The following is a 57,427-nucleotide window of genomic DNA, read 5'->3' as shown; positions in this document are numbered from 1 at the left end:
ACACCGCGCACGGTCACGATGTCGACGGTCGCGTCGGCGATCTTGCGGCGCAGGCGCGAAACCAGGAGCTCCAGCGCATTGGGCAGGACGTCGTCCAGGTCGAACAGCTGGCTCATCAATCTTTCCTTGGCGACGGTGCTGCCCATGCGATCGAGCAGGATCTCCAGCAGGCGGAACTCGCGCCGTCCCAGGGTGACCGGCACGCCGGCAATGTGCGCCGTGCGCCCGGCCACGTCCAGGGTCAGGTTGCCGTGCACCGCGACGCTGGTGGTGCGGCCCGCCGGCCGGCGCAGCAGGGCGCGCAGCCGCGCTTCCAGTTCGCGCAGGTCGAAAGGCTTGACCAGGTAATCGTCGGCGCCCAGATCCAGCATATCGATCTTGTCCTCGATCTCCGCGCGCGCGGTCACCACCAGGACCGGCGCGTCCGTGCCCGACGCGCGCAGTTCGCGGATGACGTCGAAGCCGCTCTTGCCCGGCAGCATGATGTCCAGCACCAGGGCATCCCATTCCTCGTGGCGGCTCCATCGCAGGGCGCTTTCGCCGTCACGCACCCATTCCACGCTGTGGCCGGACGCGCGCAGCTTGCTTTCGATGGCGTCGCCCAGGTCGGCATTGTCTTCGACCAGAAGTATCCGCATGGTGTCTTCCTCCCGCATCCGGCCCGGCCACAGAGGCGATCGCCGTGCTGCGTTATTCGGTTTCGGCTTCGCCTTCGTCGGATGCCGCCGCCGTCAGTTCGCCGACAAAGCGGCATTCCACTTCCAGCGTCAGTTCGTCGCGATCCAGCAGGTCGATCTCCACTTGCGTGCCGCGCGCCAGCGCGGGAAGGCCGCCCACGCGCGTCACCAGCGGCGCGTTATTGAGCCGCACCAGGTCGTCGCGCAGCACGCTGGCCGTGGTGCGCGCGATCCCTTGCTGCGCCAGCCAGCGCAGGCACCAGTATCGTTCCATGGTGTTCTGGAAGTCGCCCCACGCGGCGTACTGCGCATCGAAGGCGCCGATGATGGCGAACAGGTCCGCGTCGCGCGGCTTGAAGGGCGCGACCAGGCGCGCCGACACGCCGTTGTCGACGGAGGCGATCAGCTGCCACTGGTTCACCAGGTCGACGTAGCGGCGCAGCGGCGAGGTGCTCCAGGCATATTGCGGCACGCCGATGGCCTCGTGCGGCAGGGGCTGCGTACTCATCCGCACGCGGCCGGCCTGCTGCGAGCGGTAGATGCCCGGCACGCCATGCTGCGCCAGCAGGCCGCCCCACAGATTGTTGGCCAGGATCATGTATTCGGCCACCATGCGGTCCAGGGGCGCGTTGCGCTTGCGCGGTACCAGCCGTACCGGGGTGTCGGGATCGTCGGGGTCGCCGTCCACGTAATAGCTGTATTCGACGCGGCTGTTGTTCTCGGGCTTGCCGCGTACTTCGTCGCGCCTGGCGGACAGCGAGCGTGCCAGCCGCCACAGCGGACGCAGCCATTCGGCATAGGGCAGGGGCGCCTGCGGGTCGTCCAGCGCGGCTTCGGTAACCGTCTCGTCCAACTGGTTGTGCCGCAGGTTTTCCTTCACGACGATACGCTCGATCCGGCTTTCGGACGCGAGGATCTCGCCGGTATCCGGGTCCGCGGTCACATACAGCGACAAGGCCGGCACTTCGCGGCCGGCGTCGAGCGAAAACGCCCGGATGACCGCGTCCGGCTGCATGGGGATCTTGTCGCCGGGCATATAGACGGTGGACAGCCGGGCACGCGCCAGCTTGTCCAGTTCGCTGCCGCGCGTGACGACCAGTCCGGGCGCCGCGACGTGGATGCCGGCGCGTACCTTGCCGTCCGGCAGGACGGACACCGACAGGGCGTCGTCGATCTCGGTCGTCGTGACGTCGTCCACGGAATAGATCTCGGCGTCCGCCAGCGGCAGCTCGCGGTCCGGCATGGGGATCGCGACCTCCGGAAAGCCCGTGCCGCGGGGAAAGTACTGGGCCAGGAAACGATGCTTGTGCAAGGCCAGCGCGTGCGGGAACGCGCCCAGTTCCAGCAGCAGGCGGTCCGGGCTTTTGTGCAGCCGCGAGCAGGCGCTTTCCAGTGCCTTCCACTGCATCGTGTTCTTGTCGGGACGCACGACCAGCGTTTCGGCCATGGCCGCGATTTCCTCCGGCAGCTGGCCGGCGACCATTTCTTCCACCCATTGCTGCTGGCGGGCGGCCTGCTGGGCCTTTTTCTCGATGGCGGCCAGCGCCGCGGCCAGGATGTCGGGCGGCGCCGGGCGATAGCGCCCCTTGCCGCGTCGATGGAAATACGCCGGCGCGCTATGCAGGCGCAGCAGCAGCGCCGCCTGTTCGGTCGGCGAGGGCGCGTGGCCGTAATAGTCGGCCGCCAGCGCGGGCGAATCGAATTCTTCCTGCGGCGCGCATTCCCACAGGAATTGCAGGTCGATATCTTCCGCGGCCGCTTCCGCCTGGCGCAGCAGTTCCGCCGGCTCGGGCGCGGAAAAAGTGAAGATCGCGTTGGCCCGCTTGATCTTGCTGCGCTTGCCCGATTCGGACTCTACCTGCAGGCTGGCGTCCGCTTCGGAAAGGATATGTCCGGCCTTGAACTGGCCGTCGTCTTCGTAAAACACGTGCATGGCGAGGTCCATCTGGGGCGCTGCGCGGCTGCGCCGCCCGCGCCCGATCCTGCTTGATTAGTTATTGGTTAGGGCCTGTCGGTACCGGAAGGGGCGTCCAGGGCGAATCCAAGCACTTCCGGCATCCAGACCGCGAAGTCGGACAGGCCGTGGTCGCTGCCTTCGACGATGCGCTGCCTGCAGCCCGCATACCAGTCCCGCATTTCACGCCAGTCGAGCACTTCGTCGCCCGTGGCGGCAATCAGGAAATAGCGCTCCGGATGTGTCGGCCGTTCCACCTTCAAGGCGGCCAGTTCGTCGACGTAGCTGGCGCGGAATTCGAACGGCGCGCCCGAATGATACATACTCTGGTGGCCCACCTGCGTGGCGAGATCGCGCGGCGCGTGCACCGCCGGGTTCAGTAGTACCGCCTTGCAGTCCAGCTGTTCCGCCAGCCAGGTGGCATAGTAGCCGCCCAGCGAGGACCCGATCACCGTCAGGCCGCGGGGCGATGGCCGGCCGCGGCGGGCCAGTTCGTCCAGTTGCTCGCGGGCCAGCGACATGGCCAGGCGCGCCGCCTCGGTCGGGCTGGCCGGTAGCTGCGGGCAGCGCCAGTCCGCCGACAAGCCGCGCCGTGCCATCTCGTCGGCCAGCAGCCGCGCCTTGAACGATGCCGGCGATGAACGGAATCCGTGCAAATAGAGGATCATGGGTGCTCCACCGCCGTGGAGGCAGCCAGCGCGTCGAGCAGCTTGCCATGGATGCCGCCGAAACCGCCGTTGCTCATGACCAGCACATGGTCGCCCGGCCGCGCGGCGTGCGCGATGGCGGCGACCATCGCCTGCAGGTCGTCGTACGCGGTGGCGCGTCCGCCCAGCGGCGCCAGCACCTGTGCCGGGTTCCAGCCCAGCGCGTGCTTGCCCGTATGGGCACCGAAGCAGAACACCAGGTCGGCATCTCGCAGCGCCTTGGGCAGGCGCTCGGCCATCGTGCCGAGCTTCATGGTATTGGATCGCGGCTCCAGCACGGCCAGGATGCGCGCATTGCCGACACGGCGGCGCAGTCCCGCCAGGGTGGTTTCGACCGCGGTAGGGTGGTGGGCGAAATCGTCGTAGACCGCGACGCCGCGCACCGTTCCGCGCAACTCCATGCGGCGCTTCACCCCGGCGAATGCCGACAGGGCCTGCACGGCCGTGGCCGGCGCGACGCCGGCGTGCTCGGCGGCCGCGATCGCGGCAAGCGCGTTCATGCGGTTATGTTCGCCCAGCAGGCTCCAGCGCACCGTACCGATCTCGCTGCCCTGCCGGCGCACGGGGAACGCGCCTTCCGCGTCGGGGGCGCCGGCCTGCCAGTCGCCATCTTCGCCGAACCGGGTGGTTTCGGACCAGCATCCCTGTGCCAGGACCCGATCCAGCGCCTGGGAACGCGTGGGCAGCACGATGCGGCCGCTGCGGGGGATGGTGCGTACGAGGTGATGGAATTGGGTTTCGATCGCCGCCAGATCGGGGAAGATGTCGGCGTGGTCGTATTCCAGATTGTTCAGGATGGCGGTGCGCGGTCGGTAATGGACGAACTTCGAGCGCTTGTCGAAGAAGGCCGTATCGTATTCGTCGGCTTCGATCACGAAGAACTTGCGGCCGGCGTCGAAGCGGGCGGAGACCTGGAAATCCTGCGCCACGCCTCCCACCAGAAAGTTCGGCCGCAGTCCGGCGTGTTCCAGGATCCACGCCAGCATGGCGCTGGTGGTGGTCTTGCCGTGCGTGCCCGCCACGGCGAGCACATGCTGGCCGGCCAGCACATGGTCTCCCAGCCACTGCGGGCCGGAGACGTACGGCGCGCCCGCGTCCAGGATGGCTTCCATCAGGGGGTTGCCGCGGGTTACCACATTGCCCACGACATACAGATCAGGACGCAGGGCCATTTGCTCGGCGCCATATCCTTCAATCAGCTCGATCCCCTGTTCGGCCAACTGCGTGCTCATCGGGGGGTACACGCCGGCGTCGCAACCGGTGACGCGATGCCCCCCAGCCCGGGCGATCAGCGCCAGGCCCCCCATGAACGTGCCGCAGATGCCTAGAATGTGCAGATGCATACGGTTTTCTCCTGCCGGCATTGTAGATGCTGGAGTGAATGCCAACCCGCGCCCTGCCGACGGTAAGATGACACGATGAAACGACGTACTTTGCTCCGATCCCTGATGGCGCTTGGCGGCGCGGCCGGCACAGGTCCCGCGTGGGTGCGCGCCGCTTCCTCCTCCGACCCGGCCGCGGGCCTGTTGACGCAGACCTTCCCCGACTTGCAGGGCCAGCCCCAGCCCTTGGCTCAATGGAAAGGCAAGCCCATGCTGGTCAATTTCTGGGCAACCTGGTGTCCACCCTGCGTCAAAGAGATGCCCGAGCTCGATGCGCTCCATAAACGGCATAGCGGCGTCCAGTTTCTGGGGCTCGCAGTCGATTCTTCGGCGAACGTCGTTAAATTTGTCGCGAAATTGCCGGTCTCTTATACGCTTCTGGTGGCCGGGGCAGGCAGTATCGACTTGATGCGGCGCCTGGGTAACGCCCCTGGGGGCTTGCCTTTTACCGTCATTTTGGCCGCAGATGGCCGCATTACGAAGCAAATATTGGGGCCCGTGGATCCAGCTGGCCTGGATAAATGGCTGACGGAAGTGGCGGCTTAACCGCAATAGACAAATGCGCGAAATTGTCGTAAAAAGCGGGGTTATTCGCGGTTTTCGCGTCAAAAGCCTTCCGGCGTAACCGGGCGGTCACGATCGCGGGACCAGGATGGGCGGCGATGGCCGCCCGTTCCCGATTCATCCGGCAGGCGGTCCGGCGACGCTACGGCGTGGCCGGCGCCGGTCTCCCACTCTGGCAGCGATGGCGCAACGCATACTGGTCTTGCACGGCCCCAATCTGAACCTGCTGGGTACTCGCGAGCCGGGTATCTACGGCAGCCTCACGCTGGGGCAGATCAATGACGGGCTGGCCGCGCTGGCCGCGGACCTCGGGGTTTCGTTGACGGCCTGGCAAAGCAATCACGAAGGCGCCCTGGTCGAACGCATCCAGGCCGCGCGCGATGACGGCACGGACTTCATCGTGATCAACGCGGCGGCCTACACGCATACCAGCGTGGCGGTGCGCGACGCCCTGGCCGCCGTATCCATCCCTTTTATTGAAGTACATTTGTCCAATTTATATAAGCGCGAGCCTTTCAGGCACCACTCCTACTTGTCCGACCTGGCGGTGGGGCTGATCTCGGGCCTCGGGCCCGACGGCTACGAAGCCGCGGTTCGCTACGCTGCGCGCCATTGACTTCGTTCCAGCGGTTTTTCCTGTCTCCAACAAAGCAAAACTCCAATACGGCGCGGCAGTATTGCCGCCCGTCGTCAACATTCCGGGAAGCACTTCTATGGATCTCCGAAAACTCAAGACCCTGATCGACCTGGTGGCGGAGTCCGGCATTGCCGAGCTCGAAATCACCGAGGGCGAAGGCAAGGTCCGCATCGTCAAGTTCTCGCAGACGGTGCAGCCGGTTGCCTACCATCAGCCGGAGGCCATGCCTGCCGCGCCCGCCGCGCCGGTAGCCGCCGCGGCACCTGCCGCCGCGGCCGCGCCCGCGATCCAGGGCCACGTCGTCAAGGCCCCCATGGTCGGCACGTTCTATCGTTCGCCCAATCCCGGCGCGTCGCCTTTCGTCGAAGTCGGCAGCAGCGTCAAGGAAGGCGATCCGCTGTGCATCATCGAGGCCATGAAGCTGCTCAATGAGATCGAAGCCGACAAGTCCGGCGTCATCAAGGAAATCCTGGTCGAAAACGGCGAGCCCGTCGAATACGGCCAACCCCTGTTCGTCATTGGCTGATTCCTCCCATGTTCGAAAAAATACTGATCGCCAACCGCGGCGAGATTGCCCTGCGCATACAGCGCGCCTGTCGCGAGCTGGGCATCAAGACCGTGGTTGTCCATTCCGAAGCCGATCGCGACGCCAAGTACGTCCGCCTGGCTGACGAGTCGGTGTGTATCGGGCCGCCGCCCTCGCGCGAAAGCTATCTGAACATGCCGGCCATCATCTCCGCGGCCGAGGTGACCGACGCGGAGGCCATCCATCCGGGTTACGGCTTCCTGTCGGAGAACGCCGATTTCGCCGAACGCGTCGAAAAAAGCGGCTTCGTCTTCATCGGGCCGCGGCCCGATTCCATCCGCCTGATGGGCGACAAGGTCAGCGCCAAGCGCGCCATGATCGAAGCCGGCGTGCCCGTCGTGCCGGGCTCGGAAGGCGCCTTGCCGGACAATCCGCAGGAAATCCTGCGGACCGCGCGCGAGGTCGGCTACCCGGTGATCATCAAGGCGGCGGGCGGCGGCGGCGGTCGGGGCATGCGGGTCGTCTATACCGAAGCCGCGCTGATCAATGCCGTGACCATGACGCGCTCCGAAGCCGGGGCTGCCTTCAACAATCCTGAAGTCTATATGGAGAAGTTCCTCGAGAACCCGCGCCATATCGAGATCCAGGTATTGGCCGACGGCGGTCGCAACGCCATCTGGCTGGGCGAGCGGGATTGCTCCATGCAGCGCCGCCACCAGAAGGTAATCGAGGAGGCTCCGGCGCCCGGCATCGCGCGGCGGCTGATCGAGCGCATCGGCGACCGCTGCGCCGATGCCTGCCGCAAGATCGGCTATCGCGGCGCGGGCACCTTCGAATTCCTGTACGAAAACGGCGAGTTCTATTTCATCGAAATGAACACGCGGATCCAGGTGGAACACCCGGTGACCGAGCTGATCACCGGCATCGACCTGGTCCAGCAGCAGATCCGCATCGCCGCCGGCGAGAAATTCACGCTGCGCCAGCGCGACGTGGTGCTGAAAGGCCACGCCATCGAGTGCCGCATCAATGCCGAAGACCCCTTCCGCTTCGTGCCCAGTCCGGGGCGGATCACCAATTGGCATACGCCCGGCGGCCCCGGCGTGCGGATCGATTCGCATGCCTTCAATGGCTACTTCGTGCCGCCCAACTATGACTCCATGATCGCCAAGGTCATCACCTATGGCGATACGCGCGAGCAGTCGCTGGCGCGCATGCGTATCGCGCTGTCCGAAATGGTGGTGGAGGGCATTTCCACCAATATTCCCCTGCATCGCGAATTGTTGCAGGATGCCCGTTTCATCGAGGGCGGCACCAGTATCCATTACCTGGAGCAGCGGTTGGCCCAGCGTCCCTGAGGCGCCCGGGCGCATGCCGCCTTGGGTGGGCGGCCGCGTCCATGCGTCCTAGGGCGCGGCTTTCCGGCCCGCTGCGCGGCGCGAACGTACAATATGCAAACATTGGACGTCCGCCCCGCGCCGGCGGCAGTTGCCGGCTGGCCTATCGCCCCGCGGCGCCGGCGGCATCGCGGTTGCGGGCCGGCCGGCAGTCCCTGGATACTCAGACGGAAGATCGTTTCATGCGTGAGCTCGTGCTCCATTCCTCCGAGGCGCAGGCCGAGGCCTTGTCCGACGCGCTGCTGGAAGCCGGTGTCCTGTCGGTGTCTGTGGAAGATGCCGACCGCGACACCGACGCCGAGCAGCCGCTTTTCGGCGAGCCCGGCACCGAGCCGTCCGTGCAGGCGTGGGAACGCAACCGCGTGGTGGCGCTGCTGCCCGATGGCGCGGATCCCGCGCAGATCATCGAGGGCGTCGGCGCCCAACTGGGCGCCGACTATGCCGCCGTGCTGGCCGAGTGGTCGCTGCGCGACGTGCCGGATGCGGACTGGGTGCGGCTGACGCAGCAGCAGTTCGGCCCCATCCATATCGCCGAACGCATCTGGATCGTTCCCAGCTGGCATCGGGACGACCCCGGCGTTCCGGGACTCGGCCGGCTCGAGGACGCGGCCGGCGACATCCATATCGAGCTGGACCCGGGTCTGGCGTTCGGGACCGGCAGCCATCCGACGACCCACCTCTGCCTGGCGTGGCTGGAGGCGCATCTGGCGCCGGGGGCGACAGTGCTGGACTACGGCTGCGGATCGGGCATCCTGGCCATCGCGGCCCGCAAGCTGGGCGCCGGTCGCACCTGGGCGGTCGATATCGATGAGCAGGCCGTGATCGCCACGCGGGACAATGCGCGGGTGAACAATGTCGAACTCCTGGCCATGCTGCCCGATGAATTGGAAGAGGGCACCAGCGATGTCGTCGTGGCCAACATCCTGTCGAATCCCCTGAAAGTGCTCGCGCCGATGCTGTGCGGGCGCGTCGCGCCGGGCGGTTCGCTGGTCCTGTCCGGCGTGCTGGCACGCCAGGCCGAGGAAGTCTGCGCCGTCTACGCGCAGTGGCTTCCCATGTCGGTCTGGCGCGAACGCGATGGCTGGGTCTGCCTGCATGGACGCAGGGCCTGAGGGCCCGCACGGGATGGTGGCGCACATGGCCATGACCACACGCTGCCCGCATTGCGGTACCGCCTTCAAGGTGGTGGCCGACCAGTTGCGGGTGCGCAACGGCCTGGTACGTTGCGGGGTGTGCTCGCGGGTATTCGATGGCCATGCCTGCGTCGTGGCGGATGCTTCCGCACCGTCCGCCGCGCACAAGGCCGCCGCGCGTCCGGACGTGTCCGCGTGGCAGCAATCCGAGACCTCGCCCGTGCTGTCGGTCCGGGTACCGACGCAGCCTCCGGCATATCCCCCCGCGTCATCCGCGCCACCGGCATATCCGCCTGTGCCGCCGGTCGAGGTGCAGCCGCCGGCATATCCACCTGTGCCGCCGGTCGAGGCGCAGCCGCCGGCATATCCACCTGTGCCGCCGGCCGGGTCGCAATCTCCGGCATATCCGTCCGTGCCGCCCGTACAGTCGCCGCCTGCGGCGCCGCGGTCGCCGGCGCAGGCAGAGTCCGCGCAGCCGCCCATGACCGAGCCGCGGCCATCGCAACATTCCCCCGCGCCGTTCCATGTCTCGCCACGGCCCTATGCGCCGCCGCGGCATCAACCGGCGCAGTCATACGCCGCGCCGGAGGATGCCGCGCTCCCACCGGCCGTGCTGCGCGGCCGCGACGACCGCCGCCGTGCCGTATCCGAGCCTCGCGAACCGGTATTTTCGGCGCCGGCCCCGTCGTTCCCGGCGGATGCGGACGATGAAGACCATGTCATTCGCCATCGCGAACCCTATGCTGCCGATCCCCTCGATGACGATGAGTTCGACGAGGCCGCGCCGCCGGTATCCGATAGGGCTTTGCCGCGGGAAGACCGCGTCCGCCTCTACGCCGATCGCGACATCGCCGAGGACGACAGCCCCGGCTTCATTCCCGTTCCCGGCGAAGCCCGCACCCGCTACGACGACCTGACCGATGCCGGCATGGCGCCTCCCGTCTTCATGGATGAAGAGGTGCAGCGCCGGCGCACGCTGATTTCGCGCCTGTGGATTGCCGGCTGCCTGCTCGGCCTGATCGTGCTTGGCCTGCAGTGCATCTACATCTATCGCACCGCCATTGCGACCGCCGTCCCGGCGTTGCGGCCGGCCCTCGAAGCCGCCTGCGCGCCGCTGGGTTGCCAGGTCGGCTATGCGCGGCGCCTGGAGCGCATTTCGATCACGGCATCTTCGCTGCAGCCGCAAAGCGGTACCGCGGCGGACGACGCCGGCATGCGGCTGACGCTGCGCGTCACCCTGCGCAACCGTTACGACAAGCCGCAACCCTGGCCCGCGCTGGTTCTGCAATTGACCGATCTTTCCGATACGGTCGTGGTGCGCAAGGTGTTGCTGCCCGAAAACTACCTGCCGCCCGGCACGCGCGGCCCGTTCCCCGCCGGCGGCGAGCAAAACCTGGCCGTGCCGCTGCAGGTCGACGGCCTGCATGTGAACGGCTACCAGCTCGACAAGTTTTTTCCCTGATCTCTCTGGATAAAAGGATTTCCTACCATGGCAGCTCCGGTTCTGGTGTGCGGTTCCATGGCATTCGACACCATCGCGGTGTTCGAGGGCCGCTTCAAGGAACACATCCTGCCTGATCGCATCCATTCGCTCAGCGTTTCTTTCCTGACGCCGTCGATGCGCAAGGAGTTCGGCGGATGTTCCGGCAACATCGCCTACAACCTGAAGCTGCTGGGGGGCGACCCGGTACCGGTCGCGACCGTGGGCGAGGACGCCACGGGTTACCTGGAACGCCTGTCCGGGATGGGTATCGACGTCAGCTACGTCAAGGTCATTCCCCAGACTTTCACCGCGCAGTGCTTTATTACCACCGATCTGGACGACAACCAGATCACCGCTTTCCATCCGGGCGCGATGTCGTACTCGGCGGAAAACGACCTGACCGGCGCCCGCGCGCAATGGGCCATCGTCGCGCCTGACGCCAAGGAGGGCATGTTCGCGCATGCCCAGCGCCTGAACGCCGCCGGCATACCGTTCATCTTCGACCTGGGCCAGGCCATGCCCCTGTTCGATGGCGCCGACCTGCAGCGCATGCTGGGCCTGGCACAGGCGATGACCGTGAACGATTACGAAGCCAGCGTTGTCGAGCAGCGCACCGGCAAGACCATTGCCGAGTTGGCGCGCGGGCTGCGGGCCGTTGTCGTCACGCGCGGGGCCGAAGGTGCCAGCCTGTGGACAGAGGGTGCGGAACACACGATTGCTCCGGTCCGGGCCGAGGCGGTGGTCGACCCGACCGGTTGCGGCGACGCGCATCGCGCGGGCCTTCTGCACGGTCTGACCAGCGGCTGGAGCTGGCTGGACAGCTGCAAACTGGCCAATGTCATGGGCGCCATCAAGATTGCGTCGCGCGGGCCGCAAAACCACCAGCCCACGATCGGGGAAATTGGTAAGTTGCTGCAACAAGCCTACGGACTGCAATTGCCGGCGGCGGCCTAGGGTTGGAAGGGCTTCCGGTTGCTTTTATGCCGCGTCGGCCCCATCCCGGGGCCGAGAGGGTGGAATGGAAATTGGGGTGCGGCCTGAAACTTGCGTCAGGCGCGGCAGACTAAGCGAGAACAGTCGTTGCAACGTATTTCCCCGCCCGCAATTTCGGCGAGTCTCACCGAATCGCCGGGGTATTATCCGTAACGCTGGTATATACCGAACAGGAGCCCGCATCATCATGAACAATACCGCCCCCTCCGTTTCCTTCAGCCCCGCGCGGGTTCGCGGCTCGCGCACGGTTCGTTGGGTCGCCATCACCGCCGTGGTCGCATCGGTGGCCTTGGTATCCGGTTGCGCCAACCGCAGCGCGTCCAGTGCAGTCTATAGCTACGATCAGGCGCAACGCGAACAGATCGTACGCACCGGTGTAGTCACCGGCGTGCGTCCCATTACCATCCAGAACGACAAGTCCAGCGGCGCCGGTCTGCTCGCGGGCGGCGCGCTGGGCGGCGTGGCCGGCAACGCGGTCGGCGGCGGCAGCGGCCGCACCATCGCCACCGTCGGCGGCGCCATCCTGGGCGCGCTGGCGGGCAATATGGTGGAAAACCGCGTCGGTACGACCTCCGGCCTGGAAATCACCGTGCGCCTGGATAACGGCGAAACGCGCGTGGTTGCGCAGGAAGCCGACGTGCCTATCAGCGTGGGCCAGCGCGTGCAGGTCATCAGCGGTACCGGCCCGACCCGCGTCACGCCGATGTAATCGGCGCGCACGGCGGCGCGCGCGTGCCGCCTGCCCGGTCCATGTGGCAGCAATAGCACGGGGGCGGGGGCACACGGAACGCGCGCAAAAAGAAAGCCTGTCTTGTACGCAAGGCAGGCTTTTTCTCTTGGTGCCCGGCCCCGACATGCCGCCTTGCGGCTGGGGCCTTTCCGGGCAGCGCGGCAATCGCGGGCGGGCCGGCCGGCCCGCGGCGCGGCCGGGTGCGGCTGGCGGCTACAGGCCGAAAGCCGCGTATGTGACGCGGGTGATGACCATCAATGCCACCTGGGCCAGCACCAGCAGGACCAACGGCGAAAAATCGATCGAGGTACGCGGCAGGATGCGCCGTATGGGGTCGAGCAGCGGGTCGGTCAGGGCCTGCAGCACCGGCATCAGCGGCGCGCCGGGATTTACCCAGGATAGGACCGCCTGCGCCAGCGTCACCCAGACGATCAGGTTGAAGACCCACTTGACCACCGTCAGGAACGAAATGCCCAGTGCGATCGGCAGGGCGGACAAGGGGATGACCATGCCCAGCGACGTCACCCACATCAGCAGCAGGTAGATCAGGGCGGTCAGCCACGCGGCAATCAGCGTAGCCCAATCCACCGCGCCGCGCGAGGGCAGAATGCGTCGCAGCGGGTTCACCAGCCAGTTGGTGGCCTGGTAAATGAAGCGCGCGACGGGATTGAAGGGATGCATGCGAACCGCGTGCATCCATGCCCGTGCGATAAGCGCGGCGCCGAATAGAGTGAAGAGCGTATCGAGCAAGAAACGTGAGATGTCGCCGAACATGGCCGCCTGCTTTGTTGGTAAGTCGTATGAAAGGGGTCTTACGGCAGACCAATTGTCGCACGATGTCACGACCCGCGGCGTCGGCCTTTGTGCGCGCGCCGGCTTGCGCGCGCATGCAAAAAAGCCACCTGGCAGGGCCAGGTGGCTTTCGTACTACAGTGCTGCGGTGTCGACCTTACGGACGGCTACCGGTCGGGAACGGCCACGACGCGGCAGGGTTCAGTGCGGTCTTCGCGCCCGGGGCGGCAGCGGTCGAAGGCGGCGTGGCCGGCTTCTTGGCGGCAGCCTTCTTTGCAGCAGGCTTTTTGGCGGCAGGCTTTTTAGCAGCAGCCTTTTTCGCAGGAGCCTTTTTGGCGGCCGCTTTTTTGGCGGGCGCTTTCTTGGCAGCCTTCTTGGCGACCTTCTTGGCCGCTACCTTCTTGGTCGCGGCTTTCTTGGCCGGGGCCTTTTTGGCGGCGACTTTCTTGACTGCCTTCTTTGCTACTTTCTTGGCAGGCGCCTTCTTGACGGCCTTCTTCGCTACCTTCTTGGCGGCGACTTTCTTGACGGCCTTCTTGGCGACAACCTTCTTGACGGCAGTCTTCTTCACCGCTTTTTTGGCGGGGGCTTTCTTCACAGCTTTTTTGGCTGTGGCTTTCTTAACCGCCTTCTTGGCGGCCTTCTTGGCAGTTGCCATGGCATTGCTCCTTAGGTTCAGGGGTCCCAGAACTTAAACCCGTGCACCGTCCCGCCCTTCGGCCGAACGATGCCCGAGCTATTCATCGGCGCATACCACTGTCCCGTGCAGGCGACAGCTACATCGATGTGCGCTAATGAATGCGGCACTGCCATTTGATATGGCCCCCGCTCCTCATGGCGCGAGCCATTTCAAATGGCGCCGACAGGTGGCACGGCTATCCGCGCCACCTATCGCTACGTTGCTTCCGACACCCTGGCCCGGTTCATTCCCAGCTCAGCGTGCCTCCGGTTTGGTATTCGATGACTCGAGTTTCGAAAAAGTTTCGTTCTTTCTTGAGGTCGATCATTTCCGCCATCCACGGGAAGGGATTTTCTTCCTGTGGGAACAGTGCCTCGATACCGATCTGCTGGCAACGGCGATTGGCGATGAAGCGCAGATACGACTTGAACATCGGCGCATTCAAACCCAGCACACCGCGCGGCATGGTGTCTTCGGCGTAGGCGTACTCCAGTTCGACAGCCTTCAGGAAAAGAGCACGGATTTCTTCACGGAACTCGGGCGTCCAGAGGTGCGGATTCTCGAGCTTGATGGTGTTGATCAGGTCGATGCCGAAATTGCAGTGCATGGATTCATCGCGCAGGATGTACATGTACTGTTCGGCCGCGCCGGTCATCTTGTTCTGGCGGCCCAGCGCCAGGATCTGCGTGAACCCCACATAGAAGAACAGGCCTTCCATCAGGCAGGCAAAGACGATCAGCGACTTCAGCAGTTTCTGGTCGGCTTCCGGCGTGCCGGTATGGAAGTTGGGGTCCGCGATCGCTTCGATGAACGGGATCAGGAATTCGTCCTTGGCGCGGATGGACGGAATCTCGTTATAAGCATTGAAGATTTCCGATTCGTCCAGGTCCAGGCTTTCGACGATGTATTGATAAGCATGGGTATGGATGGCTTCTTCGAATGCCTGGCGCAGCAGGAACTGCCGGCATTCCGGAGCCGTGATGTGCCGGTACGTACCCAGCACGATATTGTTGGCGGCCAGGGAATCGGCCGTCACGAAGAAACCCAGGTTGCGCTTGACGATGCGGCGTTCGTCTTCGGTCAGGCCCGTGGGGTTCTTCCAGAGCGCGATATCGCGCGACATGTTGATTTCCTGCGGCATCCAGTGGTTGGCGCAGGTGGCCAGGTATTTTTCCCAGGCCCATTTGTACTTGAACGGGACCAGCTGATTGACGTCGGTCTGGCCGTTGATGATGCGTTTATCGGCAACCTTCACGCGTTGCGCGGCAGCCCCGGCCTGCGCGGCGGTGGACGCCGGCACGGCCGCGGGCAGCGCGGCATCGTCGAAGGCGCCCGTCGACGCCCGCGCGGGCATGCCGCCCGCCGGCTTGGCGGCGGTCTGGCCCGGTTGCAGTGCGACGTTGTCGTCTTCCCAATTGATCATGTGAAATTCTCCGGATGCGGTCGATTACTGGCAGGCTTCGCACTCTTCGAAACCGGGATCACCCGGCCTCATGGTGCAAACCGCTCCGACGATTTCAGGTTCCGGCAGGGCGGGCGCCGCGGCGGCCGAAGCCGTGCCGGTCTGGCCGCCCGAGGCGACGGCGTTCAATTCGCCGCCGCGGCCGGTGGATTTTTCCGCGCTGGTGGCGCCCAGCGTGCGCAGGTAATACGTGGTCTTCAAACCACGCAGCCACGCCAGCTTGTACGTTTCGTCGAGCTTCTTGCCCGATGCGCCTGCCATATAGATATTGAGCGACTGCGACTGATCGATCCACTTCTGGCGACGCGACGCGCATTCCACCAGCCAGCGCGGTTCGACTTCGAACGCGGTGGCGTAGATTTCGCGGAGTTCAGCGGGCACGCGGTCGATGCGGGATAGGCTGCCGTCGAAGTACTTGAGGTCGGCGACCATGACTTCGTCCCAAAGACCGAGTTTCTTCAAGTCGCGCACGAGGTATTCGTTGACGACCGTGAACTCACCGGAGAGATTCGATTTGACGTACAAGTTCTGGTAAGTGGGTTCGATGCACGCAGATACGCCAATGATATTGGAAATCGTCGCGGTTGGGGCGATTGCCACGCAATTGGAGTTACGCATGCCGTGCGCTTTGATGCGTGCACGCAACGCATCCCAATCCAATGCGGACGACATATCGACGTCGACATTGCCGCCGCGTTCTTCACGCAGCAGATTCAACGTGTCTTGCGGAAGGATGCCGCGATCCCACAGCGAGCCCTTGTACGTCGGATACGTGCCGCGCTCTTCAGCGAGTTCGCTGGAAGCGAGATATGCGTAGTAGCACACGGCTTCCATCGATCGATCGGCGAATTCCACCGCGGCTTGCGAGGCATACGGCACGCGCATCATGTGCAGGCAATCCTGGAAGCCCATGATGCCCAGGCCGACCGGACGATGGCGCTGGTTGGAGTCCTTGGCCTTCTTGACCGCGTAATAGTTGATGTCGATGACGTTGTCGAGCATGCGCATCGCCACGCCGATGGTGCGCTTGAGCTTGTCCAGATCCAGCTCGTAGCCGCCGTTGGCGGTGGGCTTCATGTGCGCGACCAGGTTCACCGAACCCAGGTTGCACACCGCGATTTCCGACTCGTTGGTGTTCAGCGTAATTTCCGTGCACAGGTTGGAGCTGTGGACCACGCCGACATGCTGCTGCGGCGAGCGGATGTTGCACGGATCCTTGAACGTGATCCAGGGATGGCCGGTTTCGAACAGCATGGACAGCATCTTGCGCCACAGCGTGAGCGCCGGCATCTTTTTGTAAAGCTTCAACTCGCCGCTGGCCACGCGGGCTTCGTAGCCCAGGTAAGCCTGTTCGAACTCGCGGCCATATTTGTCGTGCAGGTCGGGGCAGTCCGACGGCGAAAACAGCGTCCACTCGCCACTTTCCATGACGCGCTTCATGAACAGATCGGGGATCCAGTTGGCGGTGTTCATGTCATGAGTGCGGCGGCGTTCGTCGCCGGTGTTCTTGCGCAGCTCCAGGAATTCTTCGATGTCCAGGTGCCACGTCTCCAGATAGGTGCACACGGCGCCCTTGCGCTTGCCGCCCTGGTTCACCGCGACCGCGGTGTCGTTGACGACCTTCAGGAAGGGAACCACGCCCTGGCTTTCGCCGTTGGTACCTTTGATGTGGCTACGCAAGGCGCGTACCGGCGTCCAGTCGTTGCCCAGGCCGCCCGCGTATTTCGCGAGCAGCGCGTTTTCCTTGATGGCGTCGTAGATGCCTTCCAGGTCGTCCGACACGGTGGTGAGGTAGCACGACGACAGCTGCGAATGCAGGGTGCCCGAATTGAACAGGGTGGGCGTCGAGCTCATGAAGTCGAAGGACGACAGGATCTCGTAGAACTGGATGGCGCGCGCTTCGCGATCGACGCCGGGTTTCGTTTCGCCCAGCGCCAGGCCCATGGCCACGCGCATGTAGAAGACCTGCGGCAGTTCGATGCGGCGGCCACGGATGTGCAGGAAGTAGCGGTCGTACAGCGTTTGCAGGCCCAGATAGCTGAACTGCAGATCGCGTTTCGCATCCAGCGCGGCGGCCAGGCGCGGCAGATCGAATTGCGCCAGCTTGGTGTCGATCAGGCCGCCTTCGATGCCGCGCGAAATGAACGTCGGGAAATAATCGGCATAGCGCTGCGCCATCTGCGCCTGCGAGACTTCCTCGCCCAGCACTTCCTTGCGGATCGTGTGCAGCAGCAGGCGCGCGGTGACCTGGCTATAGGCCGGGTCTTTTTCGACCAGCGCGCGCGCGGACAGGATGGCCGACTTGTAGACTTCATCGACCGGGATGCCGTCGTACAGATTCTTGACGGTTTCCTTCAGGATGGCTTCGGCATCGATATAGTTGGACAGCCCCACGCCGGCGGCTTCGATGGTGGCGCGCAGTTCGGCCAGGTCCAGGGGGCGCTTCACGCCCTGGTCGGTCACGTTCAGGACATGCTCGGGCTGCGCGGCGGCGGCCGGCGGGGTGTGCTCGGCGGCGCGCTCCTGCGAGCGCTTCTCGCGATACAGCACGTAGGCGCGGGCGACATCGTGTTCGCCCGAGCGCATCAGCGCCAGTTCGACCTGGTCCTGGATTTCCTCGATATGGAAAGTGCCGCCATTGGGGCGGTTGCGCATCAGGGCGTTGACGGCCTGGCGCGTCAAGGTGTCGACGAGTTCGCGCACGCGGGCGGATGCGGCGCCCTGGCCGCCGTTGACGGCCAGGAAGGCCTTGGTCATCGCGATGGCGATTTTGCTGGGTTCGAAACCGACCACCGCGCCGTTGCGCCGGATAACCTGGTAACCGGCCCATTGGCCGGAAGCAGGTGTCGGTTGATCATTGTCGGAAGGCGGCACGGCGCTCGGCCGAGTCACAGAGGCGATCGAAGTGTGCTGCATGGAAGCTCCTGTGCGTAGTAGAAAGCGCGAGTGACGTCGCGCTCGGGTGTTCGAATATGGTGGAGGAGGGAGGTGGTTACCAAAGGACGCAAGTAGGCCGGAAACGCATCCAGCCCAAGTCCTAACCACAAGATGTTGTGTCTTACCCCGACCCCAGGCCCAATTCTAGTGGTGGATGGGGATGGCTACAAGCGTGAAGCGGAACGCGATACTTCTTTAAGTTGTTACGAAGTATATCGCCGGGGCGTTACCTTGTCCGACGGCGAAGTGCCTGCTTCGCCAGCCCCGTATTGTCGCACGGACGGGGCCGGCCGCTGCTTGACGGGGCCGGCCGCTGCTTCATTGCGGCGTAATCCCCGCCGTCGCGATCCACTGCTTCCAGCGCTCGGCGTCCTGCCGCACGAAGGCGTCGAACTGCGCGACATCCATGCGTTTGGGTTGCAGGCCGAGACGGCTTAGCTTGCCGTGGACTTCCGGATCGTCGACCGCCTGCGCCAGATACCGGTTCATCGCCTGGACGATGGGTTCCGGCGTGCCCGCCGGCGCGGACAGCCCCAGCCAGCCCAGTACCACGAAGCCGGGGTAGTACGAAGCCATGGTGGGCACCTTAGGCCACGCCGGATGGGCCGCTTCGCCCGTGACGGCGATGGCGCGCAGGCCCTTGCCGTCGATCTGGCCCATTGCCGTCAGGTAATCCACGAAGGCGAAGTCGATCTGCCCGCCGCGCAGATCGGTAATGATCTGCGTGACGTTCTTGTAGGCGGCGCCGTCTATCTGCAGCGCGCCGCGCGCCTTCAACAATGCCGACGGTACCTGCGACGACGAGCTGTAATAGCCGTAGAACACCTTGCCCGGGTGCTGTTTCGCGTAATCCACCAACTGGGGCATGGTCTGGAAGGGGCTGCCCGGCGATACCACCGCGACCGATCCGAATGTCCCGAGCATGCCCACCTGGCGGAAGTCCTTCAGCGGGTCGTAGGGCAGGGACTTATACAGATAGGGATTGGCAGCCTGCGTGGAGTTGGTCGACAGCAGGAACGTGTAGCCATCGGCTGGCGCCGACTTCACCGCGTTGGTGCCGACGATGCCACCCGCGCCGGGGCGATCTTCCACCACCACGCTTTGGCCGGTCTTGGCGCCCAGATACTGGGCGAATGTACGGGCCGTCAGGTCGGCCGCGCCGCCGGCGGCAGAGGGCACAACGATGGTCACGGTGCGTGCCGGCCATTCCGAGGCAACTGCCGGCGTTGCCATCCAGGCGCCGCATATCGCGAGCGCCGCCAACAGCTTTTTATGCGTCTTCAAGGTTGTCTCCCCAGTTGTGCGCGGTGGCGATGAGGAAATCCCATCGTCATTCCCGTGCGTCTCCATATGGTGGTCTCTATATATATAGCGATCGCGCCGGCGCCGCGGCGGCCATGCTACGGATCAGCCGGGAAAATGGCGCTCGTACCAATCGCGTATCGCCCCTGCGCTTTCCCGCCAGCCGCGTGCGTACATCATGCAATGGGGCATGTCCGGCAGCAGGCGATATTCGAAGCCATAGAGATCGGCGACGGCCCGGTCCTGGCCCGGCGGATGCCGCGCGGCGTCGTCCTGGCCCGCTTCCAGGCACAGGCCCGGCGCGTCGATCGCCTGCGCAGGGATGGTCAGCCGCAGCAAATAACGGTCGTTCATGGCTTCGGCGCTTTCCGGGCACAGGCGGGCGGCGACCGCGGCGACCGCCTGCCGCTCCATGTCCCCCGTGAATCGCCTGCGTATGTCGTCCAGGCCGGGCGGCGGCCGGCTGGCGCCAACCGGCACAGGGTCCAATGTCCGCGCGCCCGGTACATTGGCCGGCGGCGAAGGGGCCATCAATACGATACCGGCGGTTTTGCGTTGGGTGGCGGCAAAGAGCGCCGGCAGGGCGCCCATGCTGTGTCCCGCCAGCACGATCGGCCCCTCGATCAGGTCCATGGCCTGCGCGACGCATACGCCGAAGGCGCCGACACCATGGCGATGGTAGTCCGGCCCCTGCGGCAGCCCGCCATGGCCAGGCAGGTCCAGGGCCGCGCAGCCGATGCCCAGGGCGGCGAAGTACTCCAGGTAGCCCGCATAGCACCAGGCGCCATGAAATGCGCCGTGCACGAAAAGCAGTGTGGGCCTGCCCGCCCTGCCGCGTGCGCCGACGACCAGCCGGCCCTCGCCGGCCGGCAGCGGCGGCATTCGATCGAGGAGCGTGAAGTCCGGAAGAGAGGCGGAGGAGAGCGTGACGGCGTCCATGCGGCGAATGGTAGGCCGCGGCAGGCGATGAGAAAAATTTATTTTTTCTATCCGATAATAAGTCCGGCAAATACACCAGGGCCACGCCATGAGCCAGCTTCCGGATCTTTCCATCGCGCATTACCGGCATTTCCTATTGGTGGCGGAGCTCCGCAGTTTCCGCGCGGCAGCGGCGCGCGCATTCCGTTCCCAGCCCGCCTTGTCGCTGTCCATCCGCGAGATGGAGCAACGCCTGGGGCAGCCGTTGTTCGAGCGCGGCGCGCGGGTAAGCCTGACGCGCTTCGGCGAGTCCTGCCTGCCGCTGGCGCGCGAACTGGTCGATCATCACGACCGAGTGGCCATGAGCATCGGCGGCATGGCGCGCAGCGAAACGGGCCTGCTGACGATGGCCGCCGTCGCCACGGCCGCCTCGCTTTGGATACCCGACCTGGTCGCCCGCTACCGTGCCGCCCATCCCGACGTCGCGATGCGGCTCTACGACGACAATTCCGAAGGGGTGGAACGCATGGTGCTGGCGGGGCAGGCCGAATTGGGCATATGCAGTCCGGTCCTGAGCGACAAGCGGCTGGTATTCGACCCGTTGTGGCGGGACGAATTCGGCCTGGTCTGCCGCGACGATCATCCCTTGGCGGAGCGGGCGTGGTTAACGTGGAAAGAGGTGGCCGGGCTGCCGCTCATCGGTACCGTGGCGCATCGCCAGTTGGCCGGGCATCGGGCGGCGGCCTTCATGATGAACCTGCCTGTCTTCGTGTCTCACATGATGTCGTTGACCGCGATGCTGGAGCGAGGCGTCGGCGTTACCGTGCTGGCGGAGCTCGGCAAACCGCCCGACGCACGCAATCTGGTCTTCGTGCCGCTGCGCCGCCCGCGCATCGGCCGTGTCTTGGGGATGACCCGGCTGGCGGGTCGCACGCTGTCTCCGGCGGCATCCGTCATGGAGGCCCTGTTGCGCGAGACGGCCGCGACGTCCGCGCATGCCGCCTGATCCCGGCCTGCCCGCCAATCCTCGCGAATCGCCGGACGATGTTGCGCGTTACGCACAACTACCGCATTGCGGGCGTCTATGTTGGGCATGGGCGTTGCGTCTTGCCGCCGCGATATTCAGAATCGAAATATCGCACCGATGCGTTCCTTTTCCGCGCAATGCGGATATCTCGGTGGCCTGTGAGGATTTCATGAGCAGTGCATTTTCGCGTTTCGCCGGCGTAGCCTGCGCCGCGTTCGTTCTGGCCGGTTGCGCAATCAAGAAAAACGAATCGCCCCATCCGGCGCCCCAGCCGCCTTCTCCCCCCAAGCCCGTGGCCTGCGCCGCCAGCGCCGGCGCGGATGCCCTGGCGGGAACGTGGTATTCGGTCTCCACGCCGCGCGGCGTGGGCGGCACGCAGCAAACCCTGCTGGTGCTGGCGCCGGACGGCAAGATGCACTATCGGACCCAGCTCAAGATCCGCAACAAGGCGCGGCCCGGGCTGGACGAAACCGGGTGCTGGACATTCGCCAACGGCGTGTACACCATGCAGACCACCGAATCCAACGGCGATCCCGTCGATCTGTCGGATCCGATCTACACCAACCGCTACCGGGTGGAAGCGCTCGACAAAAGCACGCTGGTCCTGCGCGACGAGAAGCCGGGCGGAGAAGTGCTGAAGGCGCGCAGGATGCCCCCGGGGTACATGCTGCGCTGAGATCCCGGGCAGCCCTACGCCAGCGCGCGTTCCAGGCGGCCCAGGACTTTCTCCCTGCCCAGCAGGGCGAGCACCGCATCGATGGCCGGCGTCTGGGTCTGGCCCGTGACGGCCACGCGCAAGGGAATGGCCAGTTGCGGCATCTTCATGCCGCGCGCCGCCAGTACGCGCTTGATGGCGGCTGACAGGGCCTCTTTGGACCAGTCGCCGCCATCGGCCTCGCTGGCGAATTCGCGCAGGGCCTCGCGGGCCGGCTCGGTCAGATGCTGCGCCGCCAGTTCCTGCGGCACGCCGCCGAACGGCCCGCAGAACAACATGGCGCCGTCGGCCAACTGCTCGAGCGTTTCGGCGCGATCTTTCAGCAGCGCCATGACGGCGGGCAGGTCGGCCGCGGCGGGATCGCCGCCACGCCGCGCGATGCGTGCCGCGACACGTCCGGCCAGGTCGGCATCGGCCATCTGGCGCAGGTAGTGGGCGTTGACCCAGTTCAGCTTCTTCGGGTCCCATTGCGACGCGGATTTCGACAAATGCCGCGTATCGAACCATTCCACCAATTGATCGCGGGTGAAGAGCTCGTCGTCGCCGTGGCTCCACCCCAGGCGGGCCAGGTAGTTGATCATGGCTTCCGGCAGGTAGCCGTCCTTGTCGTATTCCATGACGCTGACGGCGCCGTGGCGCTTGGACAGTTTTTCCCCATCCGGTCCCAGGATCATGGGCACGTGGCCGTATTCGGGCAATTGCGCGCCCAGCGCACGCAGGATGTTGATCTGGCGCGGCGTGTTGTTGACGTGGTCGTCACCGCGCAGCACATGGGTGATGCCCATGTCCCAGTCGTCCACCACGACGCAGAAGTTGTAGGTCGGCGTGCCGTCCGGGCGCGCGATGATCAGGTCGTCCAGTTCGCCGTTGTCGAAGCTGATCGGTCCTTTCACCATATCGTTCCAGCTGGTGGCGCCCGTCAGCGGGTTCTTGAAGCGGACCACCGGCTGGCGGCCTTCGGGGATGGCCGGCAGCGTCTTGCCCGGTTCCGGCCGCCACGTGCCGTCATAGCGCGGCTTCAGGCCCTGGGCGCGGGCGCGTTCGCGCATGGCTTCCACTTCCTCTGGGGTGCAGTAGCAGTGGTAGGCCGTGCCCGCGGCCAGCATCTGGGCCACGACCTCGCGGTAGCGGTCCATGCGGCGCATCTGGTAGAAGGGCCCTTCGTCCGGCTGCATGCCCAGCCAATCCATGCTGTCCAGGATGGCCTGCACGGCTTCCGGCGTCGATCGTTCCACGTCGGTGTCTTCGATGCGCAGGATGAACACGCCGCCATGGTGACGGGCGAACGCCCAGGAAAAAAGCGCCGTGCGCGCGCCGCCCAGATGCAGGTAGCCGGTGGGCGAGGGGGCGAAACGGGTGCGGACGCGGGAAGGGGAAGTTTGGGTCATCGGAAAGCCGGCTCGGTTATCATATTGCGCAATAGCGGCATTTTAGTTCCATGTCGCCGCATGCCATCGCGACGCATGAAACAGATGTAGCCCGACCAGGGACGCCGCGGATCCGGCTCCGCCGGCGTCGCCCCCTTAAGGGGGAAGCGTGCAGCGCTTCGGGGGGGCCCAATCCCTATGCTTCGACACGCACTGGCTTCGCTGTTCGACCCGCGTTCCCTGCTCATCATCGCGGACCGTCCCTTGCCGGGCACGGCGATCCTGCCCGCGGCCCTGCGTGCCCGCACCACCTCGATCGACTGCGCGCCGGGCGTGGCCCCGGACATTCCCGAACGCCTCGCCGGCCTGGACGCCGGCGAACGGCCGGACCTCGCGCTGGTATGCGTGGCGCCCGCGGTCTTCGCCGAAACCCTGCGCCGCCTGGCACCACGCGCCCCGCGTGCCCTGATCGTGCTGCCGCACGAACAACCCGACCCCTATCCGCGCGGCACCATCGCCCTGTGCCAGGCCTGGGCCCAGGAAAACCGCTGCAAGCTGCTGGGGCCGCGCGCCTTCGGCGTCCAGCGTCCGCATGCCAGCCTGAACTTCAGCCAGCATCCCTCGCTGGCGCGCGCCGGGCGCGTCGCGCTGGTGGCACAGTCGCGTTCCATCATCGCCGCCGTCATGGATTGGGCCGAGGACGTGCATTTCGGCTTTTCCACGGCGATCGCCCTGGGCGACGAGGCCATCGTGGGACTGGGCCCGGTGCTGGACTACCTGGCCACGGATCCGCGCACCGACAGCATCGCGCTGTATCTGGAGGACGTCGGCCCCGCCCGGCCCTTCATCAGCGCGCTGCGGGCGGCGGCCAGCGCCAAGCCAGTGGTGGTGCTCAAGGCCGGCCGCGGCGACGATGACGATGCCGTTTTCGATGCGGTGCTGCGGCGCGCCGGCGCGGTGCGCGTGCGTTACTTCGTGCAGTTGTTCTCGGCATTGAAAGTGCTGGGCTATGCAAGGCGGCCGCGCGGCCGGCGCGTCGCGCTGTTCTCCAACGGGAGCGGGCCGCCGCAGTTGGCGCTGGACCTCATCGGCCCGGATGCCGCGGTGGCGCGCGCCGAGCTCTCCCCGGCAACGGAGCGGGCGCTCGAAGCGCTGCTGGAACCCGGGTCGGCCGTCGCCAATCCCGTCATTACCCATGCACCGCTGACGCCGGACGTGGCGCAGGCGGTGCTGGACACCCTGATCGACGATACGGGCGTGGACGGCGTGCTGGTGCTGCTGGCGCCGGACGCGCTGGCCGACCTGCGCGCGGTGGCGCAACGGTTGGCGCTGATCGCGCCGCGCGCGCGCAAGCCCGTCGTGTCCTGCTTCATGGGCGATGCCGGCATGCGGCCGCTGCGGCGCATGCTGGACGACGCCGGCACTTCGGCCTTTCGCACGCCGGAATCGGCCGCCGATGCGTTCGGCGTGCTGTCCACCCACTACTACAACCAGCAACTGCTGCTGCAATCGCAGCCGCCGCTGCCGCAGGGGCCGCAGCCGGACATGGCAGCCGCGCAAGCCATCGTCGACGCGGTCCGGCGCGACGGGCGCCATGCGCTGGGGCCGGCCGAAACGCGGGATATCCTGGCTGCCTACATGGTGCCGATACAGGACACCATGCCCAGCGGCGCGTTCGAGCCTTTGTCGCGTCCCATGGCGATACGGGTCCACCGCGATGCGCGCTTCGGGCCGGTGATCCGCTTTGCCGCCGGCGGACCCGATGCGGTGCTGAGTCCCGCCGACCGCGGCATGGATCTGCCCCCCCTCAACGGCTTCCTCGCGCAGCAGCTTATCGAACGCAGCCGCTTGTGGCGCAAGGTGCTGGCGCATCGCATGGGGCTGGCCGCCTTCGAAACCCTGCAGCAGGCGCTGGTGCGGGTGTCCGAATTGATCACCGACGTGCCGGACATCGAAGCGCTGGACATCGACCCCCTGTACGCCGGCGAGGCCCGGCTGTACGCGCGGTCCGTCCGCGTGGCGTTGACCCGCCAACCGGCCACGCCGTGCCCGCATCTGGGCGGCTATCCGCACATGGCCATCCATCCCTATCCGTCGCGGCTGGTGCAGGTGCGCCACTTCGCCGACGGCACGCCCTGGGTGGTGCGGCCCATCCGCCCGGAGGACGCGGATGCTTTGCAGGCCTTCATCCGCGACCTGTCGGAGCGTTCGCGCTACATGCGTTTCGTATCGATGATGCGCGAGCTGACGCCACGCATGCTGGCCCGGTACACGCAGGTGGATTACGACCGCGAGCTGGCCCTGGTGGCCACCACCGAGCTGCCCAACCCGGCCCATCGCGGCCATCGTCACGACGCCGTGATCGGCCTGGCCCACTATCTGCGCAACCCGGACGGCCGTGGCGCGGAATACGCGCTGGTCGTGGCGGATGCATGGCAGGGCCGCGGCCTGGGCCGTCAATTGATGACGCTGCTGATCGACGCGGCCCGCGAGCAGGGCCTGGAATATATCGAAGGCCTGGTGCTGGCGGACAACCGGCCCATGCTGCGGCTGATGACCAGCCTGGGCCTGAAAAACGACCCGGAGCCGGAGGACCCGTCCCTGCGGCGCGTGTGGCTGGACCTGGGGCGGCCGGCCGCCGGCGCTACTTGAGGACTTCCATCAGGAAATCGCGGATATCGGCGATTTCCTCGGCGCACACGGAGTGCTGCATGGGGTAGGTGTGCCAGCGAACGTCGTGGCCCAGCGATGTGAGCATGTCGCGCGAGGCCGTGGCCCGCGCGATGTTGACCACCGGATCGTATTCGCCATGGGCCAGGAAAATCGGCGTGTCCGCGTTGGCGCCGTGGCGTTCCGCGGACGCGGCGTCCAGCAGCGGCAGGTAGCCGGACAGCCCCATCATGCCGGCCAGCTTTTCCGGTAGCCGCAAGCCGGTGTGCAGCGTGACCGCGCAGCCTTGCGAGAAACCGGCCAGCACGATGCGCGAGGTGGGAATGCCGCGGGCGTTTTCGCGCGCGATCAGGGCGCGCACGGCGGCCTCGGAGCGCCGGATGCCGGCGGCGTCCTCGCGGCGCACCAGGTCCATGACCAGGATGTCGTACCAGGATCGCATGTGCATGCCGCCGTTGATGGTGACCGGCTGCACCGGCGCGTGCGGGAAGACGAAGCGCACGGCGGGGGCGGCGGGCAGCCGCAATTCGGGGACGATGGGCGCGAAATCGTTGCCGTCCGCGCCCAGCCCGTGCAGCCAGATCACCGCGTGCGTGGGTTGCGGGCCGGTCTCGAGTTCGATGCAGTCCAGCAGTTCGGAGGGGGTATCGGAGGTCATGGGGCAGGGCTATGAGGTCGGGCTTGCTCGGGCCGTGGGCGTTCAGGACTGCAAAGTCTTCAGGGCCTGGAACAGCGCCCGGTAGTGCTTGCGCTTGGGCTCCTGCCCTTGCGCCAGGCTGGCGTTGGCGCGGGCTTCCTTGCGGGCCTCGCGGATCAGCGTGCGCAGATGCTGGGCATCGCTGCCCGGGTTGCGGGCCAGCAGGTCGGTCAGCGCGTCATCGTCCTCCAGCAGGCGGTCGCGCAGGCTTTCCAGGCGATGCATCGCCGCGGTTTCCTCGCGCGAGCCGTTCTCCCAGGTGTCCAGCTGGCGCCGGATGTCGTCGGCCGGCGCGTCGCGCATGAGCTTGCCGACGAAGTGCGTCTGGCGGCGCAGCCCTTCGCGGCTGGTGGTGCGCTGGGCTTCGCGGATGGCGTCGTACAGGCGTTCGGCCAGGGGCAACTGGCGCAGTCGTTCCGGGGACAGCCCGATCAATTGCTTGCCAAGATCCGTCAGGGCAAGCATTTCGCGCTTGACCTGGGATTTGCTCGGGCGGTCGTAGCCGTCGTCCTCGTCGCCGGCGGACTCGGTTATTTCTGACATTGTAGGAACAGCAGGTTTGCGGACTTGGCTATGATACCCGTCTCTCTCAAGCGAGTTTCAATGGTCACCTATTCTTCTTCCCTGCCGGTCGCCGAAAACCAGGCGCGATTCAGCGAACTGGTCCAGAGCGTCCTCGCCCACGCGCGCAAGGTCGGCGCCAGCGACGCCGTCGCCGAAGTCTCCGAAAGCCTGGGGCTCTCGGTATCGGTGCGCAAGAACGATATCGAAACGGTAGAGCAGACGCGCGACCGTTCCCTGGACGTAACGGTCTACGCCGGCAAGCGGCGCGGTTCGGCATCCACCTCCGATTTCTCCGAGGCGGCGCTGCGCGAAACCGTGGAAGCCGCCTGGCACATCGCCAGCCATACGGCGGAGGACCCCGCGGCGGGGCTGCCGGACGCCGATATGCTGGCCCGCGACTATCCGGACCTGGCCCTGCACTATCCCTGGGTCATCGGCACGGAAGAGGCCGCGGAACTCGCCCTGCGCGCCGAACGCGCGGCCCGCGCCGTCGACGCCCGCATCACGAACACGGAAGGCGCCTCCATCGGCACCTTCGAAGGCCAGTTCGTGATGGGCAACACCCGTGGCTTCCTGGGGGGCTATCCCTATTCGCGCCACAGCCTTTCGGTGGCGCCGATCGCCGGGCGCGGCAATGGCATGCAGCGCGATTACTGGTACAGCAGCGAACGCAATGCCGCCAATCTGGCCGAGCCGGAAGCGGTCGGGCGCTACGCGGCCGAACGGGCCCTGTCGCGCCTGTCGGCCCGCCGCATCCGCACCGGGAAATTCCCCGTGCTGTTCGAAGCGCCGCTGGCGCTGGGGCTGCTGGGGGCGCTGACGCAGGCGGTCAACGGCGGCGCGCTGTACCGCAAGGCCAGCTTCCTGCTCGATAGCCTGGGCAAATCCATCTTCGCCGATCACATCGATATCGCCGAGGACCCCCATGTCCCGGGGGCCATGGGCAGTTCGCCCTTCGACGACGAAGGCGTCATTACGCAGGCCCGCAACGTGGTGACGGCAGGGGTGCTGCAGGGCTATTTCCTGTCGACCTACACCGCCCGCAAGCTGGGCATGCGAAGCACCGGCAACGCCGGCGGATCGCACAACCTCACGCTGCGCTCGCGCCTGACCCAGCCGTCGGACGACCTGCCCGCCATGCTGCGCAAGATGGGCACCGGTTTTATGGTGACGGAGCTGATCGGCCAGGGCGTGAACTATGTGACCGGCGATTATTCGCGCGGCGCCTTCGGCTACTGGGTCGAAAACGGCGAGATCCAGCATGCGGTGCAGGAAGTCACGATCGCCGGCAATCTGCAGGACATGTTCCGGCAAATCGTCGCGGTGGGCGCGGACACCATTGCCCGCGGTACGAAATCCACCGGGTCTATCCTGATCGAGCAAATGGCCATCGCCGGGGAATAATACGCAGGCCCCGCGCCTTTCCCCGGCCGGCGATGCGGCGAAAACGTCGCGCTTGCGCGGGTTTGGGGCCGTCTCGGGGTTGCAACCCGCAACAAATAACGCAATTCGAGTAATAATGGCGGACTTGCCCACGCCGGCCCTGCCGGCGTGGGCCTGCTCATCAGCGAGGCGCAGACCCTCGCGCACATATATAACGCCCGTGAGAGAGGCCTTCCCATGAAGACGACATACCAACTGCTGGCTGCCGTGGTGGCCAGCGCCTTCCTGCCCGCCGCGCATGCGGCCGACATCAAGCTGGGCATGGCCGAAGCCTTGTCCGGCGGTGCCGCCCAGTACGGCATCTCCATCCGCAACGGCTTCCAACTGGCCGCGGACGAAATCAACGCCGCGGGCGGCATCAACGGCAACAAGATCGCCCTGGTGATCGAAGACGAGCAAGGCAAGAAAGAAGAAGCCATCAACGTCTTCAAGAAACTGATCTTCCAGGACAAGGTCCTGATGACCTTCGGCCCCACGCTGTCGAATTCCGCGCAGGCCGCCGACCCCATCGCCCAGGCCGCCAAGACCGTGGCCTTCGGTACGTCGAACACCGCGGACGGCATTACGTCCATCGGCAACTACATCTTCCGCAATTCCGTGACCGAAGCGGACGTGCTGCCGGCCACACTGACCACCGTGAAGAACAAGGTGGGCCTGAAGAACGTCGCCGTCCTCTATGGCAACGACGATGTCTTTACCAAGAGCGGCTACGACAACTTCAAGAAGGCGCTGGAAGACCTGAAGATCCCGGTCACCACCACGGAAACCTTCGCCAAGGGCGACGTCGATTTCAAGGCGCAGCTGACCAAGATCAAGGGCACGAATCCGGATGCCATCGTCCTGTCGGCCCTGCTGGCCGAAGGCGGTCCCATCATGGTGCAGGCTCGCCAGCTGGGGCTGAATGTGCCCGTCATCGGCGGCAACGGCATGAATTCCGTGAAGATCTTCGAACTGGCGCCCGGCGCTGCGTCCAACAACCTGTGGATCGGCAGCCCGTGGTCCATCGAGAACAAGACGCCGGAAAACACCAAGTTCATCGACGCCTACAAGGCCAAGTACAAGATCGCGCCGGACCAATTCTCCGCGCAGGCCTATGACGCCATGTACATCGTCGCGCAGGCGCTGAAGAAGGTGCAGCTCAAGGGCGACCTGGCAGCCGACCGCGCCGCCCTGCGCGACGCGCTGCCCGCCGTCCAATGGACCGGCGCCACCGGCGCGTTCAAATTCCGTCAGGCCAAGGATCGTGCCGGCAAGCCTGCCGGCTACGACGCCGAACAGGCGCCGATCATCAGCAAGACGGAAAACGGCAAGTACGTCATAGAGAAGTAACCCCTGCGAGCGAGCGCGGCTCCCGCCGCCTCCGACGCCTTGCGGGCTGCGCCTGCCGCGGTTCGCAAGGCGTTTTCGATTCGGATGTCCCGGTATGTTGGAACAACAATTCGTCAATGCCCTATCCCTGGGCTGCGTGTACGCCCTGTTCGCCCTGGGCTTCACGCTGGTCTTCGGTGTGCTGGGCATTATCAATCTGGCGCACGGCGCGGTCTTCATGGTCGGTGCCTACGCGGCCCTGTCCATCATCACCAGGCTGGGCATTCCGCTATGGATCTCGCTGATCCTGACTTTCGTCGTCGCCGGCGCGCTGGGCGCCCTGATCGACTGGCTGGTCCTGAAGCCGCTGCGGCGCCGCAACGCGCCCCATCTGATACCCATGATTGCCACCATCGGCGTGGGCATCGTCCTGAACAACGGCATCCAGGGCATCTACGGCGCCAATAACCTGCGCTTTCCGCCGGGCGTGGTGCCCGACGGCTCGATGGTGATCGCGGGGATACACGTCACGGCGATCGAGCTGGCGATTATCTTCCTGTCCTTCGCCCTGATGGCGGTGCTGATGCTGGTCATGCGCCGCACGCAGTTCGGGCGCGCGCTGCGGGCGATCGCCGAATCGCCCAAGGCCGCCTGGCTGCTGGGCATCAATGTCGAGCAATTGTTCCTGCTCACTTCCTTCCTGGCCGGCGGCCTGGGCGGTGTCGCCGGCCTGCTGATCGGCCTGTATTCCAATGCGCTCTACCCCCTGATGGGGCAGCCCATGCTGCACAAGGGCATTGCCGTCATCATCCTGGGCGGCATGGGCGATATCCGCGGCGCCATGCTGGGCGGCCTGTTCCTGGGCTTCGCCGAAGTGCTGTCCGTCGCGTACATCGGCTCGACCATGCGCGATGCCGTGGCCTTCGGCCTGCTCTTCCTGATCCTGCTGGTGCGCCCCCAGGGCCTATTCGGCAAAGTGGTGCAACGCAAGGCCTGATTGATCATGACTGCATTCGATAGTTTCTGGGCCATCTACGGCAATGTGGTGCTGACGCTGGGCACCAACGCCCTGTTGGCATTGTCGATCTGGCTGACGCTGGCCTGCGGCATGCTGGCCATGGCCAATGCCGCCTTCATGGGCATCGGCGCCTACACGGCCGCCATCCTGACGATGAATTACGGCATGCCATTCGGCGTGGCCCTGGCCGGCGGAATGGCGGCGCCCGCCCTGGTCGCGGCCCTGATCGGGTTGCCGACGATACGGCTGTCGGGCGTGTACCTGGCCATGGCCACGCTCGGCTTCGGCGAGGTGGTGCGCGTGGCGGTGCTCAATACGGAATCGCTTACCGGCGGCGCGCTGGGGCTGAACGGCATTCCGCAATCCACGCAATGGTGGCACGTGCTGGTGGCCGTCGTGGTCGTATTGCTTCTGCTGTGGCGGGTACGGGCCTCGAAGGTGGGTCGTGCCTTCGATGCCATCCGGGGCGACGAGACCGCGGCCGGGCTGATGGGCATCAACGTGCGCGCCAACAAGATGCTTGCTTTCATCATGGGCGGCGCGATCGCCGGCCTGGCCGGCGCGTTGAACGCCCATCTGACCTTTTTCATCGGGCCGGGCGAATACGGCTTCGATCGCGGTGTGGAAATCCTGACGATGGCCATACTGGGCGGCATCGGCGGCCTTGCCGGCCCGGTGCTGGGCAGCTCCATCATCACCCTGTTGCCGGAAGTGTTGCGCGGTTTTAGCGATTTCCGGCTGGTCGCCAACGGATTGATTCTTGTGCTGATCGTGTTATTCCTGCCGCAAGGCATCTGGGATCCCGTACGTTTCGCGCGCTGGACGCGCAGGGGGGCCAGGCGCCATGCTTGAACTCGCTTCCATCTCCATGCGATTCGGCGGCCTGCATGTGTTGCAGGACGTCAACCTGCAAGTGCCCGAGGGCGCCATCTTCGGACTGATCGGCCCCAACGGCGCCGGCAAGACGACGGTGTTCAACATCATCACCGGCCTGCTGCGCCCCAGCGGCGGCCAGGCCCGCTTCGCCGGCCAGAGCCTGGTCGGCATGGCGCCGCACCAGATCACGCGCGCCGGCATCGCGCGGACGTTCCAGAACATACGCCTGTTCAAGGAAATGACGCTGCTGGAAAACGTGGTCGTCGGCGCCTATCGCCATATGCACTACGGGGTGGCGGGCATGCTTTTCAGCCTGCCCGGCTTCCGTCGCCACGAGGCCAGGGCGCGCGAGCGCGCCCTGGAATTGCTGTCCTGGATGCGCCTGGACCACAAGGCGCACGACCTGGCCGACAATCTTTCCTATGGCGAGCAGCGCCGCCTCGAACTGGCGCGGGCGCTGGCCACGGAACCCCGCCTGCTCCTGCTGGACGAGCCCGTGGCCGGCATGAATACCGGCGAGCGCGCCGAGCTGATGCACGAAATCGAGGCCATCCGCCGCCGCGGCTACACCATCCTGATGATCGAACACGATATGCGCTTCGTCATGGGCCTGTGCGAAACCATTGCCGTGCTCAACTTCGGCAAAATCATCGCCAGCGGTCCGCCGGAGGTTATCCGCGCCAATGAGCAGGTCATCGAAGCCTATCTGGGCCGCGACGACGAGGAAGACGCCGCGCGGGAGGTAAGCGCATGACCGCCATGCTTGAAATCCGCGGCCTGGAAGTGAACTATGGCCACATCGAAGCCGTGCGCGGCGTCGACATGTCCCTGCAGGCGGGGGAAATCACCGCTTTGGTCGGCGCCAACGGCGCCGGCAAGTCCACGACGCTGCTGGCGCTGTCCGGCCTGCTGCCCAAAGCCGCGGGTTCCGTGCACTTCGAAGGCGAGGACATCACCCGCCTGGCGCCGCACCAGATCGTCGCGCGCGGCATCGTGCAGGTACCGGAGGGGCGGGCGATCCTCACGACCATGACGGTGCGCGAAAACCTGGAACTGGGCGCCTATCGGCGCGGCCGCGCCGACACCAGCGCCGACCTGGACTACGTGTTCAATCTGTTCCCACGGCTGAAAGAGCGGCTGGACGGCATCGCCGGCAACCTGTCGGGCGGCGAGCAGCAGATGCTGGCCATCGGCCGCGCGCTCATGGCCAAGCCGCGGTTGCTGCTGCTGGACGAACCGTCCATGGGGCTGGCCCCCATTGTCGTGCAGGAGATTTTCCGCGCCCTGCGCGCCATCAATGCCGACGGCCTCACCCTGTTCCTGGTGGAGCAGAACGTGCGCCAGGCACTGAAGGTGGCCGGTCACGGCTACGTCCTGGAAAACGGCGCGCTGGCACTGACCGGCACCGGACGCGAACTGCTCGGCCATCCCCGGGTGCTTGAGGCCTATCTGGGCGCATAGCCTGGGGCCGCACAGCAGGGCGGCAGCGAAGGGCAGCCCGTCCATGGCGGGCCGCCCGCCGCCACAGCATGGCCCCTGTGGCTCCCGTGTTCCCCGCTGCCGGGTGATGTGGGGGGGGCGGCGGTCCGGGCGGCCCCGGGGTGGCCCTCAGGTGCCGGCCGCTCAAACTTTGCGCGTTTTCATGCTAGAATCGACGACTTTCCCTTATTTCGACCGGCACGGGCGGCTGATAACGCTTAGGCAGGACGGGTAACAGGAAAGCCATCCCGGCCGATTCCGGCCGGATGAACATACTCAATTCAGGAACCATCATGAAGACCTTTGTGGCCAAGCCGCATGAAGTCAAGCGTGAGTGGTTTGTGATCGACGCGAAGGGCAAAGTCCTCGGTCGTGTGGCCAGCGAAGTCGCACACCGTCTGCGTGGTAAGCACAAACCCGAATTCACGCCTCACGTCGATACGGGCGATTACATCGTCATCATCAACGCGGCGGACATCGTCGTTACCGGGAACAAGTCGCAGGACAAGAAGTACTTCCGCCACACCACGTACCCGGGCGGCATCCGCGAGACCAACTTCGAGAAAATGCAGCAGCGTTTTCCCGGCCGCGCCATCCAGAAGGCGGTCAAGGGCATGCTGCCGAAGGGTCCCCTCGGCTATGCCATGATCAAGAAACTGAAGGTGTACGCCGGTGCCGAGCATCCGCACACCGCCCAGCAGCCCAAGCCGCTGGAAATCTAAGGAATCGTCATGATCGGTAACTGGAATTACGGAACCGGCCGCCGCAAGACGTCGGTGGCCCGCGTGTTCCTCAAGAAAGGCACGGGCAAGATCGTCGTCAACGGCAAGCCCGTCGACGAGTTCTTCGCGCGCGAAACCGGCCGCATGGTCGTGCGTCAGCCGCTCGAACTGACCGGCCATCTGGAATCGTTCGACGTCAAGGTCAACGTCCATGGCGGCGGCGAATCCGGCCAGGCTGGTGCCGTCCGCCACGGTATCACCCGCGCCCTGATCGACTACGACGCCACGCTCAAGCCCGCCCTCTCGCAGGCAGGCCTGGTGACGCGCGATGCGCGTGAAGTCGAACGTAAGAAAGTCGGCCTCCGCAAGGCACGTCGGCGCAAGCAGTTCAGCAAGCGTTAATGTCCAGCAAAAAGGCCGCGCAAGCGGCCTTTTTGTTTTGGTGGGGTTGGCGCGGGCCCCAGGGGCCGCGCCCATGCGCACGCCGGACATCCCGGCTCATCTGAGTGCCGCGGTTCGGTCCAGGCTCGGGCATGGCGCAGCGATACAATCAAAGCTTCGTTTTTCGGTCCAGCAAGTCATTCGGAACAGCAACCATGGCACAAGCATCCAGCGCACGCGTGAAGGTCGGCATCGTAGGCGGGACGGGGTATACCGGCGTCGAATTGCTGCGTCTGTTGTCCCAGCATCCCAGCGCCGAGCTCACCGCCATCACATCCCGCAAGGAAGACGGCATGCCGGTCGCCGACATGTTTCCGAACCTGCGCGGCCGCGTGAAGCTGGCGTTCTCCACGCCGGAGAAGGCTCCGCTCACGGATTGCGACGTCGTTTTCTTCGCCACGCCGCATGGCGTCGCAATGGCGCAGGCGCAGTCCCTGCTGGACGCCGGCACGCGCATCATCGACCTGGCGGCGGACTTTCGCCTGCAGGACACGGCGGTATTCGAGAAGTGGTACAAGATGCCGCATTCCTGCCCGGCCATCCTAGAAGAAGCCGTCTATGGAATTCCCGAAATCAACCGTCAGCGGGTGGCCAAGGCGCGGGTCGTGGGCAACCCCGGCTGCTATCCCACCACGGTAACGCTGGGCCTGGCGCCCCTGCTGGAAAACGGCGCGCGCCTGATCGATACGCAGACCTTGATCGCCGACTGCAAGTCCGGCGTATCCGGGGCCGGCCGCAAGGCCGAGGTCGGCCTGCTTTTCTCCGAAGCCAGCGACAATTTCAAGGCCTATGGCGTGTCGGGCCATCGTCATCATCCCGAGATCTCGGAGCAGCTGGAACGCCTGGCCGGCGGCAAGGTGGGCCTGACCTTCGTCCCGCACCTCGTGCCCATGATTCGCGGGATGTACTCGACCCTCTACGCCCGCATCCTGCCGGAGGCCCGCGGCACGGATTTCCAGGCCCTGTACGAAAAGCGCTACGCGAACGAAGCGTTCGTGGACGTCATGCCCGCCGGCAGCCTGCCGGAAACGCGTTCCGTACGAGCCTCCAACGATTTGCGCATCGCGCTCCATCGTCCAGAGGGCGGCGATCTGCTCGTCGTTCTGGTTGTGCAGGATAACCTGGTGAAAGGCGCGGCGGGCCAGGCGGTGCAGAACATGAACATCATGTTCGGCCTGTCCGAGGATGCCGGCCTGGGACAGGTGGCCGTGCTGCCTTGACGGTTGCGCCAAGGCTTCGCGGCCTGCCCGGGGAAACGATATGAACCGCCAGCCGCCCGACGCGCCCGTCGTGCCGGCACAGGACAGGCAGTCCTGGAGTTTCCGGGCGGGCGTGGTTGCAGGCGCGCTGGGGCTGGTGGCCCTGGCCGGCATTGTCCTTGGGCTGGCCATGCTCTTCCGGCCGGCCGGCACGGACGGCACCACAACACAGGAACGCCTTGCGGCGCTGCAGGCGCGTGCCGGGCAGGCCGAGGCACAGGTCCAGGGCCTGCGTGGCCAGCTGGCCGCCTCCGATGCCGATCTGGCGGTAGAGCGCGCCGCGCGCCGCACGCTCGAAGACAACGTGGCGGCATTGCAGGCCCAGGCGGGCGAATTGCGCGACCGGGTGGCCTTCTACGATCAGTTGCTTCCGGCCGGACCCGCGGGCACGCTATCCATACGCGCGGTCTCGGTTGCCCGGGTACCGGCCGGCCTGCGCTACCGGGTGCTGCTGATGCGCAGCGCGCGGCCTGGCTTGGCGCCTTTTGTCGGTAGCTTGCGCTTCGTTGCCTCGGGGCTGCGGGACGGTGTCGAAGTCCGGCTGCCCTTGGCACCGCTCCAAACCGCATCGGGGGAACCGGACCGCGCCAGCGGGGCGCCCATGCCGCCATCAGGGTCTTCACCGGATGCCGGCACGGCGATTTCCGATCCGGGAAAAAGCAGCTCGGCGCAGGCCGGTGGGACGACCCTTCCGGGCGGCGGCCAAGCGTTGGCGCCGGACGGCACCAACGCCGTCGCCGCGGCGTCCGCGCTGGTCCCGCTGGAAGTAGACCAGTATCGAAGCAGCGAAGGCATCCTGGCGCTGCCGCCCGATTTCACGCCGACGGAAGTCGCTGTAGAGGTGGTCCAGGACGGCGCCGTGCAGGCGTCTCAACAGGCTGCCGTGGCATTTTGAATCGGCCGGGCGCTGCGCTATAGTAGGTGGTAATCGGGGCGGGATTTTGCGCCCTTCACGAATTTATCGGGCCCGCCTGGGCCCCGCCCATATCGGGCAGGAGTCACCAAATGAACGCAGTAACCGAAACCGTCGATCTGCAGTCGGCCCCGCCGACGCCGCTGATTTTCACCGATGCCGCGGCCGCCAAGGTCAAGGACCTGCTGATTGACGAAGGCAATCCCGAACTCAAACTGCGCGTCTTCGTGCAGGGCGGCGGATGCTCCGGTTTCCAGTACGGCTTCACCTTCGATGAAGTCGTCAACGAAGACGATACCGTGCTGGACAAGGAAGGCGTGCAGCTGCTCGTCGACCCCATGAGCTTCCAGTATCTGGTCGGTGCGGAAATCGACTACAAGGAAGACCTGGAAGGCGCGCAATTCGTCATCCGGAACCCGAACGCCACCACGACCTGTGGCTGCGGCTCCTCGTTCTCGGTCTGACGATCGCGGCGGTGTCCGGCTGCGGCCGGACTCGGGCAAGGCCAGGGTGCGGAAGATGCAACCCGGGCACAAAACAGAAACGGGCGCTCGCGCCCGTTTTGCTTTTCCAGCGATCCGCATGCGATGCGCCTCCTGGCGGGCGTCCACGCCCGCCAGGCCGCGTCGGTACCGCGGTGGAGTCGATCAGGCGGGATAAAGCGCGCCCAGCACCCGGGCGCCACGCGCGCCCGTCACCGTCGGCAGGCCTGCCGCCACGCCGTTCAAATGGGCGCAGGCCAGCCATGCGAACGCCAGCGCTTCCATGGACTGGGCGGGAACGCCGTGGGCATCGGTGCTGGCGACGGGGCGGCCCAGGCACTCCGCAAGGTCACGCATCAATCCGCGGTTGCGGGCGCCGCCACCACAGACCAGGATTTCCCGCGTGTCAGGTGCTTCCCGGTCGATGGCCTGGGCCACCGTGCGCGCCGTGAAGCGCTGCAAGGTGGCCTGGATATCCTGCGGGGTGAGCAGGCGGCAATAGCCATCCCAGGCGTTCAGGCGGCTGTCCAGCCAAGTGGCGTTGAAAAGGTCGCGGCCGGTGGATTTGGGCGGGCGCTTGCTTAGCCACGGTTCGCTGGCCAGCAAATATTCCAGGATGTTGGTGTCCACCTTGCCGGCCGCGGCGAAGGCGCCATCGTCATCGTAGTGTTGCCCGGTATGGCGCCGGCACCATTCGTCCAGCAGCATATTCGCCGGCCCGGTATCGAAGCCGGTCACGGGCCGTCCAGGCGCCAGCAGGGTGACGTTGGCGATGCCGCCCAGGTTCAACACCGCGCGCGGCACGTCGGCCCCGAAGATGGCCGCATGAAAGGCCGGTACCAGGGGGGCGCCTTGGCCCCCGGCCGCGACATCGCGCGCACGGAAATCCGCGACGACCGGGATGCCCGTGCGTTCGGCCAGCAGGGCAGGCGCGTTCAGCTGGAGGGTATAGCCCAGATCGGGCCGATGGCGCACGGTCTGCCCGTGCGCGCCGATGGCCAGGACTTCGGTATTCGTTACGCCGGCCGTTGCCAGCAGCTGCCGGACGGTGTCCGCATAACATTCGGCCAGTGCCAGGGATGCGAGGGCCGCGCGTTCGAGTTCGTCCGGGCCGGGCGCATTCAGGGCCAACAGCGTCTGCCGAAGTTCGTCCGGCATGGGCAGGCTGGCTTCCGCCAGCACCGCCGGACGGCCATCCGGCGCGATGCGCGCCAGCACGCCGTCCACGCCGTCCGTGCTGGTGCCGGACATCAGTCCGATGAACAAACCGGCGGCTGTGGTCATGGCGCTGTCCGGGTGGCGCCCTGGATCAGTTGCTGGCGGCGCTGGCCAGCGTTGTTCCGGGCATGGATTGCTGGAACTGCGCCAGCATATTCAACTGCTGCTTGTAGACCGCGGTTTCCTTCGCGAAGGCGGCCGCTTCCTTGCCTTCGAGTTTCTGCGCCACCGGCAGGTCGACCGAGAGCGGATCGACGGGCTGGCCGTTGATGCGGAATTCATAGTGCAGATGCGGACCGGTGGCCCAGCCGGTCTGGCCGACGTAGCCGATGACTTCGCCCTGCGTGACGCGCACGCCCTTGCGGATGCCGGGCGCAATGCGGCTTTGGTGGGCGTAGAGCGTGGAGAACTTGTTGTCGTGCTTGACGATCACGACGTTGCCGTAGCCGTTCTGCGTGCCGGCGAATTCGACTTCGCCGTCCGACGTGCTGTGGATCGGCGTGCCGGTGGGCGCGGCGTAGTCCACGCCTTTATGTCCCGTCCACGTCTTGTGGATAGGGTGCATGCGCATGCCGAAGGTGGAACTGATGCGGCTGAATTTCAGCGCGGTGCGCAGGAAGGCGCCGCGCAGGCTGGTGCCGTCGAAACCGTAATAGGAGCCTGCCGTGCTCCCGGGCGGCTGGAACCACACCGCGGTGTACAGCTTGCCCTGGTTTTCGAATTCCAGGGCCAGTACGCGGCCCGCGCCAGCGTAGCGCCCGTCGTGCGAGCGCGTTTCGTAGACCACGCGGAACTGGTCGCCCTGCCGCAGGCTGCGCAGGAAGTCGATCTTGGCGCTCAGGATGTCGGCCATCTGCAGCGTGACCGAATCCGGGATTCCCGCCGCATCGGTCGCGGCGAAGAGCGACGATTCGATGGTGCCCATCGCCACGCGGACCTGGCGATCGGTATCTTCCGTCATTTCCCGGGCGGTATAGTTATCGCCGTCGGGTTTGACTTCCAGGAAGCGCGTAACCACCTGGCCATCCGAATCGTTGCCCGGTGTATGGACATAGCGCAGCCAGACCAGGTTGCCGTCACCGTCCGTGGCGGCCTGCACCGTGCGGCCCGGGTACAGCTTATAGATGCTGCGCGCGCTCGGATCGTGGGTCAGGAACGCCTGCAGGCGATCGCCGTCCACATGCAGGCGCTGCAGGATCGCTGCCAGCGTGTCCCCGCGGCGGATGCGGGTCTCGTTGACATAGGGGGAGGTGGACCCGTCGCTGACTTCGTAGTCGGCCGGCGACAGGGCCATGACTTTCTCGATCGTACGGGTCGGCGGCAGGTCGGCGTCGGGATGCTGAACCATGCCGACCGCGGCGGCGGCGGCGAACAAACCCAACGCGGTGGCAACGGCGGCCGCGCGGAAAATTCGGGAACGGCGGGAGGGGAATGCGGAATTCGGCAGGGTGGGGAGCGTGGAGGCGGGCGGGCCGCCGGCCCCGGGTTCGTTGGACCCTGTAGTCATCTTAAGAAAAACCCTGGGGCGGCAGTGCCCCCATGACAGTTGCGTATGATTAGGGCGGTATCCTAGCCGATTCGGCTAGAATTTTCGACAACTTTTGTGAGTTTTACCTCCCCTTTGCCCGTCCGGAAGGGTTAGATCGTTCCCCAATATGTCCCAATCCGAAGCTCCCATTACCGCGGAAGTCGAAGCCGACCTCCGCGTCGCCAAGCGCGGCTGCGACGAACTGCTCGTCGAGTCGGAATTCGTGCGCAAACTGGCCCGCAGCCGCGCCACCGGCGTCCCCCTTCGCATCAAGCTGGGGCTCGATCCCACGGCACCGGATATCCACCTGGGCCACACGGTCGTCCTGAACAAGATGCGGCAGCTCCAGGACCTGGGCCATACCGTGATCTTCCTGATCGGCGATTTCACGTCCATGATCGGCGATCCCAGCGGCCGCAATAACACCCGTCCCCCTTTAACGCGGGAACAGATCGAGTCGAACGCGAAAACGTACTACGCACAGGCCAGCCTGGTGCTGGATCCCGCGCGCACGGAAATCCGCTACAACTCCGAGTGGTCCGACCCGCTCGGCGCCCGCGGCATGATCCAGCTGGCATCCCGGTATACGGTGGCCCGCATGATGGAGCGCGAGGACTTCACCAAGCGCTTCAAGGGCGGCATCCCGATTTCGGTGCACGAGTTCCTGTACCCCCTGATGCAGGGGTATGACTCGGTGGCGCTGAAATCCGACCTGGAGCTGGGCGGCACGGACCAGAAATTCAATCTGCTCGTCGGCCGTGAACTGCAAAAGGAATATGGGCAGGAGCCGCAGTGCATCCTGACCATGCCGCTGCTGGAAGGTACTGACGGCGTCGACAAAATGTCGAAGTCCAAGGGCAACTATATTGGTATCTCGGAGGCTCCGGGATCGATGTTCGGCAAGCTGATGTCGATCTCCGATACGCTGATGTGGCGCTACTACGAGCTGCTGTCTTTCCGTTCGCTGGACGACATCGCCGCCTTGAAAGCCGCCACCGAAGCGGGCCGCAATCCGCGCGATGCCAAGGTCGAACTGGCTCAGGAAATCGTCGCGCGCTTCCATGGCGCCCAGGCCGGCCGCGATGCCCTGGCCGAATTCGAAGCGCGCTTCCGCGATGGCGCCCTGCCGGAGGATATGCCGGAAGTCACGGTGGCCGGCGCGCCGCTCGGCATTCTGAAGGTGCTGCGCGAAGCCGGCCTGGCCGCATCAGGCGCCGAAGCCCAGCGCAACGTCGAGCAGGGGGGCGTGCGCGTGAACGGCGAGAAGGTGGAAGACAAATCGTTGCAATTGTCCGGGGGTGTCTACGTGATCCAAGTAGGAAAACGGAAGTTCGCGCGTGTTACCTTGGCGTCGTAGGGAATCATCCGGCGACGCATACGACCTATCCTTTTGGTTTCTTTAAAGGAGGCATGCCATGAAGCTAGCGAGCTTGTCTTTTTCCGATAATGAGTCGATCCCCGAACGCTATGCCTTCGCGCGGATCGACCCGCAGTCGCATGTCGCGTTGGCGGATAACTTCAACCCCCAGTTTTCCTGGGACGATGTGCCGGACGGCACCCAGTCCTTCGTCATGGTCTGCCACGATCCGGACGTGCCCAGCAAGCCGGACGACGTCAACCAGGAAGGGCGCGTGGTGCCCGCCGATCTGCCGCGCGTGGAGTTTTTCCATTGGGTGCTGGTAGACCTGCCGGCGGACATGCGGGAAATCGAGGAAGGCGCTTTTTCCAACGGCATCACGCCGCGTGGCAAGGGCGGTCCGCTCGCGCCGCACGAGGCACGCCAGGGGATCAACGACTACACCAGCTGGTTTGCCGCCGATCGCGACATGAGCGGCGACTATTTCGGTTATGACGGTCCGTGCCCGCCCTGGAATGACAGCCTGGTACACCACTATATCTTCACGCTGTACGCGCTGAGCGTCCCACGGCTGGACGTGGAAGGCACGTTCAATGGGAAACAGGTCCTCAGCGCCATCCAGGGCAAGATCCTGGCGCAGGCGTCCCTTACCGGTGTGTACACCCTGAATCCCTCGCTGGCACCCAAGCAGATCGGCACCACATCGGCATGATCGCGGGCCGGGCGCGGCCGGGGGGAACCCCGCTCGTCGCCGGTGCCTGCTTCGACACATGACAGGCGCCGCGTCAGCGGCGCTTTTCCTGGCACCATGTCGGTGCCGCCGCCCGCGAGGCCTGCCGGGCTCCGCGCTACCGGGGTATCGGGGCTACCGCGCCCCCACTACGCCCCTACTACGTCCCTCAGCCGCCTTTCCTTGCCGCGGGGCGCCGGAATACCGGGTCGTCGCTGCGCCCCAGCCGCCACGGCTGCGGCAGCATGAGGCGCCTTCACGCTGGCATGAGCGGCTTTTCCGATGGCGCGCCCCGTGGCGAAAAAATCCGCGGACAGGACATTTCCAACGCGTAAATGGGGAAAAAGCACCGTAACTGCACGGTAAACTATCCCGAATACGCCTTTTCCGCTTTTTGACTCCGTTCAGGAACTTCCATGTTTGACCGTACCCGCACCATTTCCCAGGTGGACGAAGCCGTCTGGGCCGCCATCCAGAAGGAAAACCACCGCCAGGAACAGCACATAGAGCTGATCGCATCGGAAAACTATGCCAGTCCGGCGGTCATGCAGGCGCAGGGCACGCAACTGACGAACAAGTACGCGGAAGGTTATCCGGGCAAGCGCTATTACGGCGGCTGCGAGTTCGTCGACATCGTGGAACAGCTGGCCATCGATCGCCTCAAGGAGCTGTTTGGCGCCGAAGCCGCCAACGTGCAGCCGAACTCCGGGTCCCAGGCCAACCAGGGCGTGTACATGGCGGTGCTCAAGCCGGGTGATACGGTCCTGGGCATGAGCCTCGCCGAAGGCGGCCACCTGACTCACGGGGCCTCCGTCAACGCGTCCGGCAAGCTTTACAACTTCCTGCCTTACGGGCTGGACGCCGACGAAGTGCTCGATTACGGCAAGGTCGAATCCCTGGCGCAGGAGCACAAGCCCAAGCTCATCGTCGCCGGCGCGTCCGCCTATGCCCTGCATATCGATTTCGAGCGCATGGCGCGCATCGCCCGCGACAATGGCGCGCTCTTCATGGTGGACATCGCCCACTACGCCGGCCTGGTGGCGGGCGGCGTGTATCCCAACCCGGTGCCGCACGCCGATTTCGTCACCTCGACCACGCACAAATCGCTGCGCGGCCCCCGCGGTGGCGTGATCATGATGAAATCCGAATACGAAAAGGCCATCAATTCGGCAATTTTCCCGGGTATCCAGGGTGGCCCTCTGATGCATGTCATCGCCGCCAAGGCCATCGCCTTCAAGGAAGCCTTGCAGCCGGAATTCCGCGATTACGCCCACCAGGTGGCCAAGAACGCCAAGGTGCTGGCCGAAACGCTGGTCAAGCGCGGCCTGCGCATCGTCTCCGGACGCACCGAAAGCCACGTCATGCTGGTCGACCTGCGCGCCAAGGGCATTACCGGCAAGGAAGCCGAAGCGGTGCTGGGCCAGGCCCACATCACGGTCAACAAGAACGCGATTCCCAACGATCCGGAAAAGCCCTTCGTGACCAGCGGCATCCGCCTGGGTACGCCGGCCATCACCACCCGGGGTTTCAAGGAAGCGGAAACCGAGCTCACCGCCAACCTGATCGCCGACGTGCTGGACGATCCGCGCAACGAGGCCAATATTGCCTCGGTACGCGAGCGCGTCGACGCGTTGACCACCCGTCTGCCGGTCTACGGCTGACCGCGGGGATAACGTGCGCTGTCCGTTCTGCGGCCATGCCGACACCCAGGTCATCGACAGCCGGGTGTTGGAAGAGGGCGAAACCATCCGCCGGCGCCGCCGCTGCCAGCAGTGCGACAAGCGCTTCACCACTTACGAGCGGGTGGAGCTCGTCATGCCGTCCATCGTCAAGCGTAACGGCAGCCGCAGCGAGTACGACCAGGGCAAGCTGCGCGCCAGCCTGTCCCTGGCGCTGCGCAAGCGGCCGGTCAGCACCGAGGACGTCGACGCGGCGGTCGCCCGCATCGAGGAAGCCCTGCTGACCAGCGGCAAGCGGGAAGTCCCTTCCGCCTACGTGGGCGAATTGGTGATGACCGAACTGCGCAAGCTGGACAAGGTCGCCTACGTCCGTTTCGCCTCGGTCTACCGCAGCTTCGAGGACATCGGCGAATTCATCGAAGCCATCCGCGAAATGCAGGGTCCGCTGCTCTCCGGCAAGCTTCGCAAAGAGCCCTGACGTGCCCATAAGCGAAGACCAGGATCTTCACTGGATGCGGCGCGCCCTGGATCTGGCGCGCGGGGTGCTTCATACCACCGCGCCCAATCCCCGCGTGGGCTGTGTGATCGTCCGCGACGGCCAGGTCCTGGGCGAAGGCGCCACCCAACCTCCGGGCGGGCCCCATGCCGAGATCTGCGCCTTGCGCGATGCCGCGGCGCGCGGTGTCTCGGTCGCCGGCGCCACGTTCTACGTCACCCTGGAGCCATGCAGCCATTTCGGCCGGACGCCGCCCTGCGTGGATGCCGTCGTCGCCGCCGCGCCCGGCCGGGTCGTGGTGGCCATGGGGGATCCCAATCCGCAGGTCAACGGCGCGGGCCTGGCCCGCCTGCGGGCCCAGGGCATCCCCATCGCGACGGGCGTCTGCATGCAGGAGGCCCTGGCCTTGAACGCCGGATTCGCGGCGAGGATGAGCAGGGGCACCCCGTGGACATGGGTGAAGATGGCAGCCTCGCTGGATGGGCGCAGCGCCCTGCATAACGGAATGTCGCAATGGATTACGGGCGGCGAGGCCCGCGCCGATGGCCATGCCTGGCGTGCTCGTGCCGACGTGGTTCTTACCGGCATGGGGACCGTGCAGAAGGACGATCCCCGCCTTACCGTGCGGGATGTGGAGGTTCCGCGCCAGCCGCGCAAGGCGGTGGTCGACGGCCGGTTGCAGATATCCGAGGGCGCGCGCCTGTTCGACGGGGAAGAAGTCTGGGTCTTCACCGCCCATGACGATCCGGTCAAGGCGGAACGGCTGGCGCGCCGCAATGCGCGCGTGATCGTGCTGCCCAGCGCCGAGCCGGGGCGGGTCGATTTGCCCGCCATGATGCGCTGGATGGCGCGCCAGCACGTCAACGAAGTCCACGTCGAAGCCGGCGCCGGCCTGACCGGCGCTCTGCTATCGTCAGATTGCGTGGATGAGATCCTGGCGTACATCGCGCCGGTCTTGCTGGGCGATGCCGCCGGCATGGTCAAGCTTCCGATGCTTTCGCATCTGGACAACGCCCGGCGCTTCGATTTCATCGACGTGCGGCCGGTGGGCGGCGATGTCCGGCTGCGTGGGCGTTTCGCGGATCGTTGGCAAGCGCTGCAGAGTGCTGCCACTCCGCGCTAAACGCATATTTCTTCCGGTAGTTCCCACGGCATTCCTGCTCTTCCCAGTGCGCGTATCCTATGGATATCGGGGCCGGCCGGCTCAGGCGCGCCGCATGCGCATATGTTGTCGGGAGGCCGATATTCATGTGGTCAGACCTCTCCAGGAGTTTTTTTATGTTTACCGGCATCGTCACGGCAGTGGGCCGTATCGAGCAAACCCAGCCTTACGAATCCCAGGACGGCAGCGGCGGTATCCGCGTCCGTATCGATGCGGGAAATCTCGGCCTATCCGACGTCCAGCTCGGCGATTCGATTGCAGTACAGGGTGCCTGCATGACCGTCGTGGCACTGGGAGAAAACAGCTTCGATGTCGATATCTCGCGCGAGAGCCTGCGGCTTACCGTCGGGCTGGATCGCGAAGGCGCGGAAGTGAATCTCGAAAAATCGCTGCGAGTCGGCGATGCGCTGGGCGGCCACCTGGTATCCGGACACGTCGATGGTTTGGGTGTCGTGGTGGGCTATGCGCCGGTCGGGGAATCGCGGGAGCTTATCATCCGCGCGCCAAAGGAAATCGCCAAATACCTGGCCTACAAAGGGTCTGTTACGGTTAATGGCATAAGCCTTACAGTGAACCGCGTAAAAGACGGAGGGGAGGGTAGTGACATCACCATTAACGTAATTCCTCATACCCAAAACATGACCACGTTGCGTAACGTAAACGTAGGCGACAAAGTTAATTTGGAGATCGACACCATCGCGCGCTACGTCGAACGCATGATGCAGGTATCCGAGGGCGCTTCCGCCGGTGCCTGAACGCACATGTTTTCGATCGGTTCGTGGCGGTTATCTCGAGGTGTCCGGAGGCCTCGAAAACCCTTTGCAGAAGTCATTTCAGTTGCTTTCGCGAGCGGAACTTGTACCGCTCGAACAAAGACTAAATCGTATGGCCGTAATCCTGTTGCGATAGCTGTGTGTGGGGAAAGCAACATAGCTTTACCGTGAATCTGTACCACTGGCGACACGGAGCCAAATAGGGCACACAATGGGGATGACGCACGGCTAGCCCTTTTCTGATGTTGTTGGAGGTATCCCGATGCTGAACATCGTCGAAGGCTTCAAATCGCAGTACGCCCGAGATCAGGAAACCGAGCTCTCGCTCGAGGAATACCTGAATCTGTGCAAGCGTGATCCGATGGCATATGCCAGTCCCGCCGAACGGATGCTTGCTGCGATCGGTGAACCCGAACTCGTCGACACGCGCAATGACCTGCGCCTGTCCCGGCTGTTTTCCAACAGGGTGATCCGGCGGTATCCGGCCTTCAAGGAATTCTTCGGAATGGAGGACGTGATCTCGCAGATCGTTTCCTTCTTCAAGCATGCCGCGCAGGGCCTGGAAGAGCGCAAGCAGATTCTCTATCTGCTGGGGCCGGTGGGCGGCGGTAAATCCTCCATCGCCGAGCGCCTGAAGACGCTCATGGAAACCTACCCCATTTATGCCCTGAAAGGCTCGCCGGTCAACGAGACGCCGCTGGGCCTGTTTGCCCCGACGCGCTTCGGCGATCAGCTGGAGCAGGATTACGGGATACCGCGGCGCTATCTGACCGGCATCATGTCGCCCTGGGCGGTCAAGCGGCTCAGGGAATACGACGGCGACATTTCCCAATTCCGCGTGGTGCGCCTGAATCCCTCCGTGTTGCGGCAGGTAGCCATCGCCAAAACCGAACCGGGCGACGAAAATAACCAGGATATTTCCTCGCTGGTCGGCAAGGTGGATATTCGCAAGCTGGACCGCTATTCGCAGGACGACCCGGACGCCTACAGCTATTCGGGCGGGCTATGCCTGGCCAACCAGGGCCTGCTGGAATTCGTCGAAATGTTCAAGGCGCCCATCAAGATGCTGCACCCCCTGCTGACGGCCACGCAGGAAGGCAACTTCAAGGGCACCGAGGGCTTTTCCGCCATCCCGTTCAATGGCGCCATCCTGGCGCACTCGAACGAATCCGAATGGCAGACCTTCCGCAACAACAAGCACAACGAAGCGTTCCTGGACCGGATCTACATCGTCAAGGTGCCGTACTGCCTGCAGGTGACCGAGGAAATCCAGATCTACAGCAAGCTGCTGCACAACAGCTCGCTGGCGGAGGCGCCTTGCGCGCCCGGCACGCTGGACATGATGGCCCAATTCTCGGTCCTGACCCGCCTGAAGGAACCGGAAAATTCCAGCATTTACTCCAAAATGCGGGTCTACGACGGCGAAAGCCTGAAGGATGTGGATCCCAAGGCGAAGGCGCTGCAGGAATACAAGGATTACGCCGGCACCGACGAGGGGATGACCGGGGTGTCGACGCGTTTCGCGTACAAGATCCTTTCCAGCGTCTTCAATTACGACCAGACGGAAGTCGCCGCCAACCCCGTGCACCTGATGTACGTGCTGGAGCAGCGCATCGCCCGCGAAGACTTCCCGGAGGACACGCGGCGCCGCTACCTGGAGTTCATCAAGGGTTTCCTGGCGCCCCGGTATGCCGAATTCATCGGCAAGGAAATCCAGACGGCCTACCTCGAATCCTATTCCGAGTACGGGCAGAACATCTTCGACCGCTACGTCACTTTTGCCGATTGCTGGATCCAGGACGAGGAATTCCGGGATCCCGAGACTGGCGAAAGCTTCGATCGGTCGGCCCTGAACGACGAACTGGAGAAAATCGAGAAACCGGCCGGTATCGCCAATCCGAAGGACTTCCGCAACGAGATCGTCAACTTCGTGCTGCGGGCGCGCGCCAACAATAGCGGGCGCAACCCCACGTGGACCAGCTACGAGAAGTTGCGAGAGGTGATCGAGAAGAAAATGTTCTCGAACACGGAAGACCTTCTGCCCGTCATTTCCTTCAACGCCAAGGCGTCGGCGGAGGACAAGAGCAAGCACCAGAGCTTCGTGGAACGCATGGTCGAAAAGGGCTATACCGAAAAGCAGGTCCGCCTGCTTTGCGAGTGGTACTTGCGGGTGCGAAAGTCCTCCTGAGCGAGGTAGTATGAATTCACTTATCGATCGTCGTCTCAACGGACGCAATAAAAGCACCGTGAACCGCGAGCGGTTCCTGCGGCGCTACAAGAACCAAGTCCGAAAGGCGGTGCGGGACCTGATACGCGAGCGCTCGATCGAAGAGATGGACCAGGGTGGGGAAATCAACCTCCCCACCCGGGATATCTCCGAGCCGCGTTTGCGCCATGGCATGGGGGGTGACCGGGAAATGGTGCATCCCGGAAACCGGGAATTCGCCAAGGGCGATACCATCGACCGGCCGGATGGCGGCGGGGACGGCGGCGGCCGCGGCGATCCCGGGGAAGGCGATTCCGTCGACCAATTCACATTCACGCTGTCCCGCGCGGAGTTCCTGAATTTCTTCTTCGAAGACCTGGAATTGCCCCACCTGGCACGTACCCAGCTTGGGGATGTGCACCAGAAAAAATGGCACCGGGCCGGCTACACCACCAGCGGCTCTCCCAGTTCGCTGGCGGTGGGCCGCACGCTGAAAGCGTCGTTGTCGCGGCGCATCGCGCTTAGCATCGGCGCCCGCCGCGAACTGACAGAGGCCGAGGACGCTCTGGAAGAGCTGGAGCGCCAGGGCGCCTCGCTGGCCCTGCTGGAAGCGGCCCGCGCGCAGGTCAAGTCTGCCCGCGAGCGGGTTGCCAGTGTCCCCTTTTTGGACGAAATCGACCTGCGCTACCGGCATCGCGTATCCGTGGCCGTCCCCATGGCGCGTGCGGTGATGTTCTGCCTGATGGACGTGTCCGGCTCGATGGACGAGAACAAAAAGGACTTGGCCAAACGGTTTTTCACGCTGCTCTACCTTTTCCTGATGCGCAAGTACGAGCACGTGGACCTGGTATTCATCCGGCATACGGATAACGCCGAGGAAGTGGATGAGGACACCTTCTTCCATGATCCCAAGAGCGGGGGCACGGTGGTGCTGTCGGCGCTGGAGCTGATGCGCGACATCATCGAAAAGCGCTATTCGCCCTCTACCTGGAATATCTACGCCGCGCAGGCCAGCGACGGCGACTCCTTCGGCGCGGATGCCGCTCGCAGCGCCCGCTACCTTTCCGAACACCTGCTGCCGGCGGCCCGTTATTTCGCGTATATCGAAATCCACGATACGCATGACGTGCGCAAGAGCAGCCTGTGGGCGGAGTACGAGCGCGAGCCCGCCGAGCATTTCGTCATGCGGCGTATTTCCGAGCGCGGCGAGATCTTTTCCGTCTTCCACGAGTTGTTCAGGAAGGAGGCCGTGGCATGAATGGCATCATGAGCAGTCTGGAGGCCTCTGGCGCGGGGCGCCTCGCGTCCCCGATTTCAACGGGGTCGGAATGGACGTTCGAGCTGATCCGCCGCTACGACGAGGCCATCGCCGAGATCGCGGCGGAATTCAAGCTGGACACCTATCCCAACCAGATCGAGATCATCACGTCGGAGCAGATGCTGGACGCCTACGCGTCCGCGGGCCTGCCGGTGGGATATCCGCACTGGTCCTACGGCAAGGAATTCATCCGCAACGAGCAGGCGTATCGCCGTGGGGTGCAGGGCCTGGCCTACGAAATCGTCATCAATTCCAACCCCTGCATTTCCTACCTGATGGAGGAAAACTCCATGGCGATGCAGGCGCTGGTGATCGCGCACGCATGCTACGGCCACAATTCGTTCTTCAAGGGCAATTACCTGTTCCGGCAGTGGACCGACGCCGACGGCGTGCTGGACTACCTGGTGTTCGCGCGCAACTACGTGATGGCCTGCGAGGACCGCTACGGCATCGAAGCGGTGGAGGAAATCCTGGATTCCTGCCACGCCCTGTCGTCCCATGGCGTGGACCGCTACAAGCGGCCCAACCCGGTCTCGTACAAGGAAGAGCTGCAGCGCGTCGCCGATCGCGAGGAATACCAGCGCGTCCAGTTCAACGACCTGTGGCGCACGGTGCCCAAGGCCGAGGCGTCCGAAAGCGGCAAGAAAGAGGTATTCCCGCGGGAGCCCGAGGAAAACATCCTGTACTTCATCGAGAAGTACTCGCCCAAGCTGCAGACCTGGCAACGCGAATTGGTGCGCATCGTCCGCAAGATCGCCCAGTATTACTACCCGCAGATGCAGACCAAGGTCATGAACGAAGGCTGGGCCACGTTCTGGCACTACACCATCCTCAATCGCCTGCACGAAAAGGGGCTGGTCGATGACGGTTTCATGATCGAGTTCCTGCAAAGCCATACCAACGTGGTCAGCCAGCGGGGGTTCGACCAGCGTGGCTACGGCGGCATCAATCCGTACGCACTGGGCTTCGCCATGATGACCGACATCCGGCGGATCTGCGAAAACCCGACGGAGGAAGACCGGCGGTGGTTCCCCGATATCGCGGGCGGCGACTGGCTGAAGACACTGGACTTCGCCATGCGCAACTTCAAGGACGAATCCTTTATCTCGCAGTATCTTTCGCCCAAATTGATCCGCGACTTCCGTTTCTTCGCGATCGCCGACCACGAAGAAAACCCTCAGCTGGAGGTCGTGGCGATCCACGACGACGAAGGTTATCGCCATGTGCGCAAGCTGCTGGCCGAGCAGCACAATCGGGACAATCTGGTCCCCGATGTGCAGGTGGTGCAGTTCAACCGCGATTCGGATCGCTCGCTGGTGCTGCGTCATCAGCAGACGCGCGGACGGCCGCTGGTGGCGGAAGACGCCGACCAGGTGATGAAGCATCTGTCGCGGCTGTGGGGTTTCAAGGTACGCATGGAAGAAACCGATGCCGATGGCCAGACGCTGGCGTTCCGGGAGTTGTCGCACTGACGGCGTGGGTGGACCTGGGGCGCGCAGTCGTAGCGCCCTAATTTTTTGTGCAGCGCAAGAAGGGTTTCCCCGGGGCTGTCGGGCGCGGGGCGTTGTTCAAGATTTACCGATAAATCGTTAACATCGCTGTTTTCCCCAAGCTTCGCTCCTTCCTTGTCTACGCCCGCAGATATGGTTTCCCCGCTGCTCTCCCTGCGCGGGGTGTCGGTGGATTTCCCGACCGAAGACGGCGTGTTCCGTGCCGTCGACCAGCTCGATTTCGATGTCTATCCCGGCCGCACCCTGGCCATCGTCGGCGAATCCGGCTCCGGCAAATCGGTAACGTCCATGGCCATCATGCGGCTGACCGACTATACGGGTGGCCGCATCGCTGAAGGCAGCGTCCTGCTGCGGGATAAGGGCGGCAGGGAAATCGACCTGACGCGCGCCTCCGAGGACGACATGCGCGCCATTCGCGGCAACGATGTCGCGATGATCTTCCAGGAGCCCATGACGTCGCTGAACCCGGTGTTCACCGTCGGCGACCAGGTGGCCGAAGCGATCGTCCTGCACCAGCGCCTGTCGCGCACGGCCGCTCGCGAAGCGGCGCGTGCCCTGCTGGAGAAAGTACGGCTGCCGGACGCGGCGCAAATGCTGGACCGTTATCCGCATCAGCTTTCGGGCGGCATGCGCCAGCGCGTGATGATCGCGATGGCGCTGTCGTGCCGGCCGCGCCTGCTGATCGCCGACGAGCCCACGACGGCGCTGGATGTCACCATCCAGGCCCAGATACTGAACACTATTCGAGAGCTGCAGCGCGATCTGGGCACTGCGGTCATCTTTATCACGCACGATATGGGCGTGGTCGCCGAAATGGCCGACGACGTCGTCGTGATGTTGCGCGGCCGCAAGGTGGAGCAGGGCCCGGTGGAGCGCCTGTTCCGCGCGCCGGAGCATCCCTACACCCGCGCGCTGCTGGCGGCCGTGCCGCGGTTGGGCGCCATGACGGGACGCGACCTGCCCCTGCGTACGCCGCACGTCGTGCTCGAAGATGGCATTCTGCGCGAAGTCGGTTCCACGCATGAGCAGGATACGGCGGACTACACGCGGCCTCTACTGAGCGCGCGCGGGCTGACCACACGCTTCGACATGGGCCGGGGTTTCTTGGGGCGGGTGACGCATCGCGTCCACGCGGTCGAGAGTGTCGACTTCGATATCTATCCTGGCGAGACGCTCGCGCTGGTCGGTGAATCGGGCAGCGGCAAGTCCACCATCGGCAAGACGCTGCAGCAATTGATCGCGCCGACAGCCGGGCAGGTGCTTTATCAGGGCCGGGATATTTTCACCATGGACGCCGCCGGACGGCGGCGGCTGCGCCAGCAGATCCAATACATTTTCCAGGACCCTTATGCCTCGCTGGACCCGCGCAAGACGGTGGGTTTCAGCATCGCGGAGCCCATCGTCACGCATGGCCTGCTGCATGGGCAGCAGGCCATCGCGGCGCGGGTCGCGCAATTGCTGGAGCAGGTCGGCCTGCGGCCCGAGCACGCGCGCCGCTATCCGCACGAGTTTTCCGGCGGCCAGCGCCAGCGTGTGTGCATTGCGCGGGCGCTGGCGAGCGATCCGGACCTGATCATCGCGGACGAATCGGTATCGGCGCTGGATGTGTCCATACAGGCGCAGATCCTGAACCTGCTGATGGACCTGCAGAAGGATCGGGGGCTTTCCTATCTGTTCATCACCCACGATATGGCGGTGGTCGAGAAGGTGAGCCATCGCGTCGCCGTCATGTACCTGGGCCAGATCGTCGAAATGGGCCGCCGGCGCGATGTCTTCGAAACGCCCCGGCATCCCTACACACGCAAGCTGCTCGCCGCCGTGCCGGTGGCCGAGCCCGGCCGGCACATCGATACCACGCTGCTCGCCGGCGAGATTCCCAGTCCGGTGCGCCGCGTCGGCGACGCGCCGCGGGTTGTTCCCCTGGTGGAAGTCGCGCCGGGCCACATGGTGGCCGAGGCGGCCTGACCGCGATGGACCGCGATTTTTCTTCTTTATCGTCATCAACGATCCCCACGTCCCTGGAGGCGCTCATGTTTACCTTCACCAAGACCGCTCGCGCGCTCGGCGCGGCGCTCGCCATCAGCGGCGCGCTGGCCGCCACGGCGCCGGCCCAGGCCGCCGGCACGCTGAGCGTAGCCATCACGCAGGATGCGGGCAGCTGGGACCCCATCGACACCTTCGTGACATGGTGGGGTTCGGTGGGCAGCAACCTGTTCGACGGCCTGACCATGCGCGGCGCGGACATGAAGCTGCAGCCGGGCCTGGCGACCAGTTGGGAGTTCCTGGACAACGACACGCGCATCCGCTTCAAGCTGCGCGAAAACGTCAAGTTCCATGATGGCGAACCGTTCGACGCGAACGCCGTCAAGTTCACCTTCGATCGCCTGCTGGGACCGGAAGGCGCCAAGGGGCCGCAGCAGTCGAACTACAACTCCATCGACAAGGTTGTGGTGGTGGACGCGCACACCGTCGACTTCATGATGAAGCGGCCGGACCCCGTCATCCTGACCAAGCTGGCCGGCTACGGCGGCATGATCGTGCCGCCCAAGTACATCCAGGAGAAGGGAGACGCCTACTTCAACGAGCATCCGGTCGGCACGGGGCCTTTCAAGTTCGTCGAATACAAGCCGAAGATCAGCCTGACCCTGGCACGCAATGACGACTACTGGGGTGGCAAGCCCAAGCTGGACCAGGTGGTGTACCGCTTTATCGCGGAGCCCGCGACGCAGGTGGCGGAACTGCAGGCCGGCCGCGTGGATATCGCCACCGCCATCCCGCTTGGCCTGGTGGATACGATCAAGAAGTCCAGCAATGCCACCATCGTCAGCACCAGCGGCCCCGGTACGGTCGTGGCGCGCTATGACACGTCGCGCGGCATCACGAAGGATCGCGACGTACGCCGGGCGCTGATTATGGCTGTGGATCGCGACGCCATCATCAAGCAGCTGCTGATGGGCTATGCCAAGCCCATCGCCAGCTTCCAGGGCGACCTGTCCTTCGGCTACGACCCGGCCCTCAAGCCTTTGCCGTTCGATCCCGCCCAGGCCAAGAAGCTGCTGGCCAAGGCCGGCGTCAAGCCGGGCGCCGCGATCCAGCTCGATATCCGCGGCAGCGATTCCCAATTCCGCGAGGTGGCGCAGGCCATTGCCGGCTACTTGCAGGGTGTCGGTATCAAGACCACCATCAAGCCTTACGAAACGCCGGTGCTGATCAACGACATCATCCCGCAGGGCAAGACCGGCGAGCTTTGGCAGATGTACTGGGGCGGCTGGACGTACGACTACGACAACACGGCCTACCTGATGTACCACAGCGGCCAGAAATGGAATCCGTACGACAAGGACGCCAAGCTGGACGCGATGCTGGACGCGCAGCGCAATACCTACAAGACGGACGAGCGGCAGAAGACCCTGCGCCAGATCGCCGCCTACGTGGCCGACAACGCGCTTGAGATGCCGCTTTATGCGCTGGACACGGTGGTGGGCGTGAACAAGCGTGTCAAGAACCTGTCCGTGCCGGGCGATATCCGTTTCCGTTTCGTCGACGCCAGCGTCGAATGATTTCGCCAACCTGACTTGCGCTCCGGGCATGGCCCGGAGCGCCCTCGAGATGATCGGTTTCCTTATCAAACGCGTCCTGCAGGCGGTCTTCGTGATCCTGGCCGTGACGCTGCTCGTTTCCTATGCCGTGCGCCTGACCGGCGATCCGGCCATTATGCTCAGCCAGGGGGCCGGCAGCGTTACCGAACAGGATCTGCAGAACATCCGGCAGGCGCTGGGACTGAACCGGCCGTTTTCCGTGCAGTACCTGTCGTACATGCATGGCATCCTGGTCGGCGACTTCGGGCACAGCTTCATGGGTGGCACATCGGTGGCGCGATTGATCGGCGATGCGCTGCCGGCCACGCTTCTGCTGGCCTTCGTGTCCCTGGCGCTGTCGCTGCTGGTGTCCATCCCGCTGGGCGTGCATGCCGCCGTGCATAAGGGCAAGGCGGCGGACCAGGCCATACGCATTTTCTCGCTGGTGGGTCTGTCCTTTCCCAACTTCTGGCTGGCACTGATGCTGGTGCTGCTGTTGTCGATCACGTTTCCGCTGCTGCCGCCGTCCGGATGGGACGGCCCCGCCAGCCTGATCATGCCGGCCCTGACCATGGCTGTGATCCTGAGCGCGACCAATGTGCGCCTGGTGCGCACGACGATGCTGGAAACGCTCTCGGCCCAGTACATCATGGTGGCGCGCAGCAAAGGCCTGCGCGAACGTGTCGTGCTGTACAAGCACGCGCTGCGCAATTGCTCCATTCCCTTGATTACATACATGGGCCTGCAGTTCGGCGGGCTGATCGGCGGCATCGTGGTGATCGAGAAGGTCTTCAACTGGCCCGGCATGGGCACCCTGGCTTTCGACGCCATCGCGGCACGCGATTATCCCGTGCTGCAAGGCGCCGTCACCGTGCTGGCGCTGGTCATCATTATCGTCAACCTGCTGGTCGATATTGCCTACGGCATCGTCGATCCGCGCATCCGTATCCGGTGATTCCATGCAAACGACGCTGACCGAGACAGCGGCCAAGCGGCGCTCACGCAACTGCTTCCGATCCCTGGAATTCGTCATGGGCGTGGTGCTGACCGGCGCCGTGGTGTTGGCCGTCCTGTTGTCGGGCTGGCTTTTTCCCGATGGCGGCGAAGGCATGGACCTGGCGGCGCGCCTGACCCCGCCGTTCCAGAGCCTGGCGCATGTCCTGGGTACCGATCCGCTGGGGCGCGACGTGCTGGCACGCGTGGTGGTGGGTGGGCAGATATCCCTGACGGCGGGATTCGTCTCGGTGTTCTTCGGCGCGCTGCTGGGCACCGTCATGGGCTTGATCGCGGGCTATTACCGCGGCGTCTGGGACGTGATCGTGATGCGCTTCGCGGATGTGCAGCTGGCGCTGCCCTTCATCCTGGTAGCCATCACGTTTATTTCCATCCTTGGCGGCGGCTTGTTCAACGTGATTTTCTTCATGGTCATCTCGCAGTGGGTGCAGTATGCGCGCCTGGTGCGAGGGCAGGTACTTGCCCTGCGCGAGCGTGAGTTCGTGCAGGCCGCGCGCGCGTTCGGCGTGCGCGACCTGGCCATGATCCGCCATCACATCGTGCCCAATCTGCTGGGCCCTTTGATCATCCTGATGGCGCTGAATGTCGCCACCAATATCCTCCTGGAGAGCAGCCTGACCTTCCTGGGGCTGGGCGTGGATCCGACGATTCCCAGCTGGGGCGGCATGCTGGCAGACGGGCGTACCTATTTGCAGACCGCGTGGTGGGTCAGTGTGTTCCCGGGATTGGCGATCATGCTGACGGTGTTGGGCCTGAACTTGCTGGGCGACTGGCTGCGCGATCGTCTGGATCCCACTGGAAAGGTGTAAGCCATGACTGTGTTGCTGGACAAACGTTTCGACCGCACTCTCGATGCGTGGGTACGGGAATTCGAACAGGACGATTACCGTGGCGCGCATGTGCAGGCCTGGCTCTTCGAGGACGAGGCGGCGCGCCGGGCGGCGGAACGGCACTTGGCCGACGCCGGTGTGACGGCGGTATTCCGCAGCGCCTACAAGCCGCTGGTGCATTTCTTCCTGGAAGAAGTCGATGCCGATGGGCTGGCGTCCGTCTCGGTGCGCTATCCGGTGCGCGAAGAGGCGGTACAGCGGCGTTTCACGCTGGAGGCGTACCCGCTGGCCGGGCTGCTGGACGGCGTGGCGCTGGAATTCCTTGCCGGCGACGCGGACCTGCATTACGAAGTGGTCTTGCGGTATGTCGATGGCCGCACGGAAACGGCGCGCGTGTTCGCGCCCAACCGGGTGGCGACGGACCATGCCGGCGTGGCGGCCCTGTCCCCCACGGGCTGGGTCCGCGTCGAGGGAAGGCCGGATGGCGTGGAAATCGACGAGGCGCGACCCACCGAGTATTCCCAGGTGTTCGCCGAGGTCATGGACGCGGTCCGGGCCCACGAATGGGGCGATAAGGAACCGTATTTCCAGCGCCTGGATATCCGCGTCGATATACCCGGCATCGAGCGCGACCTGCGCTATCACGACGAAGTCGCGAGCACGGTCGAGGCCTTGCACGAAGAACTGTACTTCGGGCTGCTGGAAGTCTTCCAGATGCATTCGGGACGCCCTCTGGGCAACCGCGGCCTGCAGCCGGGCCAGATCGTGCCCGATGT

General features: G+C 65.0%; 51 protein-coding genes (2 of these 51 cut by a window edge). 36 read left to right on the top strand and 15 right to left on the bottom strand.

What is annotated here, in order from left to right:
* The 4 genes from CAL28_RS25335 to mpl all read right to left on the bottom strand — a co-directional run.
* Nucleotides 1-638, bottom strand: partial view of a response regulator transcription factor gene (locus CAL28_RS25335; protein WP_094843885.1) — the 5' portion only. The gene continues 34 nt to the left of window position 1, outside the view; 638 of the gene's 672 nt are visible here — the first part of the coding sequence; its start codon is at nt 636-638; its stop codon lies off the left edge, out of view.
* Nucleotides 639-690: 52 nt separating this feature from the next.
* Nucleotides 691-2,610: a ribonuclease catalytic domain-containing protein gene (locus CAL28_RS25330; RefSeq protein ID WP_094844851.1), complete on the bottom strand. Its 1,920-nt coding sequence runs from the start codon at nt 2,608-2,610 to the stop codon at nt 691-693.
* 68 nt (nt 2,611-2,678) lie between these two features.
* Nucleotides 2,679-3,299 carry a YqiA/YcfP family alpha/beta fold hydrolase gene (locus CAL28_RS25325; protein ID WP_094843884.1) on the bottom strand — a complete coding sequence of 207 codons (621 nt, stop codon included), beginning with the start codon at nt 3,297-3,299 and terminating at the stop codon, nt 2,679-2,681.
* On the bottom strand, nt 3,296-4,681 hold the full coding sequence (gene mpl / locus CAL28_RS25320) for a UDP-N-acetylmuramate:L-alanyl-gamma-D-glutamyl-meso-diaminopimelate ligase (RefSeq protein WP_094843883.1): 1,386 nt from the start codon (nt 4,679-4,681) through the stop codon (nt 3,296-3,298). Before mpl ends, CAL28_RS25325 begins: the two co-directional genes overlap by 4 nt.
* A 75-nt stretch (nt 4,682-4,756) precedes the next feature.
* Between mpl and CAL28_RS25315 the strand changes: the two genes are divergently transcribed.
* The 8 genes from CAL28_RS25315 to CAL28_RS25280 all read left to right on the top strand — a co-directional run bounded on the left by CAL28_RS25315 (nt 4,757) and on the right by CAL28_RS25280 (nt 12,159).
* On the top strand, nt 4,757-5,266 hold the full coding sequence (locus tag CAL28_RS25315; protein ID WP_094843882.1) for a TlpA family protein disulfide reductase: 510 nt from the start codon (nt 4,757-4,759) through the stop codon (nt 5,264-5,266).
* Nucleotides 5,267-5,465: 199 nt separating this feature from the next.
* The gene (aroQ, locus tag CAL28_RS25310; protein WP_094843881.1) at nt 5,466-5,900 is read left to right on the top strand and encodes a type II 3-dehydroquinate dehydratase; all 435 of its coding nucleotides are present in this window, start codon (nt 5,466-5,468) and stop codon (nt 5,898-5,900) included.
* Nucleotides 5,901-5,997: 97 nt separating this feature from the next.
* Entirely contained in the window at nt 5,998-6,447 is a 450-nt protein-coding gene (gene accB, locus CAL28_RS25305; protein WP_094843880.1) for an acetyl-CoA carboxylase biotin carboxyl carrier protein, read from the top strand.
* An 8-nt stretch (nt 6,448-6,455) separates the two neighbouring features.
* Nucleotides 6,456-7,802 (top strand): acetyl-CoA carboxylase biotin carboxylase subunit, encoded by a 1,347-nt coding sequence (gene accC / locus CAL28_RS25300; protein WP_066632233.1) that lies wholly within the window; start codon nt 6,456-6,458, stop codon nt 7,800-7,802.
* 221 nt (nt 7,803-8,023) lie between these two features.
* Nucleotides 8,024-8,953 carry a 50S ribosomal protein L11 methyltransferase gene (gene prmA, locus CAL28_RS25295; protein WP_094843879.1) on the top strand — a complete coding sequence of 310 codons (930 nt, stop codon included), beginning with the start codon at nt 8,024-8,026 and terminating at the stop codon, nt 8,951-8,953.
* Nucleotides 8,954-8,978: 25 nt separating this feature from the next.
* On the top strand, nt 8,979-10,436 hold the full coding sequence (locus CAL28_RS25290) for a DUF3426 domain-containing protein (protein WP_094844850.1): 1,458 nt from the start codon (nt 8,979-8,981) through the stop codon (nt 10,434-10,436).
* A gap of 27 nt (nt 10,437-10,463) precedes the next feature.
* Nucleotides 10,464-11,411 (top strand): carbohydrate kinase family protein, encoded by a 948-nt coding sequence (locus tag CAL28_RS25285; protein WP_094843878.1) that lies wholly within the window; start codon nt 10,464-10,466, stop codon nt 11,409-11,411.
* A 226-nt stretch (nt 11,412-11,637) separates the two neighbouring features.
* Entirely contained in the window at nt 11,638-12,159 is a 522-nt protein-coding gene (locus CAL28_RS25280; protein ID WP_094843877.1) for a glycine zipper 2TM domain-containing protein, read from the top strand.
* A gap of 234 nt (nt 12,160-12,393) precedes the next feature.
* On the opposite strand, the gene CAL28_RS25275 is transcribed toward CAL28_RS25280, so the two are convergent.
* The 6 genes from CAL28_RS25275 to CAL28_RS25250 form a co-directional block, all read right to left on the bottom strand.
* A complete protein-coding gene (locus CAL28_RS25275; protein ID WP_094843876.1) occupies nt 12,394-12,954 on the bottom strand; it encodes a YggT family protein in 561 nt (186 codons plus the stop codon).
* Between the two features lie 175 nt (nt 12,955-13,129).
* Entirely contained in the window at nt 13,130-13,630 is a 501-nt protein-coding gene (locus CAL28_RS25270) for a histone H1-like DNA-binding protein (protein ID WP_094843875.1), read from the bottom strand.
* Nucleotides 13,631-13,895: 265 nt separating this feature from the next.
* Nucleotides 13,896-15,074, bottom strand: a complete 1,179-nt coding sequence (locus CAL28_RS25265) for a ribonucleotide-diphosphate reductase subunit beta (protein ID WP_094843874.1) — start codon at nt 15,072-15,074, stop codon at nt 13,896-13,898.
* Nucleotides 15,075-15,098: 24 nt separating this feature from the next.
* Nucleotides 15,099-18,029, bottom strand: coding sequence for a ribonucleoside-diphosphate reductase subunit alpha (locus CAL28_RS25260; RefSeq protein ID WP_094843873.1), 2,931 nt, complete (start codon nt 18,027-18,029; stop codon nt 15,099-15,101).
* A gap of 339 nt (nt 18,030-18,368) precedes the next feature.
* On the bottom strand, nt 18,369-19,334 hold the full coding sequence (locus CAL28_RS25255) for a Bug family tripartite tricarboxylate transporter substrate binding protein (RefSeq protein WP_254926227.1): 966 nt from the start codon (nt 19,332-19,334) through the stop codon (nt 18,369-18,371).
* Nucleotides 19,335-19,457: 123 nt separating this feature from the next.
* A complete protein-coding gene (locus CAL28_RS25250) occupies nt 19,458-20,291 on the bottom strand; it encodes an alpha/beta hydrolase (RefSeq protein ID WP_094843872.1) in 834 nt (277 codons plus the stop codon).
* 88 nt (nt 20,292-20,379) lie between these two features.
* On the opposite strand from CAL28_RS25250, the gene CAL28_RS25245 reads away from it, so the two are divergent.
* The gene (locus CAL28_RS25245) at nt 20,380-21,276 is read left to right on the top strand and encodes a LysR family transcriptional regulator (RefSeq protein WP_094843871.1); all 897 of its coding nucleotides are present in this window, start codon (nt 20,380-20,382) and stop codon (nt 21,274-21,276) included.
* Between the two features lie 190 nt (nt 21,277-21,466).
* Complete coding sequence (locus CAL28_RS25240) at nt 21,467-21,973, top strand: hypothetical protein (protein ID WP_094843870.1); 507 nt, start codon at nt 21,467-21,469, stop codon at nt 21,971-21,973.
* Nucleotides 21,974-21,987: 14 nt separating this feature from the next.
* Here the strand turns inward: CAL28_RS25240 and gltX are convergent, their stop codons facing one another.
* Nucleotides 21,988-23,400 carry a glutamate--tRNA ligase gene (gltX, locus tag CAL28_RS25235; protein ID WP_094843869.1) on the bottom strand — a complete coding sequence of 471 codons (1,413 nt, stop codon included), beginning with the start codon at nt 23,398-23,400 and terminating at the stop codon, nt 21,988-21,990.
* 177 nt (nt 23,401-23,577) lie between these two features.
* Between gltX and CAL28_RS25230 the strand changes: the two genes are divergently transcribed.
* Nucleotides 23,578-26,031, top strand: a complete 2,454-nt coding sequence (locus CAL28_RS25230) for a bifunctional acetate--CoA ligase family protein/GNAT family N-acetyltransferase (RefSeq protein ID WP_094843868.1) — start codon at nt 23,578-23,580, stop codon at nt 26,029-26,031.
* On the opposite strand, the gene CAL28_RS25225 is transcribed toward CAL28_RS25230, so the two are convergent.
* Complete coding sequence (locus CAL28_RS25225) at nt 26,024-26,707, bottom strand: alpha/beta hydrolase (protein WP_094843867.1); 684 nt, start codon at nt 26,705-26,707, stop codon at nt 26,024-26,026. The genes CAL28_RS25230 and CAL28_RS25225 overlap by 8 nt on opposite strands.
* 42 nt (nt 26,708-26,749) lie before the next feature.
* On the bottom strand, nt 26,750-27,289 hold the full coding sequence (gene yjgA, locus CAL28_RS25220; RefSeq protein WP_094843866.1) for a ribosome biogenesis factor YjgA: 540 nt from the start codon (nt 27,287-27,289) through the stop codon (nt 26,750-26,752).
* Nucleotides 27,290-27,349: 60 nt separating this feature from the next.
* Between yjgA and pmbA the strand changes: the two genes are divergently transcribed.
* From pmbA to erpA, 11 genes are all read left to right on the top strand, one after another.
* The gene (pmbA, locus tag CAL28_RS25215) at nt 27,350-28,714 is read left to right on the top strand and encodes a metalloprotease PmbA (protein WP_094843865.1); all 1,365 of its coding nucleotides are present in this window, start codon (nt 27,350-27,352) and stop codon (nt 28,712-28,714) included.
* 216 nt (nt 28,715-28,930) lie between these two features.
* Nucleotides 28,931-30,082 (top strand): ABC transporter substrate-binding protein, encoded by a 1,152-nt coding sequence (locus tag CAL28_RS25210; RefSeq protein WP_094843864.1) that lies wholly within the window; start codon nt 28,931-28,933, stop codon nt 30,080-30,082.
* Between the two features lie 94 nt (nt 30,083-30,176).
* On the top strand, nt 30,177-31,058 hold the full coding sequence (locus tag CAL28_RS25205; RefSeq protein ID WP_094843863.1) for a branched-chain amino acid ABC transporter permease: 882 nt from the start codon (nt 30,177-30,179) through the stop codon (nt 31,056-31,058).
* A 6-nt stretch (nt 31,059-31,064) separates the two neighbouring features.
* Entirely contained in the window at nt 31,065-31,931 is an 867-nt protein-coding gene (locus CAL28_RS25200) for a branched-chain amino acid ABC transporter permease (protein WP_094844848.1), read from the top strand.
* Complete coding sequence (locus tag CAL28_RS25195) at nt 31,924-32,709, top strand: ABC transporter ATP-binding protein (protein WP_094843862.1); 786 nt, start codon at nt 31,924-31,926, stop codon at nt 32,707-32,709. The genes CAL28_RS25200 and CAL28_RS25195 overlap by 8 nt, the downstream gene beginning before the upstream one ends.
* Complete coding sequence (locus CAL28_RS25190; RefSeq protein WP_094843861.1) at nt 32,706-33,416, top strand: ABC transporter ATP-binding protein; 711 nt, start codon at nt 32,706-32,708, stop codon at nt 33,414-33,416. The genes CAL28_RS25195 and CAL28_RS25190 overlap by 4 nt, the downstream gene beginning before the upstream one ends.
* Before the next feature lie 311 nt (nt 33,417-33,727).
* The gene (gene rplM, locus CAL28_RS25185) at nt 33,728-34,156 is read left to right on the top strand and encodes a 50S ribosomal protein L13 (protein WP_094844847.1); all 429 of its coding nucleotides are present in this window, start codon (nt 33,728-33,730) and stop codon (nt 34,154-34,156) included.
* Nucleotides 34,157-34,165: 9 nt separating this feature from the next.
* The gene (rpsI, locus tag CAL28_RS25180; protein ID WP_066355857.1) at nt 34,166-34,558 is read left to right on the top strand and encodes a 30S ribosomal protein S9; all 393 of its coding nucleotides are present in this window, start codon (nt 34,166-34,168) and stop codon (nt 34,556-34,558) included.
* A 194-nt stretch (nt 34,559-34,752) separates the two neighbouring features.
* Nucleotides 34,753-35,817 carry an N-acetyl-gamma-glutamyl-phosphate reductase gene (gene argC / locus CAL28_RS25175; RefSeq protein ID WP_094843860.1) on the top strand — a complete coding sequence of 355 codons (1,065 nt, stop codon included), beginning with the start codon at nt 34,753-34,755 and terminating at the stop codon, nt 35,815-35,817.
* 40 nt (nt 35,818-35,857) lie between these two features.
* A complete protein-coding gene (locus tag CAL28_RS25170; protein ID WP_094843859.1) occupies nt 35,858-36,751 on the top strand; it encodes a DUF6776 family protein in 894 nt (297 codons plus the stop codon).
* A 110-nt stretch (nt 36,752-36,861) separates the two neighbouring features.
* Complete coding sequence (gene erpA / locus CAL28_RS25165; protein WP_094843858.1) at nt 36,862-37,233, top strand: iron-sulfur cluster insertion protein ErpA; 372 nt, start codon at nt 36,862-36,864, stop codon at nt 37,231-37,233.
* Between the two features lie 183 nt (nt 37,234-37,416).
* Here erpA and CAL28_RS25160 read toward each other — a convergent pair whose 3' ends face one another.
* Together CAL28_RS25160 and CAL28_RS25155 are read right to left on the bottom strand one after the other, a co-directional pair.
* Nucleotides 37,417-38,535: an anhydro-N-acetylmuramic acid kinase gene (locus CAL28_RS25160; RefSeq protein WP_094843857.1), complete on the bottom strand. Its 1,119-nt coding sequence runs from the start codon at nt 38,533-38,535 to the stop codon at nt 37,417-37,419.
* A 25-nt stretch (nt 38,536-38,560) separates the two neighbouring features.
* On the bottom strand, nt 38,561-39,976 hold the full coding sequence (locus CAL28_RS25155; protein WP_254926226.1) for a M23 family metallopeptidase: 1,416 nt from the start codon (nt 39,974-39,976) through the stop codon (nt 38,561-38,563).
* Nucleotides 39,977-40,124: 148 nt separating this feature from the next.
* On the opposite strand from CAL28_RS25155, the gene tyrS reads away from it, so the two are divergent.
* The 14 genes from tyrS to CAL28_RS25085 form a co-directional block, all read left to right on the top strand.
* Complete coding sequence (gene tyrS, locus CAL28_RS25150; protein ID WP_094843856.1) at nt 40,125-41,354, top strand: tyrosine--tRNA ligase; 1,230 nt, start codon at nt 40,125-40,127, stop codon at nt 41,352-41,354.
* A 58-nt stretch (nt 41,355-41,412) separates the two neighbouring features.
* A complete protein-coding gene (locus CAL28_RS25145; RefSeq protein ID WP_094843855.1) occupies nt 41,413-42,066 on the top strand; it encodes a YbhB/YbcL family Raf kinase inhibitor-like protein in 654 nt (217 codons plus the stop codon).
* 434 nt (nt 42,067-42,500) lie between these two features.
* On the top strand, nt 42,501-43,745 hold the full coding sequence (glyA, locus tag CAL28_RS25140) for a serine hydroxymethyltransferase (RefSeq protein ID WP_094843854.1): 1,245 nt from the start codon (nt 42,501-42,503) through the stop codon (nt 43,743-43,745).
* A 13-nt stretch (nt 43,746-43,758) separates the two neighbouring features.
* Nucleotides 43,759-44,241: a transcriptional regulator NrdR gene (nrdR, locus tag CAL28_RS25135; protein WP_094843853.1), complete on the top strand. Its 483-nt coding sequence runs from the start codon at nt 43,759-43,761 to the stop codon at nt 44,239-44,241.
* Between the two features lies 1 nt (nt 44,242).
* Nucleotides 44,243-45,382: a bifunctional diaminohydroxyphosphoribosylaminopyrimidine deaminase/5-amino-6-(5-phosphoribosylamino)uracil reductase RibD gene (ribD, locus tag CAL28_RS25130; protein WP_369597689.1), complete on the top strand. Its 1,140-nt coding sequence runs from the start codon at nt 44,243-44,245 to the stop codon at nt 45,380-45,382.
* 155 nt (nt 45,383-45,537) lie between these two features.
* Nucleotides 45,538-46,176: a riboflavin synthase gene (locus tag CAL28_RS25125; protein WP_094843851.1), complete on the top strand. Its 639-nt coding sequence runs from the start codon at nt 45,538-45,540 to the stop codon at nt 46,174-46,176.
* 280 nt (nt 46,177-46,456) lie between these two features.
* Complete coding sequence (locus CAL28_RS25120; protein WP_094843850.1) at nt 46,457-48,382, top strand: PrkA family serine protein kinase; 1,926 nt, start codon at nt 46,457-46,459, stop codon at nt 48,380-48,382.
* Nucleotides 48,383-48,392: 10 nt separating this feature from the next.
* Nucleotides 48,393-49,658 (top strand): YeaH/YhbH family protein, encoded by a 1,266-nt coding sequence (locus CAL28_RS25115; RefSeq protein WP_094843849.1) that lies wholly within the window; start codon nt 48,393-48,395, stop codon nt 49,656-49,658.
* The gene (locus CAL28_RS25110; RefSeq protein ID WP_094843848.1) at nt 49,655-51,190 is read left to right on the top strand and encodes a SpoVR family protein; all 1,536 of its coding nucleotides are present in this window, start codon (nt 49,655-49,657) and stop codon (nt 51,188-51,190) included. The genes CAL28_RS25115 and CAL28_RS25110 overlap by 4 nt, the downstream gene beginning before the upstream one ends.
* A 171-nt stretch (nt 51,191-51,361) precedes the next feature.
* The gene (locus tag CAL28_RS25105; protein WP_094843847.1) at nt 51,362-53,194 is read left to right on the top strand and encodes an ABC transporter ATP-binding protein; all 1,833 of its coding nucleotides are present in this window, start codon (nt 51,362-51,364) and stop codon (nt 53,192-53,194) included.
* A 65-nt stretch (nt 53,195-53,259) separates the two neighbouring features.
* Nucleotides 53,260-54,789 carry an ABC transporter substrate-binding protein gene (locus CAL28_RS25100; RefSeq protein WP_094843846.1) on the top strand — a complete coding sequence of 510 codons (1,530 nt, stop codon included), beginning with the start codon at nt 53,260-53,262 and terminating at the stop codon, nt 54,787-54,789.
* A 49-nt stretch (nt 54,790-54,838) separates the two neighbouring features.
* Nucleotides 54,839-55,762 (top strand): ABC transporter permease, encoded by a 924-nt coding sequence (locus tag CAL28_RS25095; RefSeq protein WP_094843845.1) that lies wholly within the window; start codon nt 54,839-54,841, stop codon nt 55,760-55,762.
* Nucleotides 55,763-55,766: 4 nt separating this feature from the next.
* Nucleotides 55,767-56,630 (top strand): ABC transporter permease, encoded by an 864-nt coding sequence (locus tag CAL28_RS25090; RefSeq protein WP_094843844.1) that lies wholly within the window; start codon nt 55,767-55,769, stop codon nt 56,628-56,630.
* A 3-nt stretch (nt 56,631-56,633) separates the two neighbouring features.
* Nucleotides 56,634-57,427: the start of a peptidase M14 gene (locus CAL28_RS25085; RefSeq protein ID WP_094843843.1), read on the top strand. It continues 952 nt past the right edge of the window; 794 of the gene's 1,746 nt are visible here — the first part of the coding sequence; its start codon is at nt 56,634-56,636; its stop codon lies beyond the right edge, outside the window.

It is taken from the genome of Bordetella genomosp. 11, assembly GCF_002261215.1.
In the GTDB taxonomy this organism is placed as follows: domain Bacteria; phylum Pseudomonadota; class Gammaproteobacteria; order Burkholderiales; family Burkholderiaceae_B; genus Bordetella_C.
This window is presented reverse-complemented; position numbering and strand designations above follow the sequence as displayed.

Coding starts and splice junctions, on each gene's coding strand:
- CAL28_RS25315 (WP_094843882.1), top strand. CDS start 4,757: ATGAAACGACGTACTTTGCTCCGATCCCTGATGGCGCTTGGCGGCGCG.
- CAL28_RS25170 (WP_094843859.1), top strand. CDS start 35,858: ATGAACCGCCAGCCGCCCGACGCGCCCGTCGTGCCGGCACAGGACAGG.
- CAL28_RS25230 (WP_094843868.1), top strand. CDS start 23,578: ATGCTTCGACACGCACTGGCTTCGCTGTTCGACCCGCGTTCCCTGCTC.
- CAL28_RS25095 (WP_094843845.1), top strand. CDS start 54,839: ATGATCGGTTTCCTTATCAAACGCGTCCTGCAGGCGGTCTTCGTGATC.
- CAL28_RS25265 (WP_094843874.1), bottom strand. CDS start 15,074: ATGATCAATTGGGAAGACGACAACGTCGCACTGCAACCGGGCCAGACC.
- CAL28_RS25280 (WP_094843877.1), top strand. CDS start 11,638: ATGAACAATACCGCCCCCTCCGTTTCCTTCAGCCCCGCGCGGGTTCGC.
- CAL28_RS25200 (WP_094844848.1), top strand. CDS start 31,065: ATGACTGCATTCGATAGTTTCTGGGCCATCTACGGCAATGTGGTGCTG.
- CAL28_RS25115 (WP_094843849.1), top strand. CDS start 48,393: ATGAATTCACTTATCGATCGTCGTCTCAACGGACGCAATAAAAGCACC.
- prmA (WP_094843879.1), top strand. CDS start 8,024: ATGCGTGAGCTCGTGCTCCATTCCTCCGAGGCGCAGGCCGAGGCCTTG.
- CAL28_RS25105 (WP_094843847.1), top strand. CDS start 51,362: ATGGTTTCCCCGCTGCTCTCCCTGCGCGGGGTGTCGGTGGATTTCCCG.
- CAL28_RS25110 (WP_094843848.1), top strand. CDS start 49,655: ATGAATGGCATCATGAGCAGTCTGGAGGCCTCTGGCGCGGGGCGCCTC.
- CAL28_RS25120 (WP_094843850.1), top strand. CDS start 46,457: ATGCTGAACATCGTCGAAGGCTTCAAATCGCAGTACGCCCGAGATCAG.
- yjgA (WP_094843866.1), bottom strand. CDS start 27,289: ATGTCAGAAATAACCGAGTCCGCCGGCGACGAGGACGACGGCTACGAC.
- CAL28_RS25125 (WP_094843851.1), top strand. CDS start 45,538: ATGTTTACCGGCATCGTCACGGCAGTGGGCCGTATCGAGCAAACCCAG.
- CAL28_RS25325 (WP_094843884.1), bottom strand. CDS start 3,299: ATGATCCTCTATTTGCACGGATTCCGTTCATCGCCGGCATCGTTCAAG.
- tyrS (WP_094843856.1), top strand. CDS start 40,125: ATGTCCCAATCCGAAGCTCCCATTACCGCGGAAGTCGAAGCCGACCTC.
- rplM (WP_094844847.1), top strand. CDS start 33,728: ATGAAGACCTTTGTGGCCAAGCCGCATGAAGTCAAGCGTGAGTGGTTT.
- glyA (WP_094843854.1), top strand. CDS start 42,501: ATGTTTGACCGTACCCGCACCATTTCCCAGGTGGACGAAGCCGTCTGG.
- CAL28_RS25290 (WP_094844850.1), top strand. CDS start 8,979: ATGGCCATGACCACACGCTGCCCGCATTGCGGTACCGCCTTCAAGGTG.
- CAL28_RS25205 (WP_094843863.1), top strand. CDS start 30,177: ATGTTGGAACAACAATTCGTCAATGCCCTATCCCTGGGCTGCGTGTAC.
- CAL28_RS25285 (WP_094843878.1), top strand. CDS start 10,464: ATGGCAGCTCCGGTTCTGGTGTGCGGTTCCATGGCATTCGACACCATC.
- CAL28_RS25225 (WP_094843867.1), bottom strand. CDS start 26,707: ATGACCTCCGATACCCCCTCCGAACTGCTGGACTGCATCGAACTCGAG.
- CAL28_RS25190 (WP_094843861.1), top strand. CDS start 32,706: ATGACCGCCATGCTTGAAATCCGCGGCCTGGAAGTGAACTATGGCCAC.
- CAL28_RS25330 (WP_094844851.1), bottom strand. CDS start 2,610: ATGCACGTGTTTTACGAAGACGACGGCCAGTTCAAGGCCGGACATATC.
- argC (WP_094843860.1), top strand. CDS start 34,753: ATGGCACAAGCATCCAGCGCACGCGTGAAGGTCGGCATCGTAGGCGGG.
- CAL28_RS25245 (WP_094843871.1), top strand. CDS start 20,380: ATGAGCCAGCTTCCGGATCTTTCCATCGCGCATTACCGGCATTTCCTA.
- gltX (WP_094843869.1), bottom strand. CDS start 23,400: ATGACCCAAACTTCCCCTTCCCGCGTCCGCACCCGTTTCGCCCCCTCG.
- rpsI (WP_066355857.1), top strand. CDS start 34,166: ATGATCGGTAACTGGAATTACGGAACCGGCCGCCGCAAGACGTCGGTG.
- pmbA (WP_094843865.1), top strand. CDS start 27,350: ATGGTCACCTATTCTTCTTCCCTGCCGGTCGCCGAAAACCAGGCGCGA.
- CAL28_RS25090 (WP_094843844.1), top strand. CDS start 55,767: ATGCAAACGACGCTGACCGAGACAGCGGCCAAGCGGCGCTCACGCAAC.
- CAL28_RS25260 (WP_094843873.1), bottom strand. CDS start 18,029: ATGCAGCACACTTCGATCGCCTCTGTGACTCGGCCGAGCGCCGTGCCG.
- CAL28_RS25240 (WP_094843870.1), top strand. CDS start 21,467: ATGAGCAGTGCATTTTCGCGTTTCGCCGGCGTAGCCTGCGCCGCGTTC.
- CAL28_RS25195 (WP_094843862.1), top strand. CDS start 31,924: ATGCTTGAACTCGCTTCCATCTCCATGCGATTCGGCGGCCTGCATGTG.
- CAL28_RS25210 (WP_094843864.1), top strand. CDS start 28,931: ATGAAGACGACATACCAACTGCTGGCTGCCGTGGTGGCCAGCGCCTTC.
- accB (WP_094843880.1), top strand. CDS start 5,998: ATGGATCTCCGAAAACTCAAGACCCTGATCGACCTGGTGGCGGAGTCC.
- CAL28_RS25155 (WP_254926226.1), bottom strand. CDS start 39,976: ATGACTACAGGGTCCAACGAACCCGGGGCCGGCGGCCCGCCCGCCTCC.
- erpA (WP_094843858.1), top strand. CDS start 36,862: ATGAACGCAGTAACCGAAACCGTCGATCTGCAGTCGGCCCCGCCGACG.
- CAL28_RS25270 (WP_094843875.1), bottom strand. CDS start 13,630: ATGGCAACTGCCAAGAAGGCCGCCAAGAAGGCGGTTAAGAAAGCCACA.
- CAL28_RS25145 (WP_094843855.1), top strand. CDS start 41,413: ATGAAGCTAGCGAGCTTGTCTTTTTCCGATAATGAGTCGATCCCCGAA.
- CAL28_RS25275 (WP_094843876.1), bottom strand. CDS start 12,954: ATGTTCGGCGACATCTCACGTTTCTTGCTCGATACGCTCTTCACTCTA.
- accC (WP_066632233.1), top strand. CDS start 6,456: ATGTTCGAAAAAATACTGATCGCCAACCGCGGCGAGATTGCCCTGCGC.
- CAL28_RS25250 (WP_094843872.1), bottom strand. CDS start 20,291: ATGGACGCCGTCACGCTCTCCTCCGCCTCTCTTCCGGACTTCACGCTC.
- aroQ (WP_094843881.1), top strand. CDS start 5,466: ATGGCGCAACGCATACTGGTCTTGCACGGCCCCAATCTGAACCTGCTG.
- CAL28_RS25100 (WP_094843846.1), top strand. CDS start 53,260: ATGTTTACCTTCACCAAGACCGCTCGCGCGCTCGGCGCGGCGCTCGCC.
- mpl (WP_094843883.1), bottom strand. CDS start 4,681: ATGCATCTGCACATTCTAGGCATCTGCGGCACGTTCATGGGGGGCCTG.
- CAL28_RS25160 (WP_094843857.1), bottom strand. CDS start 38,535: ATGACCACAGCCGCCGGTTTGTTCATCGGACTGATGTCCGGCACCAGC.